Source organism: Mesorhizobium sp. B2-3-2, assembly GCF_006442295.1.
In the GTDB taxonomy this organism is placed as follows: domain Bacteria; phylum Pseudomonadota; class Alphaproteobacteria; order Rhizobiales; family Rhizobiaceae; genus Mesorhizobium.
The window spans coordinates 227,937-274,420 of the sequence record NZ_VFWA01000006.1 but is presented as its reverse complement, the minus strand read 5'-3'; the positions used below and the strand labels follow the sequence as shown (position 1 = coordinate 274,420).

At 63.0% G+C, this 46,484-nt stretch carries 45 protein-coding genes, 1 pseudogene and 1 riboswitch (1 of these 47 only partly in view); of the genes and pseudogenes, 19 read left to right on the top strand and 27 right to left on the bottom strand.

Annotation, left to right across the window (positions count from 1 at the left end; translation table 11 throughout):
• Positions 1–141 precede the first annotated feature (141 nt).
• The 8 genes from gfa (at position 142) to gcvP (ending at position 8,368) form a co-directional block, all read left to right on the top strand.
• Complete coding sequence (gene gfa, locus FJ964_RS17540) at positions 142–711, top strand: S-(hydroxymethyl)glutathione synthase (protein WP_140551535.1); 570 nt, start codon at positions 142–144, stop codon at positions 709–711.
• A gap of 64 nt (positions 712–775) precedes the next feature.
• Positions 776–1,243: a YaiI/YqxD family protein gene (locus FJ964_RS17535; protein ID WP_140551534.1), complete on the top strand. Its 468-nt coding sequence runs from the start codon at positions 776–778 to the stop codon at positions 1,241–1,243.
• Between the two features lie 25 nt (positions 1,244–1,268).
• The gene (locus FJ964_RS17530) at positions 1,269–1,946 is read left to right on the top strand and encodes a DUF1345 domain-containing protein (RefSeq protein WP_140551533.1); all 678 of its coding nucleotides are present in this window, start codon (positions 1,269–1,271) and stop codon (positions 1,944–1,946) included.
• A gap of 116 nt (positions 1,947–2,062) precedes the next feature.
• Positions 2,063–2,941, top strand: a complete 879-nt coding sequence (locus FJ964_RS17525) for a cytochrome b/b6 domain-containing protein (protein ID WP_140551532.1) — start codon at positions 2,063–2,065, stop codon at positions 2,939–2,941.
• 1 nt (position 2,942) lies between these two features.
• Positions 2,943–3,734 (top strand): molybdopterin-binding protein, encoded by a 792-nt coding sequence (locus FJ964_RS17520; RefSeq protein ID WP_140551531.1) that lies wholly within the window; start codon positions 2,943–2,945, stop codon positions 3,732–3,734.
• A 103-nt stretch (positions 3,735–3,837) separates the two neighbouring features.
• Positions 3,838–3,924: riboswitch (glycine riboswitch) on the top strand.
• A gap of 148 nt (positions 3,925–4,072) precedes the next feature.
• Positions 4,073–5,170, top strand: a complete 1,098-nt coding sequence (gene gcvT, locus FJ964_RS17515; protein WP_140551530.1) for a glycine cleavage system aminomethyltransferase GcvT — start codon at positions 4,073–4,075, stop codon at positions 5,168–5,170.
• A gap of 7 nt (positions 5,171–5,177) precedes the next feature.
• Positions 5,178–5,546 carry a glycine cleavage system protein GcvH gene (gene gcvH, locus FJ964_RS17510; RefSeq protein ID WP_140495853.1) on the top strand — a complete coding sequence of 123 codons (369 nt, stop codon included), beginning with the start codon at positions 5,178–5,180 and terminating at the stop codon, positions 5,544–5,546.
• A gap of 17 nt (positions 5,547–5,563) precedes the next feature.
• Complete coding sequence (gene gcvP / locus FJ964_RS17505) at positions 5,564–8,368, top strand: aminomethyl-transferring glycine dehydrogenase (protein ID WP_140551529.1); 2,805 nt, start codon at positions 5,564–5,566, stop codon at positions 8,366–8,368.
• Positions 8,369–8,377: 9 nt separating this feature from the next.
• On the opposite strand, the gene FJ964_RS17500 is transcribed toward gcvP, so the two are convergent.
• The 10 genes from FJ964_RS17500 to cpaB all read right to left on the bottom strand — a co-directional run bounded on the left by FJ964_RS17500 (position 8,378) and on the right by cpaB (position 18,550).
• Positions 8,378–9,553 (bottom strand): diguanylate cyclase, encoded by a 1,176-nt coding sequence (locus FJ964_RS17500; RefSeq protein WP_140551528.1) that lies wholly within the window; start codon positions 9,551–9,553, stop codon positions 8,378–8,380.
• 173 nt (positions 9,554–9,726) lie between these two features.
• Positions 9,727–10,197, bottom strand: coding sequence for a tetratricopeptide repeat protein (locus tag FJ964_RS17495; protein ID WP_140551527.1), 471 nt, complete (start codon positions 10,195–10,197; stop codon positions 9,727–9,729).
• Between the two features lie 160 nt (positions 10,198–10,357).
• Positions 10,358–11,188: a hypothetical protein gene (locus FJ964_RS17490; RefSeq protein WP_181172509.1), complete on the bottom strand. Its 831-nt coding sequence runs from the start codon at positions 11,186–11,188 to the stop codon at positions 10,358–10,360.
• Between the two features lie 68 nt (positions 11,189–11,256).
• On the bottom strand, positions 11,257–12,219 hold the full coding sequence (locus tag FJ964_RS17485) for a type II secretion system F family protein (RefSeq protein WP_140551526.1): 963 nt from the start codon (positions 12,217–12,219) through the stop codon (positions 11,257–11,259).
• A gap of 1 nt (position 12,220) precedes the next feature.
• Positions 12,221–13,186: a type II secretion system F family protein gene (locus FJ964_RS17480; protein ID WP_140551525.1), complete on the bottom strand. Its 966-nt coding sequence runs from the start codon at positions 13,184–13,186 to the stop codon at positions 12,221–12,223.
• 4 nt (positions 13,187–13,190) lie between these two features.
• Entirely contained in the window at positions 13,191–14,612 is a 1,422-nt protein-coding gene (locus FJ964_RS17475; RefSeq protein WP_140551524.1) for a CpaF family protein, read from the bottom strand.
• Positions 14,609–15,823, bottom strand: a complete 1,215-nt coding sequence (locus tag FJ964_RS17470; RefSeq protein ID WP_140551523.1) for a response regulator — start codon at positions 15,821–15,823, stop codon at positions 14,609–14,611. Before FJ964_RS17470 ends, FJ964_RS17475 begins: the two co-directional genes overlap by 4 nt.
• Positions 15,824–15,847: 24 nt before the next feature.
• Complete coding sequence (locus FJ964_RS17465) at positions 15,848–16,117, bottom strand: hypothetical protein (RefSeq protein ID WP_140551522.1); 270 nt, start codon at positions 16,115–16,117, stop codon at positions 15,848–15,850.
• Between the two features lie 4 nt (positions 16,118–16,121).
• Positions 16,122–17,501 carry a type II and III secretion system protein family protein gene (locus tag FJ964_RS17460; RefSeq protein WP_224713348.1) on the bottom strand — a complete coding sequence of 460 codons (1,380 nt, stop codon included), beginning with the start codon at positions 17,499–17,501 and terminating at the stop codon, positions 16,122–16,124.
• A 122-nt stretch (positions 17,502–17,623) separates the two neighbouring features.
• The gene (gene cpaB / locus FJ964_RS17455; protein WP_246676192.1) at positions 17,624–18,550 is read right to left on the bottom strand and encodes a Flp pilus assembly protein CpaB; all 927 of its coding nucleotides are present in this window, start codon (positions 18,548–18,550) and stop codon (positions 17,624–17,626) included.
• A 235-nt stretch (positions 18,551–18,785) separates the two neighbouring features.
• On the opposite strand from cpaB, the gene parE reads away from it, so the two are divergent.
• Positions 18,786–20,846 (top strand): DNA topoisomerase IV subunit B, encoded by a 2,061-nt coding sequence (parE, locus tag FJ964_RS17450; protein WP_140551520.1) that lies wholly within the window; start codon positions 18,786–18,788, stop codon positions 20,844–20,846.
• 38 nt (positions 20,847–20,884) lie between these two features.
• Positions 20,885–22,951 carry an FUSC family protein gene (locus FJ964_RS17445; protein ID WP_140551519.1) on the top strand — a complete coding sequence of 689 codons (2,067 nt, stop codon included), beginning with the start codon at positions 20,885–20,887 and terminating at the stop codon, positions 22,949–22,951.
• A gap of 85 nt (positions 22,952–23,036) precedes the next feature.
• Here the strand turns inward: FJ964_RS17445 and FJ964_RS17440 are convergent, their stop codons facing one another.
• Together FJ964_RS17440 and FJ964_RS17435 are read right to left on the bottom strand one after the other, a co-directional pair.
• Positions 23,037–23,267 carry a nucleotidyltransferase domain-containing protein gene (locus FJ964_RS17440; protein ID WP_140551518.1) on the bottom strand — a complete coding sequence of 77 codons (231 nt, stop codon included), beginning with the start codon at positions 23,265–23,267 and terminating at the stop codon, positions 23,037–23,039.
• Between the two features lie 219 nt (positions 23,268–23,486).
• On the bottom strand, positions 23,487–24,896 hold the full coding sequence (locus FJ964_RS17435) for a hypothetical protein (protein WP_181172508.1): 1,410 nt from the start codon (positions 24,894–24,896) through the stop codon (positions 23,487–23,489).
• Between the two features lie 142 nt (positions 24,897–25,038).
• Between FJ964_RS17435 and FJ964_RS17430 the strand changes: the two genes are divergently transcribed.
• The gene (locus FJ964_RS17430) at positions 25,039–25,890 is read left to right on the top strand and encodes a hypothetical protein (RefSeq protein WP_140551517.1); all 852 of its coding nucleotides are present in this window, start codon (positions 25,039–25,041) and stop codon (positions 25,888–25,890) included.
• Between the two features lie 57 nt (positions 25,891–25,947).
• Positions 25,948–27,063, top strand: coding sequence for a hypothetical protein (locus FJ964_RS17425; RefSeq protein ID WP_140551516.1), 1,116 nt, complete (start codon positions 25,948–25,950; stop codon positions 27,061–27,063).
• A 54-nt stretch (positions 27,064–27,117) separates the two neighbouring features.
• Here FJ964_RS17425 and FJ964_RS17420 read toward each other — a convergent pair whose 3' ends face one another.
• A complete protein-coding gene (locus FJ964_RS17420) occupies positions 27,118–28,242 on the bottom strand; it encodes a DUF2336 domain-containing protein (protein WP_140551515.1) in 1,125 nt (374 codons plus the stop codon).
• A 151-nt stretch (positions 28,243–28,393) separates the two neighbouring features.
• On the opposite strand from FJ964_RS17420, the gene FJ964_RS17415 reads away from it, so the two are divergent.
• Positions 28,394–28,846: a MaoC family dehydratase gene (locus FJ964_RS17415; RefSeq protein WP_140551514.1), complete on the top strand. Its 453-nt coding sequence runs from the start codon at positions 28,394–28,396 to the stop codon at positions 28,844–28,846.
• Positions 28,846–29,727 (top strand): CoA ester lyase, encoded by an 882-nt coding sequence (locus FJ964_RS17410; RefSeq protein ID WP_140551513.1) that lies wholly within the window; start codon positions 28,846–28,848, stop codon positions 29,725–29,727. Before FJ964_RS17415 ends, FJ964_RS17410 begins: the two co-directional genes overlap by 1 nt.
• Positions 29,728–29,730: 3 nt before the next feature.
• On the opposite strand, the gene FJ964_RS17405 is transcribed toward FJ964_RS17410, so the two are convergent.
• From FJ964_RS17405 to FJ964_RS17395, 3 genes and pseudogenes are all read right to left on the bottom strand, one after another.
• Positions 29,731–30,405, bottom strand: coding sequence for an isoprenylcysteine carboxylmethyltransferase family protein (locus FJ964_RS17405; RefSeq protein ID WP_140551512.1), 675 nt, complete (start codon positions 30,403–30,405; stop codon positions 29,731–29,733).
• 203 nt (positions 30,406–30,608) lie between these two features.
• A pseudogene (locus tag FJ964_RS17400) lies at positions 30,609–31,108 on the bottom strand (flavin reductase family protein).
• Positions 31,109–31,693 carry a nitroreductase gene (locus FJ964_RS17395; protein ID WP_140551511.1) on the bottom strand — a complete coding sequence of 195 codons (585 nt, stop codon included), beginning with the start codon at positions 31,691–31,693 and terminating at the stop codon, positions 31,109–31,111.
• Between the two features lie 153 nt (positions 31,694–31,846).
• Between FJ964_RS17395 and FJ964_RS17390 the strand changes: the two genes are divergently transcribed.
• Entirely contained in the window at positions 31,847–32,809 is a 963-nt protein-coding gene (locus FJ964_RS17390; protein WP_140551510.1) for a hypothetical protein, read from the top strand.
• Between the two features lie 55 nt (positions 32,810–32,864).
• Here the strand turns inward: FJ964_RS17390 and FJ964_RS17385 are convergent, their stop codons facing one another.
• The 5 genes from FJ964_RS17385 to FJ964_RS31000 form a co-directional block, all read right to left on the bottom strand.
• On the bottom strand, positions 32,865–33,803 hold the full coding sequence (locus tag FJ964_RS17385; protein ID WP_140551509.1) for a GNAT family N-acetyltransferase: 939 nt from the start codon (positions 33,801–33,803) through the stop codon (positions 32,865–32,867).
• 102 nt (positions 33,804–33,905) lie between these two features.
• The gene (thrS, locus tag FJ964_RS17380) at positions 33,906–35,882 is read right to left on the bottom strand and encodes a threonine--tRNA ligase (protein ID WP_140551508.1); all 1,977 of its coding nucleotides are present in this window, start codon (positions 35,880–35,882) and stop codon (positions 33,906–33,908) included.
• Between the two features lie 163 nt (positions 35,883–36,045).
• A complete protein-coding gene (gene blaOXA / locus FJ964_RS17375; protein ID WP_140551507.1) occupies positions 36,046–36,864 on the bottom strand; it encodes a class D beta-lactamase in 819 nt (272 codons plus the stop codon).
• Between the two features lie 141 nt (positions 36,865–37,005).
• Positions 37,006–37,380 carry a membrane protein insertion efficiency factor YidD gene (gene yidD / locus FJ964_RS17370; RefSeq protein ID WP_140551553.1) on the bottom strand — a complete coding sequence of 125 codons (375 nt, stop codon included), beginning with the start codon at positions 37,378–37,380 and terminating at the stop codon, positions 37,006–37,008.
• Between the two features lie 76 nt (positions 37,381–37,456).
• The gene (locus FJ964_RS31000) at positions 37,457–37,615 is read right to left on the bottom strand and encodes a hypothetical protein (protein WP_181172507.1); all 159 of its coding nucleotides are present in this window, start codon (positions 37,613–37,615) and stop codon (positions 37,457–37,459) included.
• Between the two features lie 91 nt (positions 37,616–37,706).
• On the opposite strand from FJ964_RS31000, the gene FJ964_RS17365 reads away from it, so the two are divergent.
• A complete protein-coding gene (locus tag FJ964_RS17365; protein WP_140551506.1) occupies positions 37,707–38,612 on the top strand; it encodes a LysR substrate-binding domain-containing protein in 906 nt (301 codons plus the stop codon).
• Between the two features lie 15 nt (positions 38,613–38,627).
• Here the strand turns inward: FJ964_RS17365 and FJ964_RS17360 are convergent, their stop codons facing one another.
• The gene (locus tag FJ964_RS17360; RefSeq protein WP_140495827.1) at positions 38,628–39,074 is read right to left on the bottom strand and encodes an iron-sulfur cluster assembly scaffold protein; all 447 of its coding nucleotides are present in this window, start codon (positions 39,072–39,074) and stop codon (positions 38,628–38,630) included.
• Positions 39,075–39,315: 241 nt separating this feature from the next.
• On the opposite strand from FJ964_RS17360, the gene folE reads away from it, so the two are divergent.
• The 3 genes from folE to FJ964_RS17345 all read left to right on the top strand — a co-directional run bounded on the left by folE (position 39,316) and on the right by FJ964_RS17345 (position 41,570).
• Positions 39,316–39,951, top strand: a complete 636-nt coding sequence (folE, locus tag FJ964_RS17355) for a GTP cyclohydrolase I FolE (RefSeq protein WP_140517057.1) — start codon at positions 39,316–39,318, stop codon at positions 39,949–39,951.
• Positions 39,952–40,042: 91 nt separating this feature from the next.
• Positions 40,043–40,501: a phosphoribosyl-AMP cyclohydrolase gene (hisI, locus tag FJ964_RS17350; protein WP_140551552.1), complete on the top strand. Its 459-nt coding sequence runs from the start codon at positions 40,043–40,045 to the stop codon at positions 40,499–40,501.
• 97 nt (positions 40,502–40,598) lie between these two features.
• Complete coding sequence (locus tag FJ964_RS17345; RefSeq protein ID WP_140517059.1) at positions 40,599–41,570, top strand: patatin family protein; 972 nt, start codon at positions 40,599–40,601, stop codon at positions 41,568–41,570.
• 11 nt (positions 41,571–41,581) lie between these two features.
• Here the strand turns inward: FJ964_RS17345 and recJ are convergent, their stop codons facing one another.
• The 5 genes from recJ to FJ964_RS17320 form a co-directional block, all read right to left on the bottom strand.
• A complete protein-coding gene (recJ, locus tag FJ964_RS17340) occupies positions 41,582–43,366 on the bottom strand; it encodes a single-stranded-DNA-specific exonuclease RecJ (RefSeq protein WP_140551505.1) in 1,785 nt (594 codons plus the stop codon).
• A 60-nt stretch (positions 43,367–43,426) separates the two neighbouring features.
• Positions 43,427–44,410, bottom strand: a complete 984-nt coding sequence (gene glpX / locus FJ964_RS17335; RefSeq protein WP_140551504.1) for a class II fructose-bisphosphatase — start codon at positions 44,408–44,410, stop codon at positions 43,427–43,429.
• 178 nt (positions 44,411–44,588) lie between these two features.
• On the bottom strand, positions 44,589–44,756 hold the full coding sequence (locus tag FJ964_RS17330; RefSeq protein ID WP_140551503.1) for a Thivi_2564 family membrane protein: 168 nt from the start codon (positions 44,754–44,756) through the stop codon (positions 44,589–44,591).
• Between the two features lie 65 nt (positions 44,757–44,821).
• The gene (locus FJ964_RS17325) at positions 44,822–45,190 is read right to left on the bottom strand and encodes a hypothetical protein (RefSeq protein WP_140551502.1); all 369 of its coding nucleotides are present in this window, start codon (positions 45,188–45,190) and stop codon (positions 44,822–44,824) included.
• Between the two features lie 127 nt (positions 45,191–45,317).
• Positions 45,318–46,484, bottom strand: the 3' portion of a protein-coding gene (locus FJ964_RS17320; protein WP_140551501.1) for a homoserine dehydrogenase. 147 nt of this gene lie beyond the right edge of the window; 1,167 of the gene's 1,314 nt are visible here — the last part of the coding sequence; the start codon falls outside the window, past its right edge — the gene reads right to left on this strand; the stop codon is at positions 45,318–45,320.

Here is a 46,484-nt window from a genome sequence, read left to right as displayed (position 1 = left end):
CAAGCTCGAGGACATCAACAAGGGTTTCGACCTCATGCATGAGGGCAAGTCGATCAGGAGTGTCGTGGTTTACTGAGGGCGGCCACACGTCGCGGGCAACGTGCCCCCGGCCTCTGTGGTCAAAAATGGGAGGAGAAAAGCATGGCGGAAAAACTGCATCCGAAAATCGACAATGGTCTGCCCAGGGAGAGTGCGAGCTTTACCGGCGGCACGCTGGTCTGCGCCTGTACCAGCAATCCGGTCAAGGTGAAGGTAAAGGGTCAGATCGCCCACAACCACGCCTGCGGCTGCACCAAGTGCTGGAAGCCCGAAGGGGCGATCTTCTCGGTGGTCGCGGTAGCCGGCACCGGCGACGTCACTGTTGTCGAGAATGGCGACAAGCTGAAGGTGGTGGACCCGAGCGCGTTGATCCAGCGCCATGCCTGCACCGGCTGCGGCGTCCACATGCATGGACCGGTCGAACGCGACCATCCGTTCAAGGGCCTGTCCTTCATCCATCCCGAGCGCTTCGAGGAGGATGGCTGGTCGCCGCCGGGCTTTACCGCCTTTGTCTCGTCGATCATCGAATCCGGTGTCGACCCAAGCCGCATGGACGGCATTCGCGGCCAGCTGAAGTCGATCGGGCTCGAACCTTACGACTGCCTCAACCCCGGCCTGATGGACTATATCGCCACCTGGACCGCCAAGAGGTCGGGAGCGCTTCCGGCCTGACGATCATGAGATTTTGAGCATGGGGCCGGACGGGTTACCGGCCCCATGCTCATTTGGAGAGACAATGCCCGCACCCGCCATCCTCGTCGACGCAGACGCTTGCCCGGTCAAAGCCGAAGTGGAAAGGGTTGCCGAGCGCCACGGCGTCGTCGTCACCTACGTTTCCAATGGCGGCCTGCGCCCTTCCCGCGACCCGATGATCCGCAATGTCGTCGTCTCCAAGGGCGCCGACGCCGCCGACGACTGGATCGTCGAAAACGCAAAACCCAACGACATCGTGGTGACCGCGGACATTCCACTGGCCGCACGCACGGTGGCGCTCGGCGCCCATGTATTGGGGCCGACCGGACGTCCCTTCACGCCGGAAACGATCGGCATGGCGGTGGCGATGCGCGACTTGAAGCAGCATTTGCGCGAGACCGGCGAAAGCAAGGGCTACAATGCGAGCTTCGCACCGCAAGACCGCTCGCGGTTTCTCGGTGAACTCGACCGCATCTTGCGGCGGGCGCTGAAATCCGCCACACCGCAGTAGAAGCCCAGCGCCATTCGGAACCATCATGGCCGCCGAAATTCCGTCCAGGAAACCCATGCACCGGCACATGCTGTTCGCGGTGTCGGCTTGTGTCGGCGTCTTTGCGCTTCTGATGGCGCTACTGCTTCATGCGCCGCTCGCCTATTCGATCGGCGCCAACGCCTTTTTTGCCGCCTATGTCACGCTGGTTGTCGCCCAGATGCCCAAATTCACCGGCACTTATCTCAGCAAGAATGCGCGGGCCGCCGATCAGCCCGTGCTGGTCATCTTCGCCGTAACGCTGGTCGTCGTTGGCGTTGCCCTTGTCTCATTGTTCCTGCTGATCAACCAGAAGGACAAGGGCCATCCCATCGAACTCACCTTCGCGCTGCTGTCGATACCCCTCGGCTGGTTCACAATCCACGCCATGGCGGCGTTGCACTATGCGCATGTATACTGGATGGACGGCGACCTGGTCGATGCCGGAACCAAAAAGAAAATCCCGGTCGGCGGGCTGCTGTTCCCCGGCGACAAGCGGCCGGAAGGCTGGGACTTTCTGTACTTCTCGACGGTCATCGGTATGACGGCGCAGACCGCCGACACCAACATCTCGACGACCCACATGCGCCGGGTCGTCCTTGTTCATTCGATCCTGTCGTTCTTCTTCAACACGGTCATCGTCGCCGCCGCCGTCAATCTCGCCGTGAGCCTGGGCGGGCCTTGAGCGCCGATCTGATATTTTCGTGATCGATGAAACATCGGCTTGGCTGGCGACGTATCAGGAGGAGAATGATGCGAATAGCGGCCGCGCCGGATGGAACGGCCAGGAAGCGAGACCAGATGGAATCGATTGCCATGAACCAACCCGCCGCCAGCGCGGACAGTGACGCTCCCAAGGCCACGACATTGATCTACCGGCAATCGGCCTGGACGCGGCTGACGCACTGGCTGTGGGCCATCTCGCTGTTCTTCATGCTGCTTTCCGGCCTCCAGATCTTCAACGCCCGTCCGCAGCTCTATCTCGGCAAGCAGTCCGGCTTCGACTACAACAACACCGTCTTCGCCATCGGCGCGGAGAACACGAATGCCGGGCCGCGCGGCTATACCGAAATCCTCGGTCACCGCTTCGACACCACCGGCGTGCTCGGCTGGTCCGGGCCGGCGGGACAAGAAACGCCCCGCGCCTTTCCGTCCTGGGCGACCATCCCCTCCTATTACGATCTGGGCACGGCCCGCGTGGTGCATTTCTTCTTCGCCTGGGTGCTGACGACGACGCTGCTTGTTTGGCTGGTCGCCAGCCTGGTCAACGGCCACATCAGACGCGACCTCGCCCCACGCCTGGACGATCTCAGGCGCCTGCCGCAGGATATCGCCAATCACGCCAGGTTGAAGTTCCACCACACGCGCGAATACAACACGCTGCAGAAAATGGCCTATGGCGGCGTGCTGTTCGTGCTGCTGCCGCTGATGATCCTCACCGGGCTCGCAATGTCGCCCAGCATGAACGCGGTGCTGCCGTTCCTCAACGACCTGCTCGGCGGCCGGCAGACTGCGCGCACCATCCATTTCACCGTCATGGTGCTGCTCGTCGGTTTCTTCATCATCCATATTCTGATGATCGTGGCCGCCGGCCCGATCAACGAACTGCGCTCGATCGTCACCGGATGGTATCGGACCGATCCGCCGCATGACGCAAAATCCTCCGAAAGGAGCGCCTGACATGGCAAAATTCGAGATCAACCGCAGGAAATTCCTGACCGCGGCCAGCCTTGGCCTTTCCGGCATCACGCTTTCAGGCTGCGACGCCTTCGACAGCCAACTCGGCGTGGGCGGCGGGCTGCGCAGCTTCCTCGAAAATGCCAACGATCTTACACACCGCGCGCAACGCTTGCTCGCGGGCCGCGATTCGCTGGCGCCGGAGTTCACTGAAGCCGATATCCGTCAGCCGATGCGCCCCAACGGTGTGACGTCACCCGACGACGATACCTACAAGACCCTGCTCGCCAACAACTTCGCCGACTGGCGGCTGGAGGTCTCGGGCCTGGTCGAAAAGCCGCTGTCGCTGACCCGCGAGCAGCTCATGAACATGCCGAGCCGAACGCAGATCACCCGCCATGATTGTGTTGAAGGCTGGAGCTGCATCGCCAAATGGACCGGCACGCCGCTGTCGCTGGTCCTCGACCAGGCGGTGGTGAAACCCGAGGCACGCTACGTCATGTTCCATTGCCTGGACACGATCGACCGCAGCCTGTCGGGCGACATCAAATATTACGGCAGCATCGACCTCATCGACGCCCGCCACCCGCAGACGATCCTGGCCTACGGCGTCAACGGCAAGCCGCTGCCGGTCGAGAACGGCGCGCCGCTGCGTGTCCGGGTCGAGCGCCAGCTCGGCTACAAGATGCCGAAATATCTCTACAAGATCGAGCTGGTCGACGGCTTCGCCGCCGTAGGAGGCGGACGTGGCGGTTATTGGGAAGACAATGGCTACGACTGGTATGGCGGGATCTGATCGCAATCGGCACGATGCCGCCATTTTATTTTGCACGTCGCATGCAGGTGACAATCCGTCGTTGACGGGCTATGGATGACGAGTCGAGGGCTTTTGCGAGCCCTACCTGTTTGCGGGAGAGAGCAGCGAGAGCTGCCGCCGAAGGGGAAATCGCCCGAAATCTCTCAGGCAAAAGAACCGTAGACGGGAAAGACACTCTGGAAAGTCGGGGCCCGCCCCCGCGCCGAAGGTGTAAGCGCTGCCGACAGAGTTACGGGGCGCGAGTCTCTCAGGCTTCAGACAGAGGGGCACGGACTGGTCGCCATTCGCGGCCGATTGCGTGCGACTCTGGAGAACACATGACGGGCGACACCAAACACCTTCCTCTCGAAGACGTCCACGCAGCTGCCGGTGCGCGCTTTGGCGCCTTTGCCGGCTGGTCGATGCCGCTGACCTACCCGGCCGGCGTCATGAAGGAGCATCTTCACACCCGCGAACATGCGGGCCTGTTCGACATTTCGCACATGAAACTGTTCAGGGTCAGCGGGCCGGGCGCGATTCCCCTGCTCAACCGTGCCTGTCCGCTCGATGCGGGCGCGCTCGAAATTTCACAGTCGAAGCTGACGTTTTTCCTGAACGAGGCCGCGGGCATCCTGGACGATCTGATCGTCACCCGGCTGGGCGATACCGACTTCATGGTCGTCGCCAATGCCGGCAACGCGGTCGCCGACGAGAAGCATTTGCGCGATCTTGCGACCGACTTCGATGCCAAGGTCGAACCGCTCGATCGGGTCTTCCTCGCCATCCAGGGTCCCGAGGCCTGGGCGGCGCTTTCGCGCGCCGGTATCGAGACCGGGTCGCTGCTGTTCATGCATGGCATCGAACCGCGAGAGAACTGGTTCATGAGCCGGTCCGGCTATACCGGCGAGGACGGCTTCGAGATCGGCCTGCCGGAGGCAGACGCGCGCGGTCTCGTCGCGAAACTGCTCGAAGACGAGCGCGCGCTATGGATCGGCCTTGCCGCCCGTGACAGCCTGCGGCTGGAAGCCGGCCTGTGCCTGCACGGCCAGGACATCACCGCGCAAACCGATCCCGCAAGCGCGGCGCTGATGTGGGCAATCCCGAAGGACATCCGCGCCAACGGCACGTTCATCGGCGCCGGTGCGCTGCGCGCCGCCGTCGAGCGCGGCTCCGCCCAGAAGCGCGTCGGCCTGAGGCCGGGTTCCCGCCAGCCGGTGCGCGCCGGCGCCACGCTCTTCGATGCCGACGGCAATCCCGCCGGCCACGTCACCTCGGGCGGCTTCGGTCCGTCTGCCGGCCATCCCGTCGCCATGGGTTATGTCCCGACACCGCTGGCAAAACCCGGAACTCGGGTTTTCGCCGACGTGCGCGGAACGAAGATACCTGTCGACGTTTCTTCCCTGCCCTTCGTCCCGCACCGCTATCGCAAAGGATAATTTTCAGATGGCAAAGACCTATTTCACCGCCGATCACGAGTGGCTCAGTGTCGAAGGCGGCATCGCCACCGTCGGCATCACCGACTACGCGCAGGAGCAGCTGGGCGACCTCGTTTTCGTCGAACTGCCCGAAACAGGCAAGAAGCTCGCCAAGGGCGACACCGCCGTCGTGGTCGAATCCGTCAAGGCGGCCTCCGACGTCTACGCGCCGGTCGACGGCGAGATCACCGAAGCCAACGCAACGCTTTCGTCCGATCCGTCGCTGGTCAATTCGGCGGCGACCGGCGCCGGATGGCTGTGGAAAATGAAGCTTGCCGACGAAAGCCAGCTCGCCAGCCTCATGGATGAGGCCGCCTACAAAGCCCATATCGGCTGAAATCAGGACGCATTGACATGACCGCAGCACCCTACCCCTTCTCGGCCCGCCATATCGGACCCGGCATTGCCGATGTGAGAGCCATGCTGGCCGTCATCGGCGTGCCCTCGGTCGAGACGCTGATCAGCCAGGCCGTGCCGAGATCGATCCGCCTCGACCAGCCGCTGTCCCTGCCCGCGCCGGCCAGCGAAGCCGAAGCGCTGGCCGAATTGTCGGCGACCATGGCCCGGAATACGGTGCTGAAGAGCTTCATCGGCACCGGATATCACGGCGTCCACGTGCCGCCGGTCATCCAGCGCAACCTGTTCGAGAACCCGGCCTGGTACACGGCCTATACGCCCTACCAGGCGGAGATCAGCCAGGGCCGCCTGGAAATGCTGTTCAATTTCCAGACCTTGGTCGCGGAATTGACCGGCCTGCCGGTGGCGTCGGCTTCGTTGCTCGACGAAGCGACAGCGGTCGCCGAAGCGATCGGCATCGCATTGCGCCATCACCGCGACAAGCGCACCAAGGTGGCTCTCGCCGGCACGCCGCATCCGCAAACACTGGATGTGGCGCGCACCCGCGCCGAGCCGCTCGGCATCGAGATCGACGGCGAGACGATCGACGACAACACCGCCGCCCTGCTCGTCTCCTGGCCGGACACTTTCGGCGTCTATGGTGATCACAAGGCGGCCATCGAAAAGGCGCGCGCGGCCGGCGCGCTGGTCGTCTTCATCGCCGACCCGCTCGGCCTGGCGCTGACCGACGCGCCCGCGAAACTCGGCGCCGACATTGCGGTCGGTCCGATGCAGCGCTTTGGCGTGCCGATGGGCTTTGGCGGCCCGCATGCCGCCTACTGCGCCGTTGCCGACAAGTTGACCCGATTGATGCCCGGCCGCCTGGTCGGCCAGTCGACCGACAGCAAGGGGCGTCCCGGCTACAGGCTTGCCTTGCAGACGCGCGAGCAGCACATCCGCCGCGACAAGGCGACGTCCAACATCTGCACCGCCCAGGCGCTGCTTGCCAATATGGCGACAGCCTACGCCATCTGGCACGGCCCTGCCGGCCTGCAGGCGATCGCCGGGCGCATCCACGCGCTGGCCAGCCGCCTGGCGGCCGGTCTCGAGGCGGCAGGCTTGCCGGTCATCGGCACGAGCCGCTTCGATACGGTGACGGTGGAGACGAAGGGCAAGGCCGCACAGATCGCCGCCGCCGCCGAAAAGGGCGGCCGGCTTCTGCGCATCATCGATGCTGACCGTGTCGGCGTCGCCTTCGACGAGACCTCTGACGAAGCCGACCTGGAGGCCATTGCCGCCCTGTTTGGTGCCAAGCCGAGCGCGGAGGCCGCCGCCACCATGCCAGGCAAGCCGCGCGGCAAGGAGTTTCTCACCCAGCCCGTCTTCCACGAGAACAAGTCGGAAACCGAGATGATGCGCTTCCTGCGCCGGCTGGCCGACAAGGACCTGGCGCTCGACCGCGCCATGATCCCGCTGGGATCCTGCACGATGAAGCTCAATGCCGCGGCCGAGATGATGCCGGTGAGTTGGCCTGAAATCGCCAACATGCATCCATTCGCACCGGCCGCGCACTCGGCAGGCTACCGCGCCATGATCGATGACCTCGAAGGCTGGCTTTCGGAGATTACCGGCTTCGATGCGGTAAGCCTCCAGCCCAATGCCGGCAGCCAGGGTGAATATGCTGGATTGCTGGCCATCCGCGCCTATCACCGCTCGCGCGGCGAGGGCCATCGCACGGTCTGCCTGATCCCGTCCTCAGCGCACGGCACCAATCCGGCAAGCGCGGCGATGGCCGGCATGAGCGTGGTCGTCGTTCGCTGCCTGGAGGACGGCAATATCGACATGGACGACATGAGGGCCAAGGCCAACGAGCACTCCAGGAACCTCGCGGCGCTGATGTTCACCTATCCCTCGACCCATGGCGTCTATGAAGAGGGCGCGCGACATCTCTGCGCCCTCATCCATGAGCATGGCGGGCAGGTCTATTTCGACGGCGCCAACCTGAACGCCCTCGTCGGCCTCGCCCGCCCGGGCGACATCGGCGCCGACGTCTGCCACATGAACCTGCACAAGACCTTCTGCATCCCCCATGGCGGCGGCGGCCCGGGTGTCGGCCCGATCGGCGTCAGGGCGCATCTGAAGCCCTATCTGCCGGGCCATGTCACCGAAGGCTCCGCGCATGCCGTGGCCGCCGCCCCTTTCGGCAGCGCCTCCATCCTGCCCATCACCTGGATGTACATCCGCATGATGGGCGCTTCGGGCCTGAAGCAGGCGACCGAGACGGCGATCGTCTCGGCCAACTACGTCGCGACACGGCTCGCCCCACACTTCCCGCTCCTTTACAAGGGCAGGAGCGACCGCGTTGCCCATGAGTGCATCCTCGACACCCGCGTGCTCAAGGAGAGCGCCGGCATCAGTGTCGAGGACATCGCCAAACGCCTGATCGACTATGGTTTCCATGCGCCGACCATGTCGTTCCCGGTCGCCGGCACGCTGATGGTGGAGCCGACCGAATCCGAGCCCAAGCGCGAGCTCGACCGTTTCTGCGAGGCGATGATCGCCATCGCGGGCGAAGCGGCCAAGGTTGCGAGGGGCGAGTGGCCCCTGGCTGACAATCCGCTGGTCAATGCGCCGCACACCGCCGCGGAGGCGCTGGCCGGCCAGTGGAGCCATCCCTATTCGCGCCTGGAAGCGGCCTACCCCGCCGGAGACATGGCGGCGAAATACTGGCCGCCGGTATCGCGCATCGACAATGTCGCCGGCGACCGCAACCTGGTCTGTTCCTGCCCGCCGCTGTCGGACTATTTGGGCGCGGCCGAATAGTCTCGCAAACTATGCTGAGCGCAAGGCCGGCTTGATCGGCTCGGCCTTGCCCATCCTTTTGTGGCTGACGACGCAATTGCGGCCCGCGCGCTTGGCCGCATAGAGTGCTGCGTCCGCCTCGGCCAGCACCTCGCCAAGGCTGTTGCCGTTGGCGCCGCCAAAGCCGATGCCTCCGCTGACGGTGCTGCGCAATGGGCCGTGAGGGGTGGCGACGATCTCGGTGCCGAAGGCGACGCCGATCTTGCTCGCGAGCTCGTAAGCCCTCTCTTCGGTCACCCGGGACATGACGATGGCGAACTCCTCGCCGCCGAGGCGAAAAGCGTCGACGCCCGTTCTGGCATATTTTCTGATGACGGCGGCGAAGCGGCACAGAACCTGATCCCCAACCGGGTGACCATAGATGTCGTTCGTCCTCTTGAAATGATCGAGGTCGAACATGACGACCGCCATGAAAGGACCGAAGGTCCGTTCGCCATGGAGCGACATCAATCCTCGGCGGTTCATCAGCCCGGTCAACGGATCGGTCATCGTCTCGGCCTTCAGCTCGATCTGCGCCTGCAAGTGATGCAGGGAAAGCGTCAATGCGCCGAGACCGGTCATGCAGGCCACGGCCACGACCGAGTTCAGGCGTTCGGCCCAATTATCGGGGGCTGCCCCGAGCGTCCACTGCCCTTTGGCTATCAGGACGACCGCGCAAAGCGCAAACGACACCGCACAGGTGCCGCCCAGGAACGAAACCACCAGCAGGATTTTGCGATCGTGACTGCCGTTGAGCCAGAACATGGTTCCGATCGCCGAGAGCAGCACAGTCACCGTCGCATAGGTAACGATAAAGCCTACCCCGTCGAGACCGAGGGAAGTCACCGCCGCGCAGACCGTCATGGCGGCTAATGTCGGCAAAATGGCACGCCGGTAATCCGGCACGCCGAGATACTGCATGGCCGACAGGCAGATGACCAGGAAACCGAGGCTGAGCAGCGCCAGCGCGATCTGGCAAAGCAGCGGATCAGGCTCCTTCGTGTATCGCCAGAACAGGATGACATGCACAACGAGCACGAGAATGCCGCACCCCACCGTCAGCACGAAGCTGGCCCGGGGCGCGGCGAACCAGATCGCGAACATGGTGATGCTGAGGCAGATGCCCGACAGCGCGGCTGCGAGCAGGAGCGAACTGAAATCCAGCATATTGGGCGGGGGTTCCCTGAGCGTCGGTCTTACCGCTGCATTCTAGGTCAGCGGCAGCCATCGGACATGTTTTTCAGCCGACCTTTCGGCCGAGGCTTCGGATAGGGTTTATAAAGCGTCGACGCCGGGTGTCCCAAAATCGTCCTAGCGAGGATCATGCCGCCGGACAGCCGTCAGCCCTTGTTCAGGAGGGCAAGATTGGCATCGACGACCGTGGGGTCGGCCATGCCGGCCTTGGCTTCGAGCAGCAGCGCCCTTGCCTTTTTTCTGTTGCCGCGCAGCAATTGCGAATAGCCCATATTGTTGACGATCTGCGGCTTGCGCCCGGCGACCTTGAGCAACTGGTCGTAGGCACGATCGGCGAAGTCGAAGCGGCCGAGTTCGTCATAGGAAGCGGCGAGCCCCATCCAGGCTTCCGCATTGTCGGCCTTCAACTCGACGGCCTTGCGGAAATGCTGTTCGGCCAGGCCGTAATTCGCATCGCGAAACTGCGCCTTGCCTTCCGCCAGATCGGATGTACTGACGTCCTTAGCGGCCGGTTGAATGGCGGTGGTTTTGGTGGTGTCGACGCCACTCGTCGTACAACCAGACATCATCAAGATGGCCGCCATCGCGGCCATTGCCATGAAATTACTGTGATGCATGTCCCTGCCCCATCGCCCGATTTTGCCGGGTCGTTCTTCAGGAAACACACTATACGAGAGCAATTAAACTTGGGTGCCGAAACGCCGCCAAAATTAGGCCTCGGGTACACCAGCTGTTAACCACCAGGCCGCAACGCCTCAATCACGGCCAGCGACGTTCTCACGGTTCCAGGGCCTTGAGCTCCGCCGGAACCGTATACCGGCTGCCGTCATAGCGCAGCCGGTAGGTTTGGCTCACGGACTTGCCGGGATGGGACTGGCACTCGCCATTGCTGTCGGGCAACGGATTGTCGGTATCGATCCGTTCGACCACCGTGATGTCGTGGTAGCCATGATGTTTGGCCGGGCTCATCGTCAGGCTCACCTGACTGGTGTGGAAGGATCCGGCGCAATTGGTATCGCCCTCGCCGCCATTGCCGGCCACGGCCAGGCCATCGAGCACCATCCGCAGGGCATCGCCGTCGACGGCATAGAGCCTCAGGTCGGTTTCACTGAAGGGGTTAGGCAGCGAATTGTTCGCCATTTCGATGCGCAGGCCGAAGGCGGAGACATCGGGCGCCAGCGCATACCGGCCGGTATCGAGTTCGACCTTGCGGATGGCGATGGCATCATCATTCATCAGCCCGGGCTGCAGCAGACGCTGGCGCACCTGCCGGCTCTTCCGCTCGATGACCAGAAGCTCGATATCGCCGGCATGCGCGTAGTCGCTGGGTTGGGAACTGTCCATCAGCGGCACGGCGACCAACAGCAGGTCGTCATGGGCGGGCCAGATCTTGCAGACCAGCCCCGGCGGGTCGCCATATGCAGACGTCAGGGCGATGCTGGTGTGGGGTTCGAGCGTGAACGAGGCACCGTCAGCGTTCTTGGGGGCCCTGGGGTAGGCCTGCTGCACCAGGGCGGCGGCATCGCCGCAATCGTCGGGCGCAGCCCAGGCGGGCGGCAGACTGGCCGCGGCAAGGCCGAGGACGAGGGCGCGCAAGAGCATTCGCATGGGGTTCTCATTCATTTCGCGGACTTTGCAGATCGACTCAGGCCGGCTTCACTGAATATCAGCAAGTCCTAATGGCCGGTCATTTTGACGATGATCGGGATGACCGCGATCATCAGCACCACGGGCAGGATGCAAACCACGACCGGCACCGACATCTTGGCCGGCAAGGCATGCGCCTTTTCCTCGGCCAGCGACATGCGCTTGTGGCGCATCTCGTCGGAAAAGACGCGCAGCGCCCCCGACAGGCTGGTGCCAAGCTCCTTGGACTGTTGCAGCAGCGTAGCGAAGGAACGCACCTCGTCCAGGCTCAGGCGGTCGGCGAGCGCCTTCAGCGCATCGTCGAGGCTGCGCCCGGCCCGCAGCTCCAGCGACACGAGCTGCAAGTTCTGGCTGAGCGACGGATAGGTCCTGGCGAGTTCCTTCGAAACGCGCTCGACGCCCGCTTCCATGCTCATGCCGGCATCCGAACAGACGATCATCAGGTCCATGAAATCGGGGAAGCCGTTGCGGTATTCGCGCATCTTTTCCCGTATCTTCTGGGTCAGCACCAGCCCAGGCAGGAAATAGCCGGCCACGCCCGACAGCACGACGAAGGCCCAGCGGCTGGCCATCGTGGCGTCGGGGCTGGCCATCCACCGGTTGAGCACGAAGACGGCGAGCGCGATGCCCACCATCGCCGTGAAACGGATGAGGAAGAACATGCCGACGGCGCGCGGCTCCATGTAGCCCGCCTGGATGAGTTTCAAGCGCAGGCGGGCGACATTTTCGGGATCGCTTTTGGCGTAGAATTCCTGCGCCTTCTTCACCGCCTTCTCGCGAACGACACCGGTATTCTTCTTCTGGGCCGGTTCCGGCCTGGCGGCCACTGGACCGTCGTCGACCTTGAGCCTGCGCCTGACTTCGTTGCGATCGCCCTTGGCCACCACCATCGGCCAGGCAAAAGCGGCAGCGCCCACGGCCAGCAGCAGGACAGCCACCGGCATCAGCGAGGTCGGCGCGAGCGAGGCGAGGAATTCGACGACCTTCTGCATGTCAGAATTTGAAGTTCGACATTTTGAACATGATCAGATTGCCCAGCATCAGCCAGGTTACCGAGCCGCCAACCATGTACCACGTCTTCGGCACGCCCCAGACGTCGCTGTAATATCCAGGCATGAATGCCATGATGGTCGTGAACAGCAGCGCCGGCACGGCCGTCAGGATATAGGCCGACAGGCGGCCTTCGGTTGAAATGGCGCGCACCTTGCGGCGCAGCTTGCCGCGCTCGCGGATCGTCGTCGACAGCCCGTCGAGGATTTCGCGCAGATTGCCGCCAGAACTCGTCTGGATCGACACTGCGGTGACGAACAGCGGCAGATCCTCATGGCCGACCCTGTCGAACAGCGAATTCAGCGCCGAAACCAGATCCGAACCAAAGGTCACCTCATCGGCAATCACGCCGAACTCGGTGCCGATCGGGTCGGGCATTTCGCGCGACACCATGGCGATGGCCACCGGCACCGGATGGCCGGCCTTGAGGCCGCGCGTGATCAGTTCCAGGGCTTCCGGCAACTGCATGCCGAACCGCTTCAGCCTGCGCTTGCGCATGGAGCGCATCGCCATCACGGGCAGCACCGGCACCAGCACGACAAACAGAATGGCGCCCATCAGCAGCGGCAAGCCATACCAGATGGCGACAAGGGTCGCCGCCAGCGCCATTCCCGAAGTGATCATCAGGAACTTCGAAAGCGGCATGATCATGCCCGACTGGGCGCGCAGCGCGCGAAAACGGTCAGGCGAGAACAGCGACGTGCCCGCATCGAGACCACGCTCCTTGCGCAATTGGATCAGCACCTGTTCCTGACTGATCCTGTTTTCCTGCAGCTTCATGCGCCGGTTGATGGCGGTGCGCCTGTCGCTGCGGCCGGCATAGAGCAGGTAAACGGCCTCGGCGATCATGATGCCGGTCAATGCAGCCCCGGCATAGACGACATAGATCGCGCTGAACCCATCCAACACCGGGTTACTCCTGCGGCCGGCCGGGTTCGAAATAGCGCCCGGGAAACTCGATGCCCATGGCGCGCAGGTCCTCCAGGAAGCGTGGCCGGATCCCGGTCGCCTCGAAATGGCCGAGAATCGTGCCATCGGCGTCCATGCCGGTGCGCACGAAGCGGAAGATCTCCTGCATCTGGATGACGTCGCCTTCCATGCCGGTCACCTCGGCGACGCTCGTCACCTTGCGCTTACCGTCGGAGAGCCGGGTCAACTGGACGATGATGTCGATGGCGCTGGCGATCTGGCTGCGGATCGACTGCACCGTCATCGGCATGCCGGTCATGCCCAGCATCTGCTCGAGCCGCGAAATAGCGTCGCGCGGCGTGTTGGCGTGAATGGTGGCCATCGATCCTTCATGGCCGGTGTTCATGGCCTGAAGCATATCGAAGGCCTCCTCGCCGCGGCACTCGCCGAGGATGACGCGATCGGGCCGCATGCGCAGCGCGTTCTTGACGAGATCGCGCTGCTTGAGCTCGCCATGGCCTTCGATGTTGGCCGGCCGGGTTTCCATGCGCGCGACATGCGGCTGCTGCAACTGAAGCTCCGCCGCGTCCTCGATGGTGATCAGCCGCTCATCCTCGGGAATGAAGGCCGACAGCGCGTTGAGCATGGTGGTCTTGCCGGTGCCGGTGCCGCCCGAAATGATCGTCGTCTTGCGGGCATGTACTGCCGCCGCCAGCACTTCGGCCATGTTCTGGGTGATGGCGCCGAATTCGACCAGCCGGTGCAGGCCGAGCTTGTTCTTGGAGAATTTGCGGATCGACACCAGCGGCCCGTCGACCGCGACCGGGCGGATGGCGGCGTTAAAACGCGAGCCGTCCAGCATGCGGGCGTCGACCATCGGCTGCGATTCGTCGACGCGGCGGCCAACCGCGGCAACGATTTTGTTTATGATTCTAAGCAGATGCGCCTCATCCTTGAACGGGATGTGGACCTGCTGCAGCTTGCCCTTCTTTTCGACGAAGCAGTTCTGATGGCCGTTGATTAGGATGTCGTTGATATCGGGGTCCTTGAGCAGCGGCTCGAGCGGGCCGAGCCCGACCATCTCGTCGACGATGTCGTCGACCAGGGCATCGAGTTCGACGGTGTTGATCGCCATCCGCTCTTCGCGCGTCTTTTCCGACACGAAATCATGCACCTGCCGGCGCATCTCGTCCCTGGGCAGCCGCTCCAGCGCGACAAGATTGATCTCCTCGAGCAGCAACCGGTGGATGCGCACGCGCGCATCGAGCACCTTGTTGGCGCTCTTGCCCGGCACGGCTTCTGCCTTCGCCGGCACGATCTTCCGGCTCGTCGGGATGACGACCGCGTGATGCGCGACCGCCGTCGGCTCGGCGGAGCGCGGCGGACGCGCATCACGGTTCTGCAACGTGGAAAAGCGGCTGCTCATCCGGCCTTCCTCTTCAAAAGGCTCTTGCCGAAGCCGAACAGCGACTTCGATTTGCCCGGCGCCGCCGCCACTTCCTCCGGAAGGATGATCTTCTTCAGGTCGCTGACGACGTTGGCGTTGGCATCGATCTCGTGCAGCGGCACGCCGCGATCGACGGCCTCGCGCACCAGCCGGTAGTTGTTGGCGATGCCGCCGACGAAATGCTCGCCGAGGATTTCCTGGACGTCCGCCTGCTTGATGCCGCTGTCGAACATCTTCTGCTCGAAACGGTTGACGATGACGTTCGGCTTCACTTCCTTGCCGGCGGTCTCGTAGACCGCCTGGATCAGCCGTTGCGTGTGGCGCAGGCACGGCACCGTCATTTCGGCGACGATGTAGAGCTTGTTGGAGCCGAGCAACACCGTCTCCGTCCACGGAAACCAGGTGCGCGGCATGTCGATGACGACATTGTCGAAATAGGCGGAGACGAGGTCCAGCATCCGCACCACGACATCGGTCTTGAACGAACGCATCTCGGCCGGCTGCGTCGGTGCGGCCAGCACGCACAGCCCGCTGACATGCTTCGACAGCATCACGTCGAGCAATTGCCTGTCGAGACGCTCCGGCTGGTTCTCGATTTCGGTGATGTCGAAACGCGGCTCCAAGTCGAGATATTCGGCGCAGGCGCCCTGCTGGAAATTGAGGTCGACTACGCAGGTCGAGGCGCCCCGCGTCACCGAATGATGCAGTTGGAACGCGGTCTGTAAAGCCAGCGTGGTGGTGCCGACGCCGCCTGCCGCGGGCATGAAGGTGTAGATTTGCGACTCGGTATTTTCCTCGCGCCCCGGCCCTTGCAGCGCACGCACCACCGAACGTACGAGATCGGCCGTGGTGATCGGCTTGACCAGGAAATCCGCGACCTTGAGCTGCACGAGGATGCGCGCGGCGGCGGCGTTGAACTCCTGGGTGACGACCACGACCGGCGCCTTGCCTTCCAGCCGACGCATAACGCGTTGCAGCGCATCGATCTCCTCAAGCTTCGCCGCATCCATATCGACGATGATCGCGCCGAGATCGGCCTCCTGGACCTCCCCGCGCAGTTCGGTGATGTTCTTTTCCACCGTCGAGAGCTGGATGATCTCCGAGGCGGCAAACGCCGTCCGCGTGTCCTGCGCGAAGGTCCTGTCCGTCGATACGAGCAGGATTTTCCTGGTCTTGATGCCGTTTGCCATTTCTTGTCAGCCTGTGATCTCGGATCAATTGTCGGCGCTGGCTTGCGAGGCCTTGGCGCTGGCCGCCTGCTCGGCGGTGACGGGTTCCGTGCTGCCGCGCTCGGCGGGCACGAGGAGCCTGGTGTTCTGGACGCCGTATTTCCAGGGATCGACCATCTGCATGACGGTGTTGGCGGCCTGGGCTTCCCCGGCGCCGCTCGTCACGCCTTCGCTGCGCATATAGTCGTCACTCGTGCAGCCGGCGGTGAAGCCGGCAAGCAGCAAGGCGACGCTCGAGCTCAAGACCAGACGCATGGCTTCAGTCCTTCGGCAGGTCGAGGAAATGCCCGACCTTGGTGGCGGGAGCGGCACGCACGGCGCCGCCATCAGCCAGCGCCAGCGCGCGATTGGTGTCCGACGCCTTCACCTCCTCGGTATTGTTGAGGAAATAGTCGACATTGCTGGCAGGCTGCGTGCCATCGGTCGGCTCGGCCATTTTCTTCGATGGATCCACCGGCTTGACCAGGTAAGGCGTGACGATGATCACCAGGTCCGTCTCGCGCCGCTGGTAGGATTTCGACGAGAACAGGGCCCCGAGCACAGGCATCTTGCCGAGGCCCGGTATGCGCGAGGTGGTGATGTCGTTCTGCGACTGCAGCAGCCCCGCGATCATGAAGCTCTGGCCGTTCTTCAGATCGACCGACGTCCTGGCGCGGCGCACGATGAAGCCGGGCACCGAGATGCTGCCGATATTGTAGGAAGCCGACGCGTCGATCGAGGAGACTTCCGGCGCGATGTCGAGGCTGACCAGCCCGTCCTTCAGAACCGTGGGCGTGAAATCCAGGCTGACGCCGTACTTCTTATAGCTGACGGAAATCTTGCCGTTGTCTTCGGAAACCGGGATCGGAAACTCGCCTCCGGCCAGGAAGCTCGCCGTCTCGCCGGACCGGGCGATCAGGTTCGGCTCGGCTAGCCGACGAGCCAGGCCGCGTTCTTCCAGTGCCTTGATGGCGATGTCGATGGAAACGCCGTTCGACAGCAGCTTGCCGATGATCTCGCCGGTCCCCGCCGGCTCAATGGTGCCGGGAGCAATCGTAACGTCGCGTCCGCCCATGCCATAGGCGAAATTGGCGCTGTATTTGGCGCCGAGATCCTGTCCGGCCTGACGGTTGATCTCGACGAAGCGGACATTGAGCTGGACCTGCTGCGAGGACGAGATGTTGACCGAATTGATCACCTCCTCATTGCCGGAGAAGCGGGTGGCGATCTTGTTTGCCTTTTCGGCGGCGACCGCGTCGTCCGCCTCGCCCGACAGCACGACACGGCCATTGGCGGAGCCGACCTTGATTTTGGCGTCCGGCACGCTGGCGCGGATGGTGTCGGCCAACTGGTCGGTATCGAGCGTCACTTCGATGTCTACGGTGCCGACGAGTTGCTTGTTCTCGTCGAACAGGGCGATGCCGGTGGTGCCGAGATTGTTGCCCAGCACATAGAAGGATTTGTCGGTCAACGGGTTGACGTTGGCGATCTCCGGATCGCCGATGACGATCTGGTAGAAGGCAGCACTGGTCATGATCGTCTTGGGCTTGCCCTTGGCGACCTTGATCGAGGCGTTCTTGGTCGCCGAGACATAGACGATGTCATTGTCCGCCCTGGCCGGGCCGGCGAAGATGCCCGCGGCCGCCATCGTCACCGCCATCGCCACGGCCCGTACGACGTGCAACCGGCCTGCCATTCGATATTGAAGTTGCCTGAACATTGTTCCCGTCCCGTCCGGTCCCCACCGGTCCTGCTCTGGTCCCACTCAGGAACCTGATATTCCTATTTCTGGTCCCGCGCAGGAACCTGATATTCCTCGGCCGTCGTTCCACGCGTCACGATGACCGTCTTGAATTTCGGCTGCTCCGGCTCCTTTGCCATGGCGTCGAACAGCGAGCCGGCCGCGGCTTGCGCCTTGCCCGCCACCGATCCGCCAAAGGAGGAGATGGTGGTGACACCGTTCTTGCCGTCACCGCCTTCGCTGGCGGAGCGAAGCGACAGCGACAGCGTGCCGACAGTGCGGGCCAGCGCCACTTTCTGCGCGCCTTCGGTGGTCACCTCGATGGTTATGGAATTGGCCACCTGCGGGGTCGTTTGGCGCTCGTCGGCGCCCTGCCCGACGCTCAGCACCTTGGCGTCGGCAACGACGATCTCTGAGGTAATGGTCGAACCGGCGGCGCCTTGCGCATTCTTGGCCACTTCCTGGATTTCGCCGGCATCGCGCGTCAGCACGACGTCGACCCGGTCCCCCGGCGTGACGAAGCCGCCGACGCCGGCGATCTCGTCGGTGCGGATGGTGACCGCCCGCATGCCGGGCGTCAGCATGTTGGAAAGCGTAGCGCGGCCATTCGGGCCGGACAGTTTGGTAAGCAGCACCGGTTCGTTGACCTCGATCGGCGACAGCACCACGCGGCTGCCGTCCCCGAGCAGTCCATCGATGGTGGCGAAGGCGCCCTGGGGCAGCGAATCCTGCGGCCACGGGATTTCGTTGAGTTTCGCGCGGTCGAGATCCATGCCGTACCGCAATGGCGCATTCGCCACCACGATGGTCTTGAATTCGACCATGGGCGGGGCGGGCGCCGCGATCGACGCGGTTTTCTCCTCGGCATCGGCCCTGGCCTGGCGCTTGACCCAGAAATCCGCGGCAAAGATCGAGATCGCGCCGAAAACGGCGGCGATGCCGATCATCGTTATGGCCTTGCCCCTCACGCCCAAACCCCTGATGCCCGTAGTTTCTTGTTATGTTGGCTCACGCTAGGCGGCATTGTTAAAGAATCAGGAATCTTCTCGCTGGCTATCCGCCCGATTTCCGCCGGCTTGGTTATCGAATGGTTTTAGGATAAGAGGGGGTTAATCCCCGAACGTAACAGGAACCTCCGTCGCTTGGCGCTGAAAAGCGTGGCAGTATCGGCGAGTGATTCGCAGCTTGGGCTCTATGGCAGGCATGGACGACAACAACGATCTTTTCGGCAATCTGGAGAAGCAGCCGCAACCGGTTCGCACACCGGCGCGTCCGGCCGATCCGCTGGTGCAGGCGGCAACCAAGCGTCCGGCGGCCGCGTCTCGTGACGGCTCAGAGGGTTACAGCGCCGCCGATATCGAGGTGCTCGAAGGCCTGGAGCCGGTGCGGCGCCGTCCGGGCATGTATATTGGCGGCACCGACGACAAGGCCATGCACCATCTGTTCGCCGAGGTCATCGACAACTCGATGGACGAGGCGGTTGCCGGCCATGCCACCTTCATCGATGTCGAGCTTTCGGCTGACGGCTTTCTCACCGTCACCGACAATGGCCGCGGCATTCCCGTCGATCCGCATCCGAAGTTCAAGAAGCCGGCGCTCGAAGTGATCATGACGACGCTGCATTCGGGCGGCAAGTTCGATAGCAAGGTCTATGAAACCTCGGGCGGCCTGCACGGCGTCGGCGTCTCCGTGGTCAACGCGCTGTCGGACCATCTTGAAGTCGAAGTCGCGCGGGGTCGTCAACTATACCGTCAACGCTTCTCGCGCGGCATTCCGGTGAGCGGCCTCGAGCACCTTGGCGAAGTTCACAACCGGCGAGGCACAAGAACCCGCTTCCACCCCGACGAGCAGATCTTCGGCAAGGGCGCGGCGTTCGAGCCGGCGCGGCTCTACCGCATGACGCGCTCGAAGGCCTATCTCTTCGGCGGCGTCGAAATCCGCTGGACCTGCGATCCCTCGCTGATCAAGGAAAAGGACACCACACCGGCCAAGGCCGAATTCCATTTTCCCGGCGGCCTCAAGGATTATCTGAAAGCGTCGCTCGGCGACGAATTCCAGGTGACGCGCGAAATCTTCGCCGGCAAGAGCGACAGGCAAGGAGGCCATGGCTCGCTGGAATGGGCAGTGACCTGGTTCGGCGGCGACGGCTTCATCAACTCCTACTGCAACACCATCCCGACCGGCGAAGGCGGCACCCACGAGGCCGGCTTCCGCAACGTCTTGACGCGCGGCCTGCGCGCCTATGCCGACCTCGTCGGCAACAAGCGTGCCTCGATCGTCACTTCGGAAGACGTCATGATCTCGGCGGCGGGCATGCTGTCGGTGTTCATCCGCGAGCCTGAGTTCGTCGGCCAGACCAAGGACAGGCTGGCGACGATCGAGGCGATCCGCATCGTCGAGACGGCGATCCGCGACCCGTTCGACCATTGGCTGGCCGACAATCCGCAGGAAGCCTCGAAGCTGCTCGAATGGGTGATCGCCCGCGCCGACGAGCGGGTACGACGACGCCAGGAAAAGGAAGTGTCGCGCAAGAGCGCGGTGCGCAAGCTGCGCCTGCCGGGCAAGCTTGCCGATTGCACCCAGAATGCGGCCGCCGGCGCCGAACTCTTCATCGTCGAAGGCGATTCGGCCGGCGGCTCGGCCAAGCAGGCTCGTGACCGCGCCAGCCAGGCGGTGCTGCCGCTACGCGGCAAGATTCTCAACGTCGCCAGCGCCGGCAACGACAAGCTGGCCGCCAACCAGCAGATTTCCGACCTGATCCAGGCGCTTGGTTGCGGCACGCGGTCGAAATACCGCGACGAGGATTTGCGCTACGACCGCGTCATCATCATGACCGACGCCGACGTCGACGGCGCTCACATCGCCTCACTGCTGATCACCTTCTTCTACCAGGAGATGCCGAACCTGGTTCGCGGCGGACATCTCTATCTGGCGGTGCCGCCGCTCTATTCGATCCGGCAGGGCGGCAAGGTCGCCTATGCGCGTGACGACGCGCACAAGGACGAATTGCTGCGCACCGAGTTCACCGGGCGCGGCAAGGTGGAGATCGGTCGCTTCAAGGGCCTGGGCGAAATGATGGCCGCGCAGCTCAAGGAGACAACCATGGACCCGAGAAAGCGCACGCTGCTCCGCGTCGATGTGATCGATGCCGAGGCCGCCACCAAGGACGCGGTCGATGCGCTGATGGGCACCAAGCCGGAGGCTCGTTTCCGATTCATTCAGGAACGTGCCGAATTCGCGGAAACGGAAGTGCTGGATATCTGAGCGCAAGCCGGTCGATCAAGGCTTGCGGAGACGCGCGTGTGAGCTGGCAACGGCTGAAAGGCTATTTCGAAGCGGGTCTTGCCGGGCTGACGCAGCCGACCCGGTCGGACTGGATCTTCGCCTTGCGTACGGTCTCGGCCGGCCTGATCGCGCTTATGGCCGCCTACGCCCTCAAGCTCGATCACCCGCAATGGGCGATGATGACGGTGTTCATCGTTGCCCAGCCGGTCGCCGGCATGGTGTTGGCGAAAGGCTTTTATCGGTTGCTCGGCACGCTGGCGGGCGGCGTCGCGGCAATTGCCATCACCACTGTCTTCGGCACGAATCCCTGGGTGCTGGTGACGGTGCTTGCCCTCTGGATCGGCATCTGCACCTTCGTCTCGTCGCTGCTGCGCAACCCGGAAGCCTACGGAGCGGCGCTGGCCGGCTACACCGCCATGATCATCGGCCTGCCGGCGTTTGGACAGCCGCATCTCGTCGTCGATCTCGCGGTGGCGCGCTGTGCCGAGATCGTGCTCGGCATTGTCTGCGCCGGCCTGACCAGCCGGCTGATCCTGCCCAAATTGGCCAGTGAGGCCATCATCTCGCGGCTGAAGCGCTGCATTCTCGACCTTGCCACCTATGCCGGCGGCGCCTTTTCCGGCGGGGACACCGCAATGCTTTCCGGCCTGCATCGGAAGCTGGTCGCCGACACCCAGACGCTCGCCGAGATGCGCGCCTATGCCAGGCTGGAGGCCCCGAGCTTCGCGCCGCGCGCCCATCCGGTCCGGCGCACCATCGGACAACTGCTTTCAGCCCTGTCCGCCGCCCGCGCGCTGCATTCACACGCCGCACCGAAGAACGCGGCGCTCATTCCGGTGCGCTCGGAGCTGCAAGCCCTCGTCACTGAAATGGCGGCGACGCCGGGCGCACTCGACGACACGGCGCCCTGGCTGGCACGGCTCGACGCGATCGGCGCCAAAGCGAGGCAAATGCCCGACGCCTTGGCCGACCAGGACGGCGACAGGGTCGGCACCGTCACCCGGCTCACCATCGCCGCCGATTTCGCCGAAGCGCTGAAGCAGGCGCTGCGCGGTCTCGATGCCTTGCGTGCGCCCGTCACGCAGCCTTCACGCGAACGCAGGCCCCCGGCGCTGGTGGTGCATCGCGACTATCACGGCGCGAGCCGCAACGCGGTCCGCGCGGCACTTGCAACGCTGCTGGTCGCCGCTTTCTGGCTGACGACGAGATGGTCGGAAGCCGCCGGCACGGTCATTCTGGTTGCCGTCGTGTCGAGCTTGTTTGCCGCCCGCCCCGATCCGGTGCGGGTAGCCTGGGGTTTCTTCGAGGGAACGCTGTTGGCCCTGCCCTTTGCCTTTCTCGTCGGCCAGATCGCACTTCCCGTTTTTCCTGGTTTCGGCTGGTTCATGCTGTTCGTCGTACCGATCCTGGTGCCGGCGGCGCTCGCCATGGCAAATCCGCGCTATGTCGGCGTGGCGACGGCCTTCGCCATCAATTTTCTTGCTTTCCTCAGTCCGCACCAGGCGATGACCTACGACCCCGGCCCGTTCTTCGCCGGCTCGGCCTCCATCCTGGTCGGCATCCTTTTGGCAATCGGCGTCTTCATCATCGTGCTGCCCGCCGACCCATGGCTCGCGGCGCACCGCATCGTGCGGGCCATGCGCGAGGACCTGGCGCGGCTTTGCCTGCACGAGCGCGTGCCGCGGCGTTCAGCCTTCGAGAGCCTCGCCTATGACCGCATCAACCAGTTGATGCCGCTGGTGCAGACCAGCGGCAGGAAGGGTGAAGCGGTTCTGGGCGGCAGTGTCGCCGCCGTCACCGTCGGTCTGGAGATCCTGCGGCTGCGCGCTGCCCAGCAAGGTTCCGTAATCCCATCCGAAACCGCGCTTTCCATTGCCAATTTCCTCAAGGGGTTGGCGCGCGAACTGCTTTTTCGCCAGCCCGGCGATCCGCAGACATCGACCGTCGCCGTCGCCCGGCAATATGCGGCGGGCATCGCTCAGCGCAACGGCACCGGCGACATGCTCCAGATCGCAGCATCGCTGCGCATCATCGCTGCAGCGATGGAGGATTTTCCGGATTTTTTTGAGAGGAATATATCTTAGACGGGCGTCATTGCGGATTGGACCTGCGCATAGGCGTCACCGCCTGGGCCGGCCTTGATTCAATCTTCGCCCGCCGCGCACGACGTCATACGCGATTGTATTTCGCGAATCCCAACTCGCTGCCAGGGCGCTGGATGTCGCGGAGAGGATTGTCGCAGGAATTCCGATCCTCGTGCTGGATGGCCCAACCGATAAGCGGATCCAGCAGGTCCGGCCCGGAATCGTCCGGCAAGGCAACGAGAATATCCCAGTCGATGTCGGGCCGGTTGTCACCCTGTGCCCGGCTTCCAAACAGCCAGATGGAATCAGGGTTCAAGCGACCCTGATCTCATTGATCAACGGCTTGATCTCGTCCGGCACTGCGAAACGTTTTGACGATGGATGGCCCATCCCTAAAACATAGTGCCAATTGTTGCGCGGACAACGCATTGGCGTCTGGCCACCCAAGAACGTCCAAACACCTAGGTGAATAGAGCAAACAACAAATGCGAGACCGGCGATCCGCCTCGCTTACGTGGTTGGCACCCATCAAAAATCATCCTCCGATCGTTCCTTGAAACATATCGTCTGTGTGTGCGGCTTTGGACTCCTTTGCGGTATCCGGGCCGACGATAATGGTTTCGGAGAAATAGGGATGGAACCTCGGAAAAAGCGACATGATCCGACCGTCATCCTGAAGAAATTCGTGGCTGGCGCCGTCGATAAATAGCGGCGGCAGTGGGATGCGCGCGTGGGGGTTGTGCAAAACGACCATGCCTTCGACCCACGATTCAGTGTAGTCGGGCTTGGTGACCTCGTGCACAAAATACCGAGGACTGGGATCCGTTTGGTCACGCTCGCCGCGCACTAGGCCGCGGCGAATGATCTTCACGCGTGGATCCCCGAAGCCCGCAATGACCCCCATGCGATTGAACTTGCTCAGCGTGCCTTGCGGATTGACGATCACGGCGCTGATGTTCTCCGCGCCCGGCAATGTGAAGAACCCTGATTTCTCCTTCAGATTTCCCCAGACATGTTCGCCGATCCATTCAATCTTTTGCTTGCCGTTGTCGATGCTGTGCCTGATGCCGAATACGTACTCTGTCGCCGCCTGGGTGATGGCGCGCATGGAACCCGACAGATGAAAGTCCTGGATGGCGATGACAAAGGGCAATCCGCTCATCTCTGGGATTGCCCAATAAGGCGTTTTCTTCTCCAACTTGCGGCGCAGCGCCCGTGCAAGCTTGATGGGGACGAAATTTTCGAGATAGCGCACCATCTCTTCCTTTGTGTCCGGCATCTGAGACGCGCGGTTGTTTGGCGGATTGATGGTGGTGGCTTCGATGCCGAGCGCGCCGAAAGGGCTGCGAAAAACAAAATCCGGCACAGCGGAGCCTGGCGCGCGGGCATAGCCAAGCTCGATGAAGGTAGCGAAAAGATAAAGCTCCCATAGCCGTGCATCGAAGGCGGCGGTCTGAAACTGCTCGACGAAATTTCCGTCTGTGTCGTCGTAAAAGCGCATCATCGGCTTAACGATGCCGCGTGCGGCGGAATAATTGATCTCTTCTACCAGCGTTTTGAAGATCGGATTGAGCCGAGACTCCGCAACAATGGGCGTAAAAAAATCGGTGGGCGGGCTCTGGTCGTCGCCTTGATAGAAGCTCTCGTCCGACTTGGCATGCAGCTGAGCCAGTTCGGCGAACAGCGCGGTTCGGGATTCTTCTATCGACGGGTAGGAAGCATTAACAGCGATCGCTCGAAAGCGATGCCGCTCGTCGCGGCCGAGAATGACCCAGCCATAGTCATGATCGATCTTGTCGAAGGTCACTATGCCGATTAGCCGTTCATCGCGCGTCGCATACCATTCGCGCTCCTCGATAATGAGAACGATCTTCGGATCGCGTGCATAGCCCGCAAGGGCATTGAAGCGCGGCAGGGAGAGCGGCAAAATGTCGGATAACGTCATCTGCACAATTGCCCTTTTGACATTCCCAGTTCCTCGACCTTTTATTTTCAGTCTCCGAATCACAGCTTAACGTATGCTACAATTGCCCAAGTGAACTTCTCCTGCCCCGGCAAATTCACTCTGAACTTCAAGAGACATAACGATGACCAAAATGGACTCGGTTGCCCTGGCAGCGGTTCAGCAAGCTTTTGAAAAAGCCGAGCCCAGACTGGCGGCGGCCTTGGCCAAGCATGGGGTAAGTTCGCCTCAAGACCTTCCTCCTGAGTTGGCGCAAAGAATATTCGCTGAAGCGCTGATGCAGACGGCGGTGCAACACTTTCCCACCGCCCAACTCGATGCTTTGGCCCATGGTTGGAAGGCATTTGCGCATCCGCGTTTTTTCCCTGCGTTTGAACGCGTCAGGAAGCAGCTCGCGGCGCCGTTCGATGCCTTCGCGATGGCAACAGGTATGGATCCGGCCGTTGTCTTGGCGGGGTTTGGGCTGCCGGTGGCTCCCTTTGACCGCAAAAGCCCACGTATTCTGGCGGAACCGCGTAACAACATTGATGTTGCCGCAGATACCTTCTCGAAATGGAAGACAGCCTACGTTGGTTATTCGCCCTGTGATGTTCCGTTCTACATGCTTGTCACCGATTGCGTTCTGTCGGCCTTCGAGCAGATCGCAGCACGTTCCGAATTGAAGGAGATAAAGGGGCTCTTGGAACGTTCGGGCTCTGTTGAGGGCGCGCGCCCGGCACGGCGTTTCCAGCACGGGCTCATCCTGCTTCCGCGCGAGCCCGATGATAGGATTTCTACGATATTCCTCAACAACCCAAATCCAAGGGAAGGATCGGTTGGCCTCTATGCCGGCTGGTCGGTAAATGGCCTACGCGATGGAGCGCCCAACAATGGCTTTGTGCCAGTCCCCGTGCAGTTCCTTCGGGCCGCATTGGACGATCCGCAAACTGCGATGTGGCTATGGAAGCCGGTAGGCGTCAGGATCACCGTCAACTGAACGCTGGCGTGCATTAGCACGCGCGCTCCCGATCCCTAGCCCAGGAGGTCAACCCAAATGGCAACTAGCTTGCCCTCACTCACGCGAGAGCAAGTTGCCGCGCTGTTTAAGAAGCAGGAAGAGCGCGAAGCGCAGGAGCGCGAGCGGATTCGACAGGCCATGGCTTCGAGTAAGGTGCCGGTCCCGGAAGAACTCGCACAGGCCGTCATCAAGCTTAACAGCCAGTATGCAAGCGCAATCTTGCGGCACCATGCCGGCTATCCGCTGGCGGAGCGCCGGGATTCTTACCTGATCAGCCTCGCCATCATGGAGCAATGTCTCCAAGATTTACTAGTTGCTATCGACGTTTTCGAGAGCGCCGTGCTGTCGAAAGAGTCGGGTTATTTTAGACCTGGCGGAGAGGATCAATCCGGTAGAACGGAGCGCAGGATTCAGAAGGAACTATTTGCCACGGCGAATGCGGCAGCTTCGCTGGTTGACCATGGGCGGCGGCTCCATAAGGTTCAGCCCATCCCAGGCTACGATTCCAAGCGCGTGGAGTGTTTCGGAACGGACGGCCTGCATGAGTTCGTTATCGGTCTTCGGGTAATTCTTCACCACCTGCATGCCGTCGAACCCGGCTGGCTTATCGAAGGATCAAGCAATGCGACATTCGTGATAGGCAACGACATGCTCCGGCGGATCGTCGGGTCTTATTCGAAGGGTTTAACCGGCCTTCCCGCTATTCAGGCGTATATTGAAGCGTCGCCTGAACATGTCGATCTACGCAAGGTGTTCCTCGACTACCGCGCCCGCATGGCAGCATTTAACGGTTGGGTGAAAAGACAGCTTGAGGCAGAGACCTTCATTGCCTTGCACGACTACGATACACTGAACAAGAGGAAGGGCATTGCGGACGAGCGAATGTTCTGGAAAGCGATGACTGGCAACTGGCTCCTGAACTGGAAAGTACCACCAGACCCGCACGTTCATTTGCCGAAATACCTGACGCAGGCACAACTCGATGAAGTGTATAAGCTACCCCGAAATTCGAAAAAGCAGGTCGATCTCGTCATCAGCTACATGGACAAGGGGGGTGCGGTAGATGATGCCCTCCGGGCAGACGCATATGAACTTTTTGCGCGCTCGCCGCCTGCCCAACCCGAGCGGCCGCGTGCTTCGGATGCAGACTGACCACGCCTGTTCATAACACGCGCTGTCGATCAGCACCAGCATCGCACGTTTTGCCTACGCTGCGGCGATCGCCAGCGCGTGCCCGCGCGCGTTTTCGCGCAGTGCGTCGAGATGAATCGAGCGGACCAGCGCCGCGAGATCACTCTGAGTGGCTTCCCCGCCCAATTCCTTCAGCATCAGCCAGCTGACTTCCTGCACGCCGGCAACGCGCTTGCCGTTGGCGACCTCTCGCCAGATTTTCAGCGCGCGCAAGATGACCGCGTGCGTGGCGGCAGCCAGGCCGGCACTGCGGAACAGCGCCTGCAAGGCCACGTCGTGTCCGCCGGCCAGCAGCGCCCTCACTCTTTGGGCGGACTGCTGGCTGAGCGCGACCAGCGCCGAGCCGAAAAAATCGACCTTGCCATGCGCGATGGTGCGGATGAGGAAGCTCGCGGTGAGATCGCCGCGCAGCCTGAGATGCTCGATCAGTGCTGCATGTTCTTCCTGGCGCGTGCCCTCGATCAGCGTCACGCAGGCCTTAACGCAAGCGTCGCGCATGACGCGGTCGGCCCGGGCGGCTCCCATCAAGGCCACGACCAGCGGCGAGTTCTTGAGCATCTCACCGAGCTTGACGAGCAGCATGTGCCGGCAGTCGGCAGGCAGGCGTGCATCCGATATAAGCGCCTCGCGCACCAGCGGCAGATGGCCGTGGCGCTCGGCCATGCGGCGGAAACTCAACGAAGCGATATCGGCGCCGCTGTTGGCCAAAAGCACGGCGCAGGCCTCCGCCTCGCCGATCTCTGCGATAGCCGCCGACAGCGCCATCGATACCAATGGCCGATCGGCGATCAGTTTTTGCGTCGCCTTCGAACCTGAAGCCACGCGATTGATCAGGTCTGCGTCGGTAAGCAGGGGCGATCGCGTCAGCACGACGCCGGCGACTTCCGGCTGGTCGCAGGCAAGCGCGCTGATGATCTGTGGCGGTGCGTGATGGCTCATGGACAACGCCTCGGCCATCGCCAGCCGCACCTTCGACGATGCATCGTCGAGCAGCAAGGTCAGCGCCGCTTCGGCGGCGCAGCGGTCCTCGAAAGGCAATTCGGCATCGACATAGGCGCGGGCCAGCGCGCTTGCCGCCGCGGCGCGCTCCGACACCCTGGCCGTGTAAATCCATTTCAGGAAATGCGAAACAACAACCATACCGCCTGCATACGCCCCTTGCCGGAAGGCTTCCGACCCCGGGCCGGACGTTAGGCCGAATTGGTTTATGAAGCGTTCACCATGTTCGTTAACTGGCTTGCGAGCGCTGGATGCAGCGCCTATCAACCGTCCAGCAGCGGAGGAGAATTAAATGGCTGGGCTTTATCTCGAGGAGTTCGTCGTCGGTCATGTCTTCCAGCACACGCTGCGCAAGACCGTCACCGAGAGCGACAACATGCTGTTCTCGGTGATGACGCTGAACCCGCAGCCGCTGCATATCGACTTCGATTTCGCCGCAAGGAGCGAATGGGGCAAGCCGCTGGTCAACTCGCTGTTCACGCTCGGCCTGATGATCGGCATTTCGGTCAACGACATCACCGTCGGTACGACGGTCGCCAATCTCGGCATGAAGGAAACGGTGTTTCCGCATCCGGTCTTCCATGGCGACACCATCCGCGTCGAGACCACCGTCGTCTCGGTGCGCGAATCCAGGTCGAAGCCCGATCGCGGCATCGTCGAGTTCGAACATCGGGCCTATAACCAGAACGGCGACCTCGTCGCCAAATGCACGAGACAGGCCATGATGCTGAAGAAGGCAGCCTGATGCGTTCGCTGCTGTTCGTTCCAGGCGATTCCGAGAGGAAGCTGGAGAAAGGCTTTGGCGCCGGCGCAGACGTGGTCATTGTCGACCTTGAGGATTCGGTGGCGCCCCACAGCAAGGCATCGGCGCGAAAAATCGCGGCGCGCTTCATCGTCAACCACCGGGCGCAAACAAGATCGGCGATCTACGTCAGGGTCAACGACCTGTCGACCGGACTGACGGACGACGACCTTGCGGCGCTCATCCCGGCAAAGCCGGACGGGGTCATGCTGCCCAAATCGGCCGGCGGCCAGGATGTCCAGCACCTCTCGGCAAAGCTGAGGGTCCGCGAAGCGGAAAGCGGCTTGGCCGACGGCGCGACAAAAATCCTGCCGATCATCACCGAAACACCGGCCGCCGTGCTGGCGGCGGCGAGCTACGCCGGGGCAAGCGCGCGGCTTGCCGGCCTGACCTGGGGCGCGGAAGACCTGTCGGCGGCCATTGGCGCGCGCACCGCCCGCAACGAGCACGGTCGCTATACCGACGTGTTTCGCCACGCTCGCCTGATGACCATCCTCGCAGCGGGCGCGGCGGAAGTCGCGGCGATCGACACCGTCTTCCCGAATTTCCGCGACATGGCGGCCTTCGAGGCCGAATGCAGGGAGGCCGAACGAGACGGCTTCACCGGCAAGATGGCGATCCACCCTGATCAGGTGCCGGTCATAAACGCCGCCTTCACGCCCTCGGTGGAAGCGGTGCAACAGTCGGCGGCAATTGTCGCGGCATTCCAGGCGGCGGGAAATCCCGGCGTCGTCGGCATCGACGGCAAGATGTATGACCGGCCGCATCTGCGGCTGGCCGAGCGGCTTCTGGCACGCGCCCGGGCAGCCGGAATCTCCGCCTGACCGCTACCAGACCAGCGGGATCAGGCGGTAGCGGACATGGGCCGCATAGTCGTCATAGCCGCGCAGGCCGGTGCGAAGTGTTTTTTCCTCGATGAATGTGCGGATGGCCAGGAGAACGATGAACACGACGACCAGTGCCAGCCCCCACCAGGAGCCGAGCAAAAGAGCCGTGCCGGCAAAGAAGAGGATGGCGCCGGCATACATGGGGTGGCGCACATAGCTATAGGGACCCGTTGTGATCACTTGTTGTCCGCGCTCGGCCTGGATCTTCACGACGGGCGCCGCGAAGCTGTTCTCCAGCATCGTCAGATAGCTGATCCATAGTCCGGCCAGCAGAACCAGCGCACCGATCACCTGTACCCAGACCGGAACGGCGGACCAGCCGAAGCGGTGATCGAAACCCATGAAGGCCAGCCAGGCAAAGATGCCGAGCAGGAGTATGCTCAACAGAACCTTGTCGGCCGCGGTCTGGTTCTTCTGGATGGGAGAGCTCAGCCGTTCGTTCATCAGGCCGGGATCGCGCCGGGCCAGCGTCACGCCAAGGGTCAGGCTTAGCCCGATCATTACCGCCAGATATACCCAGGCTCCCGGCCAGGTCAGCGTGCCCGCTGTCAGGAAAAGCAGCGCGCCCATGGCGCCGAACCACACGAACGTCTGGAGGATCAATCTCGAGACCATGACCAACCTTCCACAATATTTGCCGCAGGCATCTACCAGCAACAGACTACCGCCGACGCTCAGCGGACTATCGCCCATCACGCGCCTGGACGAAACGGTCCTGGTGTGCAGAAGGTTTCGTCATGCCGTGTCATCAAGCTTAGGGCGCGTCGTGATGACGGCTCGCCGCCAGGAAAGTACAATGACTGGGCGCCCGTCGCGGGCTAATCCTTGCCCCAACGCGGCCGGCGCATCGAAAACACTTCGTTGACGCTGGCATAGTCCATATAGCCGAGGCGAGCGACATTGCCGGCCTTGCTGATATCGAACAGGCCGTCCTTCAGGTAGGCATCGTCAATATGCACGCCGATCACCTCGCCGGCCACGACGACGGCGCTGGTCGGCGTTCCGTCCAGGGCCTTTGGCCGGAACACTTCGGTCACCTTGCATTCGAGTGCGGCGGGTGCGGCCGCCACGCGCGGCGGCGCGACAAGACGCGACGGCGCCATGGCGAGATCGGCATAGAGGCGCTGTCCTTCTCGCCCTCGGAGGAAAACCACACGATAAAGGGCCGTGTCGAAACGGCATTGAAGAAGGAATAGGGCGCGAGGTTGATCTCGCCGGCCCCGTTCAGGGTCGAGATCCAGCCGATCGGGCGCGGCGCCACGATCGCCTTCGACGGATCGTGCGGCAGTCCGTGCCCCTTTGACGGCTCGTAGAACACTTAGCCCGCCCAGGGCCCGGCATAATCCGCATAAAGCTTTGCCGGATCGGGGCGCGGCCGCTCCGGCGCCGGGCCGCCATAAGAGCCGATATGGACGAAGCCGACGACGCGCTCCTGCGGCGCCAGCCCCAGGATCGCCCTGCCCTCCGGCACGTCCGAATACCAGTTGCTGATCATGTTGGTGCCATAGCCCAGTGCGTTGGCGGCAATCATCAGGTTCATCGCCGCCATGCCGCCGGACAGGAACATCTCCCATTGCGGGATTTTTGGATTTTCCTTCGGCGCCGACACGACGCCGATCACCAGCGGCGCGCGCGAGAAGCGCGCCAGCTCCTGGTTGCGGCGGCCATCCGGTAAAGGTCCCTCCCGCTGTTCGGCAAGGGCCGCCAGCTTTCTGCCGATCTCGATGCGGGCATCACCGCGATAAAGAATGAAGCGCCAGGGCTCGAGCCGACCATGGTCGGGCACGCGCGTGGCCGCGGCGATCATCGTGGCGATCTCGGCGTCGCCGGGCGCAGGCTCCTTCAAGTCTGGAATCGGCGCTGAATTGCGGGTCAGCAGGAAGTCGATGATCGGGGACGCCATGGGCGCAAGTCTCCTAAGTTCAATTTTGAGCTGAAGCGCGCCATGGGATGCGGGGCGGCTCGGGCATCGACGCGGGCGCGCCAGGCTGGAGAGTCGTATCGGTCGGACTCTTAAGCCTTGAAATTGCCACCGCCATGGGCTTCAACGCAAGGCATGTTTGAGGGGACTTTGCGTCTTTTCCTGATCTGGGTCTGCACCCTGCTGCTCATGGCGCCGGTTTCCTTTGCCGTGGCGCAGAACGTGGATGGCGTCAGCGACCTGAAGCTTCCCGGAATTTCGAGCTACGCGACGCCGAAAGGCGAGACATCGCTGGCGCTGGGCGGCGGCGGCGCCATCACCTTGTCCGCGCAATTGACCGACAAGGGAGGCGACATCACCCGCGGCATCGTCTGGCGTGTCTTCAAGCCGGAGGCCGTAAACGGCAAATTGCCGATGGTGGCTTCCGCCCATGGCGGCACGGCGGTCTTCCAGCTCGAACCCGGCAGCTATCTGGTTCACGCTTCCTACGGCCGGGCCGGTGCCACCAAGCGCATCACCGTCGGCAAGGACGCCAAGCGCGAGAGCCTCGTGCTCGATGCCGGCGGCCTGAAGCTCGACGCCGTCCTTTCCGGAGGGGCGCGCATCCCGCCCAAGAAGCTGCGCTTCTCGATCTATGAAGGCAATGCCGAACCCAATGGCGATCGTGCGCTGATCATTCCCGATGTCGAGCCTAACAGCGTGGTGCGTCTCAATGCCGGCGTCTACCACGTGGTCTCGACCTATGGCGCGGTCAATGCCGTCATCCGCTCCGACATCCGCGTCGAGGCCGGCAAGCTGACCGAAGCCACCGTCGAGCATCACGCCGCCGAGATTACGTTGAAGCTGGTGCGTGAAGCGGGCGGCGAAGCGATCGCCGACACGTCATGGTCGCTGCTCAACGAATCCGGCGATCCGATCAAGGAAACCGTCGGCGCCTTCGCCTCCATGGTGCTGGCCGAAGGCGACTACACCATCATCGCCAAGAACCGCGACCGCATCTACCAGAAGGATTTCACTGTCGTGGCCGGACAGAACCAGGAAATCGAGGTTCTCGCGACGGAAGCCGCCGCGATGGATCCGGAAGAAGGTGCGGATTAGTCAAAATCCCGGGTAAGCCTGAAGCGGTTCCCTTCGGATCGTCGACGAAATGGATCTAGGCCGCCAGCTTGGCCCGTGCCGGCAGGAATGGAATCCGGCGGCGAGGCACCGGCGGCGCCAGATCGAAAACGCCTTTATAGAGGCGCTCGAGCAGCGCCTTGCGGTCGCGCCCGGGCTCCAGTTCGTTCCAGCTCAGCACATCGCCGACACGCACGTCGATCGACTTGCCGGAAAGCGGGGCGAACTCGTGGATAAGCAACGAAATGCGCAGCGTCAGCGATGCCTTGCCGACGAACTTCGCCACGCGCCCGTCGCGCTCGGCCATGTTCATGGGACCGCTGACCAGATGGAACAGCCTGCCGTTCTGGCCGGAGAAATGCATCGGCACGACGGAAGCCTTGGCATCCTGCACGAGACGGGCCGGAAACATCTTCCATGGCAGGTCGCGTGCCTGGCCAAAACCCTTCGGCGCGGTGGCGACGCCGCCGGCCGGAAATACCACGATGGTGACACCTTCTTTCAGGAGCCGCACAGCCTCGTGACGCACCGCCATGTTGTTCTTCAGAGCGTCCTTGGTCTCGGAAAAGTCGATCGGCAGCGAGTAGGGCTCCATCTCGCTGATCTTGAGCAGATCCTTGTGGATCATGACCCGGAACGGTCGCCCAAGCTGCTCGGCCAGCGACAGCGCAGCAATGCCGTCGCCGATGCCGAAGGGATGATTGGCGACGATCACCAGCGGCGTATCGGGCAGGTTCTTCGGGGGCCATTGGTCGGGGGTTCGCACCCGCACGTCTATCAATTCGAGCATGCGACTGAACACGCGCTCGCCGGTCGGGACCACCTGGCGGCGCCAAAAATCATAAAGCGCTGCAAAACGGTCGCGTCCGGACAGGCCCTCGATGGAATGGATGACCCACCGCGTCAGCACCGGCTGTCGTGGATTGGCATAGGAAAGCTCGGGAAACGGTTTTTCCCGCAATTTCAGCTTGATCATAAGGCTTATTACAAGACTGCCGTGACAAGGATGTGAAAACGGCGGGATATGAAAATGGCGGTGGACTGGTCCACCGCCATTTCGGCTTCAAATACTGTCTGATCAGGCGGCGCGCTGGCGCCGGCGATCGGGCGTGATCGCTTCTTCGGTCAGCTGCGCGACCGCTTGGGCGAGACCCAGCGACTCCTGGTCGCGCGATCCGAGCCGGCGCATGTTGACCGTCTGCTCCTCCGCCTCGCGCTTGCCGCAGACAAGAATGACCGGAACCTTGGCCAGCGAGTGCTCGCGGACCTTGTAGTTGATCTTCTCGTTGCGCAGATCCGCCTCGGCGGACAAGCCTGTGGCTTTCAGCTTCGCCACCACTTCGTTCGCATAGCCATCGGCGTCCGAAGTGATCGTCGCCACCACCACCTGCAGCGGCGCGAACCACAGCGGGAAATGGCCGGAATAGTTCTCGATCAGGATGCCGAGGAAGCGCTCCATCGAGCCGCAGATGGCACGGTGCACCATAACAGGCTGTTTCTTCTCGGAATCCGAGCCGATGTAGAAGGCGCCGAAACGCTCCGGCAGGTTGAAGTCGACCTGCGTGGTGCCGCATTGCCATTCGCGGCCGATGGCATCCTTCAGCACATATTCGAACTTCGGCCCGTAGAAGGCGCCCTCGCCAGGATTGATCGAGGTCTTGATGCGGTTGCCCGATCGCGTCCTGATCGTCTCCAGCACGCCGCCCATGATCGCTTCGGCGTGATCCCAGGCCTCGTCGGTACCGACGCGCTTGTCCGGCCGCGTCGACAGTTTCACGCTGATCTCGTCGAAGCCGAAATCGGCATAGGTCGACAGGATCAGGTCGTTGATGCGCAGGCACTCCGACGCCAGCTGCTCCTCGGTGCAGAAGATATGCGCGTCGTCCTGCGTGAAGCCGCGCACGCGCATCAGCCCGTGCAGCGCGCCCGACGGCTCGTAGCGATGCACATTGCCGAATTCCGCAAGCTTTACGGGCAGGTCGCGATAGGATTTCAACCCATGCTTGAATATCTGCACGTGGCCGGGACAATTCATCGGCTTCAGCGCGAACACGCGGTCGTCGTCGGTGTCGTCGCCGGCGACCGTCACCTTGAACATGGCGTCGCGATACCATCCCCAATGGCCCGACGTCTCCCACAGGCTCTTGTCGAGCACCTGCGGCGCGTTGACCTCCTGATAGCCCTGCTCGTCGAGGCGGCGGCGCATGTAGTTGACCAGATTCTGGAACATCTTCCAGCCCTTGGCGTGCCAGAAGACGACGCCCGGCCCCTCTTCCTGGAAGTGGAACAGATCCATCTCGCGGCCGAGCTTCCTATGGTCGCGCTTTTCGGCTTCCTCCAGCATTGTCTGGTAGGCCTCGAGCTGCGCCTGATCAGCCCATGCCGTGCCGTAGATGCGCGTCAGCATCGGATTGTTCGAATCTCCGCGCCAATAGGCGCCCGCCACCTTCATCAGCTTGAAGGCATTGCCGATCTGCCCGGTCGAGGCCATGTGCGGACCGCGGCAAAGGTCGAACCAGTCGCCTTGCGCGTAGATCTTGAGATCCTGATCGTCAGGAATGGCGTCGATCAGTTCCAGTTTGTAGCGCTCGCCCTTATCGGCGAAGACCTTTTTGGCCTTGTCGCGCGACCAGACCTCCTTGGTGAACGGCTTGTTGCGCGCGATGATCTCGCGCATCTTCTTCTCGATCACCGGGAAGTCGTCCGGAGTGAACGGCTCGTTGCGGGCGAAGTCGTAGTAGAATCCGTTCTCGATCACCGGCCCGATGGTCACCTGCGTTCCCGGCCATATCTCCTGCACGGCCTCCGCCAGCACGTGTGCCGCATCATGGCGGATGAGTTCCAGCGCGCGCGGATCGTCGCGGGTGATGATCTCGATCTTGCCGGACTTGCCGAGCGGATCGGAGAGATCGCGCACGGTGCCGTCGATGGCATAGGCAACGGCCTTCTTGGCCAGCGACTTGGAGATCGATTCGGCAAGCCCGGCCCCGGTCATCGCCGCGTCGTAGTCGCGCACGGAGCCATCGGGAAATGTCAGGGAAACGGAATTCAGCATCAGGTATCTCCTATCCAGTCCCGCAAACGAGCGCGGGTGGTGAAATGCAGGTCGTCAGCGGTTCGAAGGCCAAGACATGCGCGGGTAAGCCGGAGCCTCCGGCGGCGGGCTGTCTTTTATGGGCAGTTTCCGCCGCCGTAAAGCCGGATTGGCACCCAGCGTTTCATTTGATGAGTTGCGGCAGGTCCTTCAGGAAGGCCGCACGCGTCGCAAGCCCCTTCGGCATGTCGCTCCGCTTCGTATCGACGACAAGTCGGGCAAACACGATCTGGCGGCCGTCCTTCTGCGCCCAGCCGACAAACCAACCAAGCGAGCGCCTGTCCTTGCCACCCTCGCCGAGCCTGGTGCTGCCGGTCTTGCCCTGGACGGTCCAGTCGCCGGCCTTGAAGCTCGGTATGATGGCTTTCGTCATGTCGTGAGCCTTGGCCGAGACCGGCATCTTGCCGGCGAGCAGCTTACGCAGGAAATCGACCTGTTCGACCGGCGTGATCTTGAGCGAGGAGTTCACCCAGGAATGGGTTAGGCCGTCATTCTTGCCGGGATCGCCGGAAACATCCGCATTGCCGTAGCCGAACTTCGAGACGTAGCCGGCAAAGCTTTCCGGTCCAAGCCGGCGGGTGATCTCGCGTGAATACCAGAGCACCGAGTCCCGCTCCCAGATCGTCGGATCGACGGTCTTGTGGTCCCGCTTGACCGCCTTGAATTCAGGCTTGTAGTCCCAGCTCGGCGTGTGCTCGTCGCTCAGTATGCCGGCATCGTAGCCGATCAGCGACAGCGCCACCTTGAATGTCGAGGCCGGGCTGAACCGCTGGTCGCAGGCGCCGTCCTGGTAAAGCGTCTTGCCGCTCTGCGCGTCGGCGATCAGCGTGCATTGCACATGCCCGAGCGGCGCCGATTGCGCGCGCATCGGAAATCCCAGAAGCCAGGCAAGTAGGAACAGGACTCCGGCAAGGATGAAGGGAAGACGGTCGACGTTGCGCATTGGATGCTCGCTCCAGAGAGGGTTCGGCGAGCGGCTTAGCGGGGTCTCTTGTCTCGATTTTGTCTCAAATTCGCAGTTGTTGTGCAGGCTGCCATTAACCCTACCGGATCGTAAACGGTCGGCTTGAAAACTGATCGGGAGTCAGCTTCGCGCATCGTCGCGATTGCCGCCGATCCGCCAATATCGCCACGGCGTAAACCAGACATACCGATCCGCCAGAACCTCCGGAACAAGGTCGACGCCGTGGGTGCCGAATGGCCCGCAGCGCAGAACCCTGAAAAACCCCATCCAGCCGCCGGCCCAAAGCCCATGGCGGGCGATCGCCTCATGCGCATATTCCGAACAGGTCGGCAGGTGACGGCAGGAACTGCCGATGAAGCCGGACAGCGTCAGTTGATAAAGGCGCACCAGCGACGTGCCCAACACCCGGCCGGGGGTCTTGCGCCACAGGCCGGACCAGTTGCGCCCGTGCCGCGGCGGCCCGGCTGTATGTGCATGCCCATGCTGGTCGCCCACTGCCATCTCCGTCTTTCCACACGATAGATGTGGGCTTCATCGGGAGAACGCAATCCCGCCCCTGCTTGCTGAGCTTTCACGGGCGGAAGCGGCGGAGTGGCTGCCGATCAACCGGCGGTGCCCACCGGCAGGAGCTAGACTGCTCCTCGTAATGCTTTCGACAGGTTCTTTCGTCACGCCACTGAAAGGTTGCAATCCGCATCACATCGCCAAAAATCTCCAGCAACTGGATCATGGCCGCATCTCCTTGGCGACGAGTAGACCGTCGCTGGCCTTCGCCTTCAAACGAGTATAATTTCCGCTTCGGATAATCCTGGGTTATGTGAATGAAGCGCGGGCGACTGCCGCTGACGGCCTTGAGGAGCTTTGAAGCAGCCGGGCGGCACCTGAGCTTCAGCAGGGCGGCCGAGGAGCTTTTCGTCTCGCAGGCGGCGATCAGCCGGCAGATCCGCGAGCTCGAGATCTTTCTGCGCCGGCCCCTGTTCGAACGTCGCCATCGCCGCGTCGAACTGACCGATGCGGGCCGCCGGCTGCTCAGTCAACTGGTCAGGAGTTTCGACGCCATCGACGCCCTGCTTTCCGAGTTGGTGGCGGCTCCGGCGCAGACAGTGGTTCGTGTCAGCGTCGAGCCGTCGCTGGCATCGGTATGGCTGGTGCCGCGGCTCAACCGTTTTCGCCAATTGCGGCCCGATATCGACGTCGCGCTCGAAGTCGATCCAAGGCTGATCGAGTTTCGCGGCGACCAGCCAGAACTCGCCTTGCGCTTCAGTGCGCATGCTGTCTCATGGCCGCGCAGCGAGGCCGAGCGGCTTGCCTCGACAGTCGATTCACCGGTTCTGTCGCCGGCGCTGCTTGCCGCGGGACCTCCCCTCGACAAGCCGGCCGAGCTTGGCCGCTACACGCTGTTGCATGAGGAAAACCGACAGGGTTGGGCGCGCTGGTTCGAGGCGGCCGGCGTGCCTGCCGATGTAGTGCCCGCGCGCGGTCCCATGCTGGCGGATGCCTCGCTTTCGAAGCAGGCCGCCCTGCTCGGACACGGCGTGGCGCTGGGCGATCTCCTGCAGATCGGCGAAGAGCTCGCCTCCGGCACGCTGGTCAAGCCGTTCGACATCGACGTCGCGTCCGGCGCCTATTGGCTGGTGGCCAGAAGCCTGCGTGATCTCCCCGAGCCGGCCGCCGCTTTCGCCGACTGGGTGAGAAGCGAATTCGCCGAAAGCAGGCGGCCCCGATAGGCCGCCAAGGGGCTATCAAGCGGCTTCTTCGGCGCGCTTCTTCTCGATCTGGCCGATCGCGTCGACCACGGCGTCGAAGGTAAGCATGGTCGAGGCATGGCGCGCCTTGTAGTCGCGCACGGGTTCCAGATATTTGAGATCGGCGAAGCGGCCTTCCGGCGGCGCGCCGTTCTCTTTCAGCATTTTCAGCATGGTCTCGCGCACCGCGCGCAATTCGTCGGCCGTAGCGCCAACCACATGTTGCGCCATGATAGACGACGAGGCCTGGCCGAGCGCGCAAGCCTTCACGTCATGGGCGAAATCGGTAACCACGCCGTCCGCCATGTTGAGATCGACGGTAACGGTAGAGCCGCACAATTTGGAATGCGCCCTCGCGCTGGCATCGGGATGATCGAGCCGGCCGATCCGCGTGATGTTTCCGGCAAAACCGAGAATTTTCGCATTGTAGACGTCGTTGATCATTATTTTCCAGTCCGTCGCCGCCAAGCGAACAGCGTTTGCCGCTGACGCGTCTTCCTTTCGCTCGCCATGACCATATATAATGGTGGCAGTCCGGTATCGACAAGGCGACGAAAGCCCGCGTCTTTGCCGCAGTTTGCTCACGCCGCTTACGGGGCTGGAAACGGGGCGAGTTTCCGACGCCGAAAGGTCGTGGTCCGTTCAACTCGTTCCTCCTGAGAGAGGGACTACGGGAGACGCCTTTATGGATGCCGTTATCAAGAAGTTCATGCCCCAGTCGGCCTACATGGAAAAGCCTGTCACCGACAGGCCGAGCGAGGCCGAGGTCGAGGCCGCGGTGCGTACGCTTTTGCGCTGGACCGGCGACAACCCCGATCGCGAAGGCCTGGTCGACACCCCCAAGCGCGTGGCCAAGGCCTATCGGGAAATGTTCGGCGGCTATGACATGTGCCCGGCCGAAGAGCTTGGCCGCACCTTCGAGGAAGTGGCCGGCTACGACGACCTTGTCATCGTCAAGGACATCCAGTTCCATTCGCATTGCGAGCATCACATGGTGCCGATCATCGGCAAGGCCCATGTCGGCTATCTGCCGGACGGCAAGGTCGTCGGCCTGTCCAAGATCGCACGCGTGGTCGACATCTTCGCCCATCGCCTGCAGACCCAGGAAGCCATGACCGCGCAGATCGCGGGCGTCATCCAGGACGTGCTCAATCCGCGCGGCGTCGCCGTGATGATCGAGGCCGAGCATATGTGCATGGCCATGCGCGGCATCCGCAAGCAGGGCTCCACCACGCTGACCTCGACCTTCACCGGCGTGTTCAAGGATACTCCAGAAGAACAGGTTCGTTTCGTCACCATGGTGCGCGGCGGTGGGGTGTAAGCCCCCTCGCCCGGCATCGCCGGACCATGATTCCGAAAGGTGGATACCGGTTTTCGGATAGATCATGGTCAAACAGGAAGATAGCCCGGCGATGTCGGCACTGGAATTTCCGAAGGCTCCCTCAGACAAGAAAGCGCTGGAAGAAGGCGCGGTGTTTTCACCGCGCTTCGATGCCGCCGGCTTGGTCACCGTCGTCGTCACCGATGCGGCGGACGGCATGCTTTTGATGGTCGCGCACATGAATGCGCAGGCTCTGGCGTTGACGCTCGAAACAGGTATCGCCCACTACTGGTCGCGTTCGCGCAATGCGCTGTGGAAGAAGGGCGAAACGTCAGGCAATCTCCAGCATGTCGTCGAGGTGCTCACGGATTGTGACCAGGACGCCATATGGTTGCGCGTCAAAGTGCTAGGCCACGACGCAACTTGTCACACGGGCCGGCGTTCCTGCTTCTATCGGACGGTGGGGCTGATCGACGGCAAGGCGACGCTTGCCGACGATGGCAGCGAGCCCTTGTTCGATGCGGAAAAAACGTATCGGAAGCTCCCGTGAATGACCAGCTTGAACCTTCTGCTCGCGGCCAACCACATAGATTCACCATTTCGATACGGCCCGCCTATATATTAGCCATGGGACAAGGGAGATCATGATGCTCGAGTGGGCGTCATTGCGTAACAGAGCGGACGTACGAGAGGCGAATGGTCCCGCTTCGTCCGGCGGCGCGTCCGAAACAACATCACCAAAGAAAACTGGCATTTCGCTTGCCTTGGGCGGCGGTTGCGCAAGAGGCTGGGCGCACATTGGCGTGCTGCGCGCGCTCGATGAAGCCGGCATCGAGGTTTCGATGATTGCCGGCACCTCGATCGGCGCGCTGGTCGGCGGCTGTTATCTCGCCGGAAAACTGGACGAGCTGGAAGAGTTCGCCCGCAGTCTGACCAGGCGGCGCATCTTCGGCCTGCTCGATCTCAACCTGCGCGGCAGCGGTCTGTTCGGCGGCATGAAGCTGGATGCTCGCCTGCGGGAGCATGTGGCCGGCATTCGCTTTGAGGATTTGTCCAAGCCGTTCGTCGCGGTCGCTTCCGAAATCCGCACCGGCCATGAGATCTGGCTGTCGAACGGCTCGCTGATAACAGCCATGCGCGCTTCCTATGCCTTGCCCGGAGTGTTCGAGCCGGTGACTTGCAATGGTCGCGTGCTGGTCGACGGAGCTTTGGTCAATCCGGTGCCGGTGTCGGTCTGCCGCGCCTATGAGCAGCCGCTGGTTGTCGCGGTCAACCTTCATTACGACCTGTTCGGCCGTGCCGCCGTCATCAAGCATAGCGCCGGCGAACTGGTCGTCGAGAACGATGCGCCGCGCAGTGGCCAATTCGACCCGGAGCACCGGGCGCATCAGACGCGGCTTGGCATCACCGGCGTCATGGTCGAGGCCTTCAACATCATCCAGGATCGAATCTCGCGCGCCAGGCTTGCCGGCGATCCGCCCGACATGTCGCTGCAGCCCAAGCTCAGCCACATCGGTCTGACCGAATTCCACCGCGCCGATGAGGCGATCCAGATCGGCTATCGGGCAACGATGGCACAGATCGGCGAACTGACCCGGCTTCAGACGGTTCTCGCCTGATCAAAGACGCATCAGGCCCGTGCCGCGTCGACGATGCGGAACTGCACGCTGCGATTGCCGTTCCAGTAATTGCCCGACAAAGAGCCGGCGACATGGATCGTCTTGCCGCGGTTCTTGAACAGGAAGTCGCCAAGCACGGTGTCGACGGCACGAAAGGCGATCGCCTGGATGCGGCCGCCGCTGCCCGACTGCAGGTCGGCGCGGATGTGGTTGGTGCCGACCAACCGGGCGTCGGCCAGCCGATGCCGCGGCAGCGCGAAAACAGGCGCGACATGCCCCGCGCCGAACGGGCCGGCCTTTTCCAGCGCATCCAGCAAAGCCAGCGTTGCACCCTCGGCGGCAAGCGCGCCGTCGATCGCCAGGCTTTCCTCGCCCTGCAATCGGAACACGTCGGCTGCCGCGCGCTCCTCGAAAAATGCCCTGAGTTCGCCGAGCCGCGTGCGCTCAACGGTAATGCCGGCCGCCATGCCATGGCCGCCGCCCTTGACGATCAGCCCGGCATCTACGGCTTCGCGCACCAGCCGGCCGAGATCGAAGCCCGACACCGAACGGCCCGAACCGGTGCCGGTGCCGGTGGCGTTGAAGGCGATGGCGAAGGCCGGCCGGCGCGCATGATCCTTGAGCCTGGAGGCGAGCAGGCCGACGATGCCGGGATGCCAGTTGGTGCTGGCGGTGACGACGATGGCCGGCCCGCTGCCGCCGGCAAGCTCGGCATCGGCCTCGGCACGCGCCGCGGCCAGCATCTCCTGCTCCATCAACTGCCGCTCCTGGTTGAGCCGGTCGAGCGTCTCGGCGATGGTGCGGGCCTCTACCGGATCGTCGGTCGCAAGCAGCCGGCTTCCGAGGGCGGCGTCGCCGATGCGCCCGCCGGCGTTGATGCGCGGTCCGATCAGGTAGGCCAGATGGAAGGTGCCGATCGGCTCCCCGACGCGTGAGACCCGCGCCAGCGCCGCCAGTCCCTCATTCTTCTGCTGGCGCGCCACCTGCAGGCCCTTGACGACGAAGGCGCGATTGACGCCGGTAAGCGGCACCACATCGCAGACCGTGGCCAGCGCCACGAGATCGAGCAGCGAGAGCAGGTCCGGCGGCGTGGCGTCGGCAAGCCGGCCGCGCAGGACCTTGGCGGTCTGCACCAGCGCGAGAAAAACCACGCCGGCGGCGCAGAGATGGCCCTGCCCGGAAAGGTCGTCGTCGCGGTTGGGGTTCACCACCGCGTGCGCCGCTGGCAAAGCGCCGCCGATCTGGTGATGGTCGAGCACCACGACATCGGCACCGGCGGCATTGGCCGCGTCGATGGAAACCGCGCTGTTGGTGCCGCAATCGACGGTGACGATCAGCGTCGCGCCGCGCGAGACGAGCTCGCGCATGGCTTCCGGATTGGGGCCATAGCCTTCGAAGATACGATCGGGAATGTAGATTTCCGACGATATCGAGAAATGCGCGAGGAAGCGTTTGAGCAAGGCCGACGAGGCGGCCCCATCGACGTCGTAGTCGCCGAAGATCGCCACCTTCTCCCGGGCCATCACCGCGGCGGCTATGCGAATGGCCGCCTTGTCCATGTCGGTCAGCGATGCCGGGTCCGGCAGCAGGTCGCGGATCGTCGGGTCGAGAAAGCGCTCCGCCTGTTCCGCCGTCACGCCTCGTCCGGCAAGCACGCGCGCGACGATATCGGGCACGCCGTGCCCCTGTGCGATGGCAAGCGCGACCATGTCCTGCCGCTCGGTCAGCCGATGTTCCCAGGAAACACCGGTGGCCGACTGCCGGACATCGAGAAAAAGGCGTCTTTCGCCCGTCATGCGAGGCGGCGTTTGCGGATGTTCATTGCCCACAATATGCGACGGCCAGTCAGGAATGCATCAAAACTTTTCCAGGTCCTGATGCCGGGCCTTGATCTCGCGCACGGTGCGCGACGAGGAGCGCAGCACGATGGTGTGCGTGGTAATGTAGTTGCGGCCGAACTTGACCCCTGCCAGCATGTTGCCGTCGGTGACGCCGGTGGCCGCGAACAGCACATCGCCGCGCGCCATGTCCTCGGCCCGGTAAACCCGCTTCGGGTCGGCAATACCCATCTTGCCGGCGCGGGCGACCTTTTCGGGCGTGTCGAGGATCAAGCGGCCCTGCATCTGGCCACCCGTGCAGCGCAGCGCCGCCGCGGCCAGCACGCCCTCCGGCGCGCCGCCAGTGCCGAGATAGATGTCGATGCCGGTTTCCTCGGGATCGGTGGTGTGGATGACACCGGCGACGTCGCCATCGCCGATCAGCCGGATCGCCGCCCCGGTGGCGCGCACGGCGTCGATCAGCTTGCCATGGCGCGGGCGGTCGAGGATGCAGGCGGTGACGTCGGACACCGCGACGCCCTTGGCCCTGGCCAGGCTAGCGATGTTTTCGGCCGGCGAGGCATCGATGTCGATGACGCCGTTGGCATAGCCCGGACCGATGGCGATCTTGTCCATGTAGACGTCGGGCGCGAACAGCAGGCTGCCCTTCTCGGCGATGGCGATGACGGCCAGCGCGTTGGGCAGGTTCTTGGCGCAGATCGTGGTGCCTTCCAGCGGGTCGAGCGCGATGTCGACCGCCGGGCCTTTGCCGGTGCCGACCTCCTCGCCGATATAGAGCATCGGCGCCTCGTCCCGCTCGCCCTCGCCGATCACCACCGTGCCTTTGATGGCGAGGCGATTGAGCTCCTGGCGCATGGCGTCCACCGCGACCTGGTCGGCGGCCTTTTCGTCACCGCGTCCGCGCAGCCTGGCGGCCGCGACGGCGGCGCGTTCGGTGACGCGCACCAGTTCCATGGTGAGTATCCGGTCAAGTCCGGCGATAATGTTGTGGGCCACGTTCATCAGGTCGATCCTCGTTCGCACGTCGCCTCCCGCCGGAGGCGCGCCTCTTGTGTCAAACGAGCATGACAACGGCAAGACCTCTCGAAGGTTTTCTCGAAAAGCCTGCAATATCAATCGATTAAACTATGGACAACGCAATTTGCAGCGAACCGGGGCCTTCCCCTACAAGGAACGGGATCTAGAACACGGCCAGATATTTGAGCAGCGAAACGATGCCGATAATGATGACGATGATCTGCGCGATCTGCCGCATCCTGCCGTCCAGCGGCAGACGCTGGATCAGATAGAGCACGAGAATGATCACCAGGAACGTGATCAGGATGCCGATCAGGACGGAAGAAGCCATGGCGCTCCCCTGGAAATTGCGGGACGGACAAGTAAGCCGGCCAAACCGGCTCCGTCGTTACCGGATCAATACCAGCGGCGCTGGGTGTCATTCATCGACTGGCCAACGACGAGGCCGGCCAGAAAACCCAAGAGGCCGATGACGCCGACCACTGCCGTCGTGGTGCCCGGATTTTCGCGCGCGACCTCCGAGACCGCCTGGGCCTGGCTGCGCAACTGCTGAGCTGTCCGCGACGCACGGCTCGTCGCGCTGTCGTACACATCCGATGCCCGCGCCGAGGCGTCGTCAACCAGTTCCGCGGCTCGTTCCGAAAGGCTCTTGTTGATCTTGGTGATTTCCTTGCGCAGGTCGGCGATCTGCTTTTCGAGCGCCTTCTGGATATCGTCGATCTGGGGAGTATCCCGGGATGTCTCGGATTTCGATGTTTCGGCCATTGGCATTCCCTCGGTTTGCACCTCGGGAGAACGGCGCTAGCCGGGATTGGTTCCGGCGAGCCAGGCAGCGGCATCCCCTGACCACTATCAGGTTGCGGCAATGCAGTGGCACGCGACCGAAAGAAATCTATCCTGCCCGTTCGATCCGGATGACCTGCGGCTTGTCGGTCAGGTGACCATCCTTGGTGATGCCGTCAACAGCCTTGCGCACGGCAGCCTCGGTGGTCTCGTGGGTGACCAGGATCACCGTCTTTTGCGCCGCCGCTTCGCCGTTGATCGCGTGCTGGACGATCGATTCCAGCGAGATATCGTTGTCAGCCATGCGCTTGGCGATGGCCGCGAACACGCCGATGCGGTCATGCACGGTCAGCCGGATGAAATAGCCGCCGGCATGGCTGCGCATCTGTGCCTTTTTGTAAGGCTTCAATTCCCTCGCCGGCCTTCCGAAGACCGGGCCGTGCTGGAAGCCGGGCCGGCTCTTGGCGATATCGGCGATGTCGCCGATCACGGCGGAGGCAGTAGCGTTGCCGCCGGCGCCGGGGCCGGAGAGCAGGAGTTCGCCCAATATGTCGGTCTCGATGGCCACCGCATTGACGACGCCGTGGACCTGCGCGATCACCGAGGCCGTCGGCACCATGGTCGGATGCACGCGCTGCTCGATGCCGCTCTCGGTGCGCTGGGCAACGCCAAGCAGCTTGATCCGGTAGCCGAGATCGCCGGCCGCACGGATATCGGCCTGGGTGATGTTCGAGATGCCTTCCATGTAGATGTCGTTGGCGGCGATCTTGGTGCCGAAGGCCAGGCTGGTCAGGATCGACAGCTTGTGCGCGGTGTCATGGCCCTCGATGTCGAAGGTCGGGTCGGCCTCGGCATAGCCCAGCCGCTGCGCGTCCTTGAGGCAGGCGTCGAACGAGATGCCTTCGGCCTCCATACGGGTCAGGATATAGTTGCAGGTGCCGTTGAGAATACCGAAGACGCGGGTGACCGAGTTGCCGGCCATCGCCTCGCGCATCGTCTTGATGACGGGAATGCCGCCCGCCACCGCGGCCTCGTAGTTGAGCAGCACGCCCTTCTTCTCGGCGATCTCGGCCAGTGCGACCCCATGTTTGGCCAGCAGAGCCTTGTTCGCGGTGACGACATGACGGCCGGCCTCGAGTGCCGTCTTCACAGCCGCGAACGCCGGCCCCTCGTCGCCGCCGATCAGCTCGACGAAGACGTCGATCTCGGCGGCCTGCGCCATCTTGGCCGGATCGTCGAACCATTTCGCGGCATTGAGATCGACGCCGCGGTCGCG

Coding starts and splice junctions, on each gene's coding strand:
- FJ964_RS17485 (WP_140551526.1), bottom strand. CDS start 12,219: ATGCAGAAGGTCGTCGAATTCCTCGCCTCGCTCGCGCCGACCTCGCTG.
- FJ964_RS17365 (WP_140551506.1), top strand. CDS start 37,707: ATGAAGCGCGGGCGACTGCCGCTGACGGCCTTGAGGAGCTTTGAAGCA.
- FJ964_RS17360 (WP_140495827.1), bottom strand. CDS start 39,074: ATGATCAACGACGTCTACAATGCGAAAATTCTCGGTTTTGCCGGAAAC.
- FJ964_RS17410 (WP_140551513.1), top strand. CDS start 28,846: ATGCGTTCGCTGCTGTTCGTTCCAGGCGATTCCGAGAGGAAGCTGGAG.
- FJ964_RS17415 (WP_140551514.1), top strand. CDS start 28,394: ATGGCTGGGCTTTATCTCGAGGAGTTCGTCGTCGGTCATGTCTTCCAG.
- FJ964_RS17435 (WP_181172508.1), bottom strand. CDS start 24,896: ATGACGTTATCCGACATTTTGCCGCTCTCCCTGCCGCGCTTCAATGCC.
- FJ964_RS17390 (WP_140551510.1), top strand. CDS start 31,847: ATGTTTGAGGGGACTTTGCGTCTTTTCCTGATCTGGGTCTGCACCCTG.
- FJ964_RS31000 (WP_181172507.1), bottom strand. CDS start 37,615: ATGATCCAGTTGCTGGAGATTTTTGGCGATGTGATGCGGATTGCAACC.
- thrS (WP_140551508.1), bottom strand. CDS start 35,882: ATGCTGAATTCCGTTTCCCTGACATTTCCCGATGGCTCCGTGCGCGAC.
- hisI (WP_140551552.1), top strand. CDS start 40,043: ATGTCGGCACTGGAATTTCCGAAGGCTCCCTCAGACAAGAAAGCGCTG.
- FJ964_RS17495 (WP_140551527.1), bottom strand. CDS start 10,197: ATGCATCACAGTAATTTCATGGCAATGGCCGCGATGGCGGCCATCTTG.
- FJ964_RS17520 (WP_140551531.1), top strand. CDS start 2,943: ATGGCAAAATTCGAGATCAACCGCAGGAAATTCCTGACCGCGGCCAGC.
- FJ964_RS17425 (WP_140551516.1), top strand. CDS start 25,948: ATGGCAACTAGCTTGCCCTCACTCACGCGAGAGCAAGTTGCCGCGCTG.
- FJ964_RS17530 (WP_140551533.1), top strand. CDS start 1,269: ATGGCCGCCGAAATTCCGTCCAGGAAACCCATGCACCGGCACATGCTG.
- parE (WP_140551520.1), top strand. CDS start 18,786: ATGGACGACAACAACGATCTTTTCGGCAATCTGGAGAAGCAGCCGCAA.
- glpX (WP_140551504.1), bottom strand. CDS start 44,410: ATGAACGTGGCCCACAACATTATCGCCGGACTTGACCGGATACTCACC.
- gcvT (WP_140551530.1), top strand. CDS start 4,073: ATGACGGGCGACACCAAACACCTTCCTCTCGAAGACGTCCACGCAGCT.
- FJ964_RS17500 (WP_140551528.1), bottom strand. CDS start 9,553: ATGCTGGATTTCAGTTCGCTCCTGCTCGCAGCCGCGCTGTCGGGCATC.
- FJ964_RS17395 (WP_140551511.1), bottom strand. CDS start 31,693: ATGGCGTCCCCGATCATCGACTTCCTGCTGACCCGCAATTCAGCGCCG.
- gfa (WP_140551535.1), top strand. CDS start 142: ATGGCGGAAAAACTGCATCCGAAAATCGACAATGGTCTGCCCAGGGAG.
- gcvP (WP_140551529.1), top strand. CDS start 5,564: ATGACCGCAGCACCCTACCCCTTCTCGGCCCGCCATATCGGACCCGGC.
- FJ964_RS17490 (WP_181172509.1), bottom strand. CDS start 11,188: ATGCGAATGCTCTTGCGCGCCCTCGTCCTCGGCCTTGCCGCGGCCAGT.
- FJ964_RS17525 (WP_140551532.1), top strand. CDS start 2,063: ATGGAATCGATTGCCATGAACCAACCCGCCGCCAGCGCGGACAGTGAC.
- FJ964_RS17535 (WP_140551534.1), top strand. CDS start 776: ATGCCCGCACCCGCCATCCTCGTCGACGCAGACGCTTGCCCGGTCAAA.
- FJ964_RS17465 (WP_140551522.1), bottom strand. CDS start 16,117: ATGCGTCTGGTCTTGAGCTCGAGCGTCGCCTTGCTGCTTGCCGGCTTC.
- FJ964_RS17460 (WP_224713348.1), bottom strand. CDS start 17,501: ATGGCGGTGACGATGGCGGCCGCGGGCATCTTCGCCGGCCCGGCCAGG.
- gcvH (WP_140495853.1), top strand. CDS start 5,178: ATGGCAAAGACCTATTTCACCGCCGATCACGAGTGGCTCAGTGTCGAA.
- FJ964_RS17430 (WP_140551517.1), top strand. CDS start 25,039: ATGACCAAAATGGACTCGGTTGCCCTGGCAGCGGTTCAGCAAGCTTTT.
- FJ964_RS17470 (WP_140551523.1), bottom strand. CDS start 15,823: ATGGCAAACGGCATCAAGACCAGGAAAATCCTGCTCGTATCGACGGAC.
- FJ964_RS17475 (WP_140551524.1), bottom strand. CDS start 14,612: ATGAGCAGCCGCTTTTCCACGTTGCAGAACCGTGATGCGCGTCCGCCG.
- FJ964_RS17420 (WP_140551515.1), bottom strand. CDS start 28,242: ATGGTTGTTGTTTCGCATTTCCTGAAATGGATTTACACGGCCAGGGTG.
- recJ (WP_140551505.1), bottom strand. CDS start 43,366: ATGACGGGCGAAAGACGCCTTTTTCTCGATGTCCGGCAGTCGGCCACC.
- FJ964_RS17405 (WP_140551512.1), bottom strand. CDS start 30,405: ATGGTCTCGAGATTGATCCTCCAGACGTTCGTGTGGTTCGGCGCCATG.
- FJ964_RS17345 (WP_140517059.1), top strand. CDS start 40,599: ATGCTCGAGTGGGCGTCATTGCGTAACAGAGCGGACGTACGAGAGGCG.
- folE (WP_140517057.1), top strand. CDS start 39,316: ATGGATGCCGTTATCAAGAAGTTCATGCCCCAGTCGGCCTACATGGAA.
- FJ964_RS17325 (WP_140551502.1), bottom strand. CDS start 45,190: ATGGCCGAAACATCGAAATCCGAGACATCCCGGGATACTCCCCAGATC.
- FJ964_RS17330 (WP_140551503.1), bottom strand. CDS start 44,756: ATGGCTTCTTCCGTCCTGATCGGCATCCTGATCACGTTCCTGGTGATC.
- FJ964_RS17385 (WP_140551509.1), bottom strand. CDS start 33,803: ATGATCAAGCTGAAATTGCGGGAAAAACCGTTTCCCGAGCTTTCCTAT.
- blaOXA (WP_140551507.1), bottom strand. CDS start 36,864: ATGCGCAACGTCGACCGTCTTCCCTTCATCCTTGCCGGAGTCCTGTTC.